At 31.3% G+C, this 42,075-nt stretch carries 34 protein-coding genes; 16 read left to right on the top strand and 18 right to left on the bottom strand.

Translation table 11 applies throughout. The features are described 5' to 3' along the window. From J8L88_RS23025 to J8L88_RS23015, 3 genes are all read right to left on the bottom strand, one after another. A partial coding sequence (locus J8L88_RS23025; RefSeq protein ID WP_211062002.1) for an alginate export family protein occupies positions 1-729 on the bottom strand: 729 nt, incomplete at its 3' end. Between the two features lie 98 nt (positions 730-827). Continuing rightward, positions 828-1,697 carry a type IV pili methyl-accepting chemotaxis transducer N-terminal domain-containing protein gene (locus tag J8L88_RS23020; protein ID WP_211062000.1) on the bottom strand — a complete coding sequence of 290 codons (870 nt, stop codon included), beginning with the start codon at positions 1,695-1,697 and terminating at the stop codon, positions 828-830. A 28-nt stretch (positions 1,698-1,725) separates the two neighbouring features. Next, a complete protein-coding gene (locus J8L88_RS23015) occupies positions 1,726-2,079 on the bottom strand; it encodes a hypothetical protein (protein ID WP_027391753.1) in 354 nt (117 codons plus the stop codon). A gap of 610 nt (positions 2,080-2,689) precedes the next feature. On the opposite strand from J8L88_RS23015, the gene J8L88_RS23010 reads away from it, so the two are divergent. From J8L88_RS23010 to J8L88_RS23000, 3 genes are all read left to right on the top strand, one after another. After that, positions 2,690-3,496 (top strand): hypothetical protein, encoded by an 807-nt coding sequence (locus J8L88_RS23010; RefSeq protein WP_211061998.1) that lies wholly within the window; start codon positions 2,690-2,692, stop codon positions 3,494-3,496. 32 nt (positions 3,497-3,528) lie between these two features. After that, complete coding sequence (locus J8L88_RS23005; protein ID WP_211061996.1) at positions 3,529-4,188, top strand: alpha/beta hydrolase; 660 nt, start codon at positions 3,529-3,531, stop codon at positions 4,186-4,188. Positions 4,189-4,260: 72 nt separating this feature from the next. Then, complete coding sequence (locus J8L88_RS23000) at positions 4,261-6,795, top strand: PQQ-dependent sugar dehydrogenase (RefSeq protein ID WP_211061994.1); 2,535 nt, start codon at positions 4,261-4,263, stop codon at positions 6,793-6,795. Positions 6,796-6,805: 10 nt separating this feature from the next. Here J8L88_RS23000 and J8L88_RS22995 read toward each other — a convergent pair whose 3' ends face one another. Then, on the bottom strand, positions 6,806-7,399 hold the full coding sequence (locus J8L88_RS22995) for a YdeI family protein (RefSeq protein WP_211061991.1): 594 nt from the start codon (positions 7,397-7,399) through the stop codon (positions 6,806-6,808). 42 nt (positions 7,400-7,441) lie between these two features. Next, positions 7,442-7,876 carry an SRPBCC domain-containing protein gene (locus tag J8L88_RS22990; protein ID WP_211061989.1) on the bottom strand — a complete coding sequence of 145 codons (435 nt, stop codon included), beginning with the start codon at positions 7,874-7,876 and terminating at the stop codon, positions 7,442-7,444. A gap of 120 nt (positions 7,877-7,996) precedes the next feature. On the opposite strand from J8L88_RS22990, the gene J8L88_RS22985 reads away from it, so the two are divergent. Then, positions 7,997-8,539 (top strand): hypothetical protein, encoded by a 543-nt coding sequence (locus J8L88_RS22985; RefSeq protein ID WP_211061988.1) that lies wholly within the window; start codon positions 7,997-7,999, stop codon positions 8,537-8,539. A gap of 50 nt (positions 8,540-8,589) precedes the next feature. Here the strand turns inward: J8L88_RS22985 and J8L88_RS22980 are convergent, their stop codons facing one another. The 4 genes from J8L88_RS22980 to J8L88_RS22965 all read right to left on the bottom strand — a co-directional run bounded on the left by J8L88_RS22980 (position 8,590) and on the right by J8L88_RS22965 (position 14,280). Further along, positions 8,590-9,510, bottom strand: coding sequence for a GyrI-like domain-containing protein (locus tag J8L88_RS22980; RefSeq protein ID WP_211061987.1), 921 nt, complete (start codon positions 9,508-9,510; stop codon positions 8,590-8,592). A gap of 107 nt (positions 9,511-9,617) precedes the next feature. After that, the gene (locus J8L88_RS22975) at positions 9,618-11,210 is read right to left on the bottom strand and encodes a T9SS type A sorting domain-containing protein (protein ID WP_211061986.1); all 1,593 of its coding nucleotides are present in this window, start codon (positions 11,208-11,210) and stop codon (positions 9,618-9,620) included. A 77-nt stretch (positions 11,211-11,287) separates the two neighbouring features. Next, a complete protein-coding gene (locus tag J8L88_RS22970; protein ID WP_211061985.1) occupies positions 11,288-11,824 on the bottom strand; it encodes a GNAT family N-acetyltransferase in 537 nt (178 codons plus the stop codon). Between the two features lie 50 nt (positions 11,825-11,874). Beyond that, positions 11,875-14,280: a TIM-barrel domain-containing protein gene (locus J8L88_RS22965; RefSeq protein WP_211061984.1), complete on the bottom strand. Its 2,406-nt coding sequence runs from the start codon at positions 14,278-14,280 to the stop codon at positions 11,875-11,877. Positions 14,281-14,611: 331 nt separating this feature from the next. On the opposite strand from J8L88_RS22965, the gene J8L88_RS22960 reads away from it, so the two are divergent. Further along, positions 14,612-17,476: an esterase-like activity of phytase family protein gene (locus tag J8L88_RS22960; RefSeq protein WP_211061983.1), complete on the top strand. Its 2,865-nt coding sequence runs from the start codon at positions 14,612-14,614 to the stop codon at positions 17,474-17,476. A gap of 92 nt (positions 17,477-17,568) precedes the next feature. Here the strand turns inward: J8L88_RS22960 and J8L88_RS22955 are convergent, their stop codons facing one another. After that, a complete protein-coding gene (locus J8L88_RS22955; protein ID WP_233557670.1) occupies positions 17,569-18,024 on the bottom strand; it encodes a hypothetical protein in 456 nt (151 codons plus the stop codon). Positions 18,025-18,088: 64 nt separating this feature from the next. Then, entirely contained in the window at positions 18,089-18,850 is a 762-nt protein-coding gene (locus tag J8L88_RS22950) for an MBL fold metallo-hydrolase (RefSeq protein ID WP_118385960.1), read from the bottom strand. Positions 18,851-19,023: 173 nt separating this feature from the next. Here J8L88_RS22950 and J8L88_RS22945 point away from each other — a divergent pair, with 173 nt between their 5' ends. Continuing rightward, positions 19,024-20,472 (top strand): TonB-dependent receptor, encoded by a 1,449-nt coding sequence (locus J8L88_RS22945; RefSeq protein WP_027391764.1) that lies wholly within the window; start codon positions 19,024-19,026, stop codon positions 20,470-20,472. Positions 20,473-20,793: 321 nt separating this feature from the next. Continuing rightward, a complete protein-coding gene (locus tag J8L88_RS22940) occupies positions 20,794-21,222 on the top strand; it encodes a DUF1801 domain-containing protein (protein ID WP_027391765.1) in 429 nt (142 codons plus the stop codon). A gap of 110 nt (positions 21,223-21,332) precedes the next feature. Here J8L88_RS22940 and J8L88_RS23815 read toward each other — a convergent pair whose 3' ends face one another. Together J8L88_RS23815 and bcp are read right to left on the bottom strand one after the other, a co-directional pair. Next, the gene (locus tag J8L88_RS23815) at positions 21,333-23,450 is read right to left on the bottom strand and encodes a T9SS type A sorting domain-containing protein (protein WP_211061981.1); all 2,118 of its coding nucleotides are present in this window, start codon (positions 23,448-23,450) and stop codon (positions 21,333-21,335) included. A 376-nt stretch (positions 23,451-23,826) separates the two neighbouring features. Further along, positions 23,827-24,276: a thioredoxin-dependent thiol peroxidase gene (gene bcp, locus J8L88_RS22930; protein ID WP_118385957.1), complete on the bottom strand. Its 450-nt coding sequence runs from the start codon at positions 24,274-24,276 to the stop codon at positions 23,827-23,829. Positions 24,277-24,446: 170 nt separating this feature from the next. Between bcp and nth the strand changes: the two genes are divergently transcribed. Then, on the top strand, positions 24,447-25,097 hold the full coding sequence (nth, locus tag J8L88_RS22925; RefSeq protein ID WP_027391768.1) for an endonuclease III: 651 nt from the start codon (positions 24,447-24,449) through the stop codon (positions 25,095-25,097). A gap of 267 nt (positions 25,098-25,364) precedes the next feature. Here the strand turns inward: nth and J8L88_RS22920 are convergent, their stop codons facing one another. Then, positions 25,365-25,949 (bottom strand): RNA polymerase sigma factor, encoded by a 585-nt coding sequence (locus J8L88_RS22920; protein ID WP_027391769.1) that lies wholly within the window; start codon positions 25,947-25,949, stop codon positions 25,365-25,367. A gap of 239 nt (positions 25,950-26,188) precedes the next feature. Here J8L88_RS22920 and uvrA point away from each other — a divergent pair, with 239 nt between their 5' ends. The 5 genes from uvrA to J8L88_RS22895 all read left to right on the top strand — a co-directional run bounded on the left by uvrA (position 26,189) and on the right by J8L88_RS22895 (position 33,160). After that, positions 26,189-28,969, top strand: coding sequence for an excinuclease ABC subunit UvrA (gene uvrA / locus J8L88_RS22915; protein ID WP_211061980.1), 2,781 nt, complete (start codon positions 26,189-26,191; stop codon positions 28,967-28,969). Between the two features lie 87 nt (positions 28,970-29,056). Beyond that, positions 29,057-29,701 (top strand): peroxiredoxin-like family protein, encoded by a 645-nt coding sequence (locus J8L88_RS22910; protein WP_211061979.1) that lies wholly within the window; start codon positions 29,057-29,059, stop codon positions 29,699-29,701. Positions 29,702-29,828: 127 nt separating this feature from the next. Continuing rightward, a complete protein-coding gene (locus J8L88_RS22905) occupies positions 29,829-30,479 on the top strand; it encodes a hypothetical protein (protein ID WP_118385954.1) in 651 nt (216 codons plus the stop codon). A 144-nt stretch (positions 30,480-30,623) separates the two neighbouring features. Then, positions 30,624-31,721, top strand: coding sequence for an amidohydrolase family protein (locus J8L88_RS22900; protein ID WP_118385953.1), 1,098 nt, complete (start codon positions 30,624-30,626; stop codon positions 31,719-31,721). Positions 31,722-31,894: 173 nt separating this feature from the next. Further along, positions 31,895-33,160: a hypothetical protein gene (locus J8L88_RS22895; protein WP_211061978.1), complete on the top strand. Its 1,266-nt coding sequence runs from the start codon at positions 31,895-31,897 to the stop codon at positions 33,158-33,160. 60 nt (positions 33,161-33,220) lie between these two features. Here the strand turns inward: J8L88_RS22895 and J8L88_RS22890 are convergent, their stop codons facing one another. Genes J8L88_RS22890 through J8L88_RS22875 form a run of 4 tightly spaced genes read right to left on the bottom strand, consistent with a single transcriptional unit; the run spans position 33,221 to position 38,728 of the window. After that, entirely contained in the window at positions 33,221-34,678 is a 1,458-nt protein-coding gene (locus J8L88_RS22890) for a polysaccharide biosynthesis C-terminal domain-containing protein (protein ID WP_211061977.1), read from the bottom strand. 17 nt (positions 34,679-34,695) lie between these two features. Then, the gene (locus J8L88_RS22885) at positions 34,696-35,982 is read right to left on the bottom strand and encodes a glycosyltransferase family 4 protein (RefSeq protein WP_247666538.1); all 1,287 of its coding nucleotides are present in this window, start codon (positions 35,980-35,982) and stop codon (positions 34,696-34,698) included. A 6-nt stretch (positions 35,983-35,988) separates the two neighbouring features. After that, positions 35,989-38,427, bottom strand: coding sequence for a YfhO family protein (locus tag J8L88_RS22880; protein WP_118385949.1), 2,439 nt, complete (start codon positions 38,425-38,427; stop codon positions 35,989-35,991). A gap of 31 nt (positions 38,428-38,458) precedes the next feature. Further along, positions 38,459-38,728 (bottom strand): DUF4834 family protein, encoded by a 270-nt coding sequence (locus J8L88_RS22875; RefSeq protein WP_027394216.1) that lies wholly within the window; start codon positions 38,726-38,728, stop codon positions 38,459-38,461. Between the two features lie 100 nt (positions 38,729-38,828). Between J8L88_RS22875 and J8L88_RS22870 the strand changes: the two genes are divergently transcribed. The 3 genes from J8L88_RS22870 to J8L88_RS22860 all read left to right on the top strand — a co-directional run. Then, positions 38,829-40,478, top strand: coding sequence for a transporter (locus J8L88_RS22870; protein ID WP_211061976.1), 1,650 nt, complete (start codon positions 38,829-38,831; stop codon positions 40,476-40,478). A gap of 238 nt (positions 40,479-40,716) precedes the next feature. Continuing rightward, complete coding sequence (locus tag J8L88_RS22865) at positions 40,717-41,421, top strand: FadR/GntR family transcriptional regulator (protein ID WP_027394217.1); 705 nt, start codon at positions 40,717-40,719, stop codon at positions 41,419-41,421. A 294-nt stretch (positions 41,422-41,715) separates the two neighbouring features. Continuing rightward, the coding region (locus J8L88_RS22860; RefSeq protein WP_211061975.1) for a carboxypeptidase-like regulatory domain-containing protein at positions 41,716-42,075 on the top strand (360 nt) is incomplete at its 3' end.

Below are 42,075 nucleotides of genomic sequence, written 5' to 3'. Positions count from 1 at the left end.
CCCTTTAGCAGGTTTAGCGACTAAATGCGTCCCAAAGGTTTGTCTATTTACAGTTCCATCAATTGGAGTTTGACCATCGGCATCCAAATTCTGATAAGAATTATTTACAAAAAGAAAACTCCCAGAAAATTTAGCCCAGTCTTTATGTAACCAAGCATAAGCCATTCCTTTGTAATCAAATACAGCTCTTACATTACCATCATTATTAGGATCAAATAAGGTGTTTATTCTACTTACTCCATTTTGATTAAAAGAAAAACCAAAATCTAGTTTTAGGCCACTTTCATTTTTATATTTAATCAAAGCTGCATCATGAAACCTTCCTTGCATTGCCCAATCCAATCCACCAAGTATTCTCTGATCATCATAAGACAGTGCTTGTCGACCTATTTTTGTCGACCATCCACTACCAAACTTAAAATTAATCCAAGCTTGAGCTAAGGAAAAACTATTGTTATTATCAGCAGCAGCTATCTGAGGAGTATCACCCCAAACACTAACATCCTGTACACTAAGATATGTAGAAAACTTGTCTGCAGTATAGCCAAATTTTAATCGAGAACGTTGTTGTACAAATATAGCAGCATCTACTCCTGATGGAACAAGATTCCCGAAACCACGTAAATATTCTGCTCTGGGTCTTATGTCTGCATCAATACTAAGTTCTTGGGCCTTTATACTACCTATTAGCAATAAAACACACATTAATAATTGTAGTCTTTTTTTCATATGAATTGGTTTTAAAAAATTAAATAAAAAAAAACGTATTAAAAACTTGTTTAAAATACGCTTTTTTCCCCATTTAAATAACAGGTGTTAGTTATAATTTATATTTTCACTTTTTCATATAAACCTGTAACTGTGTTAAAAGCTTTTGTTAAGTCATTACTGATTTTATACATTTCAGAAGGCTTAAACCCTTGATTCATTAGCTTCTTTTTATTGTTTTTAACACTCTCCCACTTGGTCATTGCAAGCCCTAACTTTTCATCAATTTTCTCATTATTAAAATTAGAAATCAATAACATAGTTATAGCACCATCAATTTCATTAAATACATTATTCAACATCTGTTCAGAATTCTTTGTCTTCAATGTGGTTTGATTTGCAAAATAATACAATGCTAATCTTTGAGAAAGCATACGTTGTCTTCCTGCCATATTAATAATTTGCTTAAGCTCTAAATCGGATTCACCAGAACCGTCATCCTCTAAAAGATCTTGATCGTTTTTATTAGCTCCTTTTGATTCCACAATAACAGCAGATACCACATCATTGGTTGCTTTTAGTAAATCTGTATTTAAATCAATAATCTTTTTTGCATTATCATAATTTGGAGTACTCTCTATAAGTTTTTTAAACTCTACCCAAATACCATTTACCTTTGTAATTCTATCTTTAGTTACCTTGTAACTAGAATTCTGATTGATAATACCATTCTGTTTCTCGAAGATAATTTTACTAGTCAAAAGGTCCCTCTTAGCTTTTGCATCACTAGGGTTTTCTACTAAATACAGGTAGGACTTAGCCATTTTTTGACTTAGCATTCTTTGCTTTCCAGAAATATTAACCGCTTTATTAAAGGTTAACATTCCGTATTTTATGTTTTGTTGTGCACTTATTGTATTTGTGCTCGACGCCACTATTCCAAATAAGAATAGTAACATTATAGACTTAAATGTAAAATTTTTTTTCATTGTTTAATTTTTATAATTGAGATTAATTTTAATATTCCTCTAAGGATAAATGGGTGATTTTATTATCGGATGATAGTCCTAAAACTAGAATTGTAGAAGAATTTTCGAATTCCATTAAATAACGTTTGTTACCATCGTCATCCATTAAAAAAGAAGATTCTCCCATCGTTCCTTTTTTAGCCTGATTATCAGTAATAAAACTCGTTACTTTGTCCAATGTAAAAGAAGACTGTAAATCTGAAGAAAACAGTCCAAAAAGGGAATTAGCATCTTTTGCATTATATGCATCAGAAATTTTTGTGATAGTCATTTGATAACTATCCTCGGTTTGTGTAAAACTAAAACATATAGATAGTAATAGTAAGTAGGTAATTTTTTTCATAAAGTTTGGGATTTGGTATTAAAGATTAATATTTTACTTAATATTCCATTATTGGAAATTTACGGTTTAACCGTAAATTATTTTGAATGACTGAAACAAAACTATTTCAAAATCCGATTAAATACATACATCTTCGATATAATGCACTTTTAATAAGTTTAGTAGCGCTTATTTTAAGTTTATTGGAAAATTTATATAACAACCTGTAATATTCATTAGATAATATAAAATTGGTTTTTGCCAAAAAACACTGTTTATTTAAAATTATTATGGCAGTCATAACTTTAAATATTTGATTTACTAAATAGTTACTAAGAGCATTCATAAAGTTTATTTTACATACAAATCATTTTTAATATTATCTAAAACTAGATCAAGCTTACGGGTAAACCGTAATTTTGATACGTTTTTAACACAGTTTTAACTTATGTTTAACACGATCTGGTTAAAAAACTGATTTAAACGCTTAAAATGAATCTAATTAATCCAAGAAAAATATCTTGTTGTAAAATAAGAAACACAAAAATCTCGTTATCAATTATTTAGAAAAAAAAGTATTTGTAAGCTTAATCCTACCAAAACTAACTAACAAAATTACCTTATAGTGTTTATGAAGAGACTATCTAAAACAATTTCAAAAATTTTAATAATCTGTGCTTTAACTATATTCACACAAATTGGTGGACTGATTTTCTTTATTTCAGAATTTATGATCTCGAAAAACATCAAAAGTTATCGATTAAAAAAAATTAGCTGGTTTATTGGTTTATATATATTTAGTACTTTTTTAATTGTACCATATCTCGCTCCTTTATTTGGGAGAGAAAAAATTAGAGATAATGATCTTATAGCGTCGTGTACTTTTTTTACCAAATTATGCAATAGAAATTATGTAACTCCAGAATTAAATATCGCCTTACAAAACATAGCTAAAACTGTAAGTGAAAATAATAATAAAATTAAGCTCATATATCTAGATGCTAATTTCCCTTTTATTAACGGATTTCCATTACCTCCTCACCTTAGTCATAATGATGGTAAAAAAATTGATCTCTCTTTTATTTATACTAACAGTAGCGATCAGATCACTAATAAAAAACCTGCGCTTTTTGGGTATGGTATCTATGAAGGCCCAAATTCTAAAGAATATGATCAAATTAAAGTATGCAAGAAAAAAGGATACTGGCAATATGATTTTGCTAAATACTTGACTTTTGGAATTTCAAATAATCAACTTAAGTTTTCAAAAAAAGCAACAAAAGATTTACTTTTGACAATTGTAAATCAGAAAGAAGTAGGGAAAGTTTTTATAGAACCTCATCTAAAAAATAGATTAGGGGTGCAACATCCTAAAATTCGATTTCATGGTTGTCAAGCAGTAAGGCACGATGATCATATACATTTACAACTAAAATAACTTCAATAAAATTGAACCTTAGCTAAAAGAAAATGGAAGTCAAAACTTTATCATTACATCATATCATTAAAGAACCAACTATTAAAAAAGATAAAGCACCTGTTTTATTTATGTTTCACGGATATGGAAGTGACGAAAATGATTTGTTTTCTTTTGCTTCAGAATTACAAGAAGAAGTATTTATAATTTCTGTTAGAGCTCCCTATCCAATGCAACCCTATGGTAATGCTTGGTATGCCATCTATTTTGATGCCGCGCAAGGAAAGTTTAGTGATGACGCACAAGCTATTGAGTCACGAGATAAAATAGCAACATTTATAGATGAAGCTGTCGTAAGCTATAATTTAGATCCTACCAATGTAACTCTACTTGGTTTTAGTCAAGGTACAATTCTTAGCTATTCTGTAGCACTATCATACCCTGAGAAAATAAAAAATGTGATAGCATTAAGTGGCTATTTAAATGAAGATATCCTTAAAGAAGGTTATGAAAACAATGATTTTTCAAAACTTAACATATACTGTTCTCATGGCAGTGTAGATCAAGTTATTCCTATAGATTGGGCGAGAAAAGCTCCTGTAAAATTAAAAGAGTTAGGAATACATACTTCACTAAACGAATTTCCAGTTGGTCACGGAGTCGATCCTCGCAATTTTTATCAATTTAAAGAATGGTTGACTAAGCATATTTAGAAAAGTAATATAAACCATAATAAGCGATAGTTTTTTTCGTTGGAATAAAGACACTTATCTCAAACTCCAAACATGAAAACACTATCCTCACTACTTGTTTTCGTATTCTTAACTATTACCTTTTTAGGTAATGCGCAGATTACGTATGAAACTGCTTTTCCAAATATAGATTTTGAATTTCCTGTTGAAATACAATCCCCCAATGATGGTACAGATCGAATGTTTATTGTTGAACAAAGAGGAAGAATTAAAGTTTTTCCGCGGGTTAATAATGTAGCAGCTAATAGTGTAGATACCTTTTTAGACATATCAGATCGTGTACGTTTTAGAGACGGTCAAGAAGTTGGGTTATTAGGATTGGCTTTTCATCCTGATTATGAGACTAATGGATATTTTTACACCTACTACACCACGGATAGCCCAGTGTCAGGCATATCGGTAAGAATGGTACTTTCTAGGTTTACGGTAAGTACTTCTAATTCTAACTTTGTCGATCCAGATAGTGAATTGGTGATTTTTCAATTCGATAAAAATCAGAATAATAGCAATCACAATGGAGGTAAAATTGCTTTTGGCCTAGATGAATATCTTTATATATCTATTGGTGATGGTGGAGGTGGAAATGATCCTGAAGGGAATGGACAAAATAAAAATACTGTTTTTGGTAGTATTCTTCGTATCGATGTAGACTTAGACGGAAATAATCCAGTAGAAACAAATCCAGATTTACCAAATGGTAATTATGAAATCCCAAGTGATAATCCATTTGTTGGCACTAATGGATTAGATGAAATATATGCCTATGGAATTAGAAACACTTGGAAATTTTCATTTGATAATGAAACTGGAAGATTATGGGGTGCTGATGTAGGTCAGGGTGCTTTTGAAGAGGTAAATATAATTGAAAATGGAAAAAACTATGGTTGGAGTCGATTTGAAGCCAATTCTGTAGCTAACAGTAATGTAACTATTACTGAACCCACTGTTTTTCCAGTACATTTTTATAACCGTAACCAAGGAGATCGCTCTATAACTGGTGGTTATGTGTATCGAGGTTCAGAAATCACTAGCTTAACTCCTGATATTAATTCTAAATATATTTTTGGAGATTATGTAAGCGGAAGAGTTTGGGTATTGGATTACAACCCTTCTTCTGGAACCGGTAATAGTACGTTATTATTTAATACTTCTGGTGAGTTTGTTTCTTCTTTTGGAGTAGATAAAAATGGTGAATTATATTTTAGTGATTATGGAAGTAATGCACAAATCTATAAACTAGTGGATGGAACGACCACAACACCAGGAACTGCTATAAGTGGTATTGGACAATGGCAATCATTAAATCAAGGAGTTCCCAATGGAGTCATTCAAGCTATCGTAACAGATACTAATGGCGATGTATATCACTCTGGAACTTTTAGTGAAGTAGGAAATATAAGCGCTAATAATATCGCCGTTTGGAATGAATCATCTGGATGGAGATCGCTAGGTATTGGATCTAATGGAACTATTAATACACTTAAAATTTCTTCTAATGGAAATTTATATGCTGGAGGAGCTTTTACTGAAATAGGAGGTGTTTCTGCACAAAATATAGCCGTCTGGAATGGGAACAACTGGTCTGCATTAGGATCAGGAATAGATGGAACAATAGCGTCTATTGAAATTGATGATAATAACAACATATATGCTGGAGGTGTTTTTGAAACAATAAATGGGAACACTGTAAGAAATATTGCATTATGGAATGGCACAACTTGGTCTGCATTAACTGATGTAGCTAGTGGAATAGCAGGAACAAATAATGAAGTAAGATCATTGGCATTAGACACAGACGGAATACTATATGTAGGTGGAAATTTTGACGAAGCCGGAAACGTTACTGCGAATAGAATTGCTACTTGGAATGGAACTAACTGGGGAGCATTAGGTACAGGAACTAGTGGTTTTGTAGAGGCAATCGCAATAACTCCGACAGAAGTGTTTATTGGAGGTAATTTTTCTATAGCAGGTGGTCAAACTGTTAATAGAATAGCAAGATGGAATAAAAGCAATACTACTTGGTCATCTGTTAATAATGGAGTGAATAATATAGTAAACACATTAATTCATGATGGAAATAATTTATACGTCGCTGGTGCTTTTGACACTGCCAATATTGATACTAATAATAGTGTTATTGTTAATAATATCGCAAGATGGAATGAAACAAATGGTTGGGAAGCATTAGGTACTGATATTAATGTTGGAGTAGATATTAAAATAAACACCATGAGTTTTGCATCCGATAATGAAGGTATTAATACTGTTTTTGCTGGCGGTAATTTCTCTACTGCAGGAGTTATCAATGCTAGCAATACTGCGCAATGGATATCCGAAAATATCTTAAGTACTCCCGAAACTAATGACCCAACTGTCTATTTGTACCCCAATCCAACTACTGACATAGTGCAATTACCTAAGGAAAACGAGTGGATACTTACTAATAATACCGGCAAAATAATTAATAAAGGAAAAAGTACTACTATCGATATTTCTGGGTATGCTACCGGTATGTACTTTTTGAAATTAAAAGACAAAAAGACTTTAAAGATCATTAAAAAATAGAAAGTAAGTTTTAACGATATTTATCTCCAAGACCAACTCCTCTTAAGATCATAGGTATTATTTTTTCTAACCTAGAAGCTTTAGTAGTATCTCGCTTTGCACTGGTTATATATTCTGTATATTCTTTCTGTTTAAATAGAGGCAACTTCTCAAAACTATTTTTTAGATCCTTATTAGCTTCTAAAATTACTTTTAACTCTTCTGGTACATTAATATTGGTTGAAGGTTTTTTAATTATTATTTCTTTACCATCTTTTTGATTTTGTATCGCTTCAAGAACGTATTGTAACACTAAATCTTTTTCTATTTCTTCATAAGAAGAAAATCTCCATTGTCGCAAACCTTTTGTCTTTCCTTCTTGTGCATTAATCAATTTACCTTGATCATCTTTTAGAAATACTCCTTGATGAAACCATATCCCTACATAGGATTTAAATGCTGTCAAACCTATTACATTCTTACCATCTATCGTATATGTTGGTGTACCCCACTTTATTGTTTCCTTCATTTCTGTAGAAATCATAATCGATCTTAATAATTCCAGGCTTTTTTTCCAGTGTAACTTACTCTTAATAAAAACATCCACTGTTTTACTATTTTCCATAATACAAAAAAATATAGTTCTATTTTCTCCTTAAAATAAATTTTACTCTGCTAAGTATTCTTTTAATCTTTGCCCTAAAAAATAATTCCAACCTGCGATACAACTATCTCTAGTAAATTCAGGAACATTAGACGGAAAATCTTCTGTTACTACCAGGGATAACTTAAGTCTAGTTCGATTATCTTCCTTATACAACTCAAAAGTCACAAATGCATCACCCAGATACTCTACATAGCTCCAAGTGTATGTGATTTTTTTATTGAGTATTACTTCGGTTATTTCCCAGCAATGTGTATAATTTCTATCTTCAACCTGTACTAAGAATTGAGTTTTAAAACCAACTTCTGGTTTAAATGATCTAATAGCATCAAAAAACCAGGATCTCATTTCCTTTACATCAGTTATTGCTCTCCAGACTTTATTTTCAGGAACATTGTAATATTCTTCAATAATTATGTGTTCATCAGTAACTTTCATTATCTTAAATAATTAAATTTCAATTATTTATTAGCTTTACTAAATTAAACAAGTTATATGTATTAACAAAAAAATACTATGGCATTGAATTTGATCAATTATCAAAAAAACAATCAACTCATGAGAACGTTACTTTATTTTGTCTTTATCCTATTCTTATTCTCAGCTTGTTTTCCCACTAAAATAGCACCTACTATTAAAGATGATAAAGTAATGGTTGCCAAAAAGTTTAAAAAAGGGCTCCCAAAAAGAAATTCCTTTATTTTCGAAGATCCCAAAAATGAAAATGAATTTTACGACTATATTAATTACAAATTTAAATTAGATAATAAAGACGTTCAATGGAATGTTCCTTTCATAGTAAATAACATAACATATTACCTCTCTTTTAACGAAGTAGAGAGAACCACAAAAACAATCAACCTAGCACCCTTGGTAATCGATGCAGCATTAGAAAACAATAATTTAGAACCAGTTTTAGAGAATTCTTACACAAGTCGTAGTGGAAAATGGTATCTAGTACTTACCGTTAATGATGAAGAGTTTATGGATTGTCTTAAAGAAAATTATGTGAAAAGAGATGAGATTGTTGTATTTCTCAGACAACTTAGAAAAGAATATCTCGCAACCAGCGATTACAGATCTCTATTATTTAAAAAATAAAACCAAATCATTTACCATAAACTCGTCATTCATAGAAATTTTAAAAGAATTTAATGAATCGGTATATAAAAATCAACTAAGCATTTGTTCTCTGGATGATTTCTGAAATCACTATGATATATTTCAAATGGAGTCACCTCTGATTTCTTATACCCTTGCTCGTTCATCCAAACAAAAAGACTACTCCAGGCTTTTTCAAAATCTTCGGGAGTGATTTCAAAATGACCAATAATATTTCTCCCCTTTTTGATCATAACTGGGCTGATTTCACCTTCAGAAACAAAAGGTTCGTTCATCAATATACAAACACTCATTCTAACTTTATCTGGTGATGTTACCTTGAAACTATCATGAAATATTCTTGCCATTTTAGTATCAGGGGTTTCCATAATTCCTTTAGATCTCCCCCATTTTATTAACTTTTCAAAAACATTTCCTATCCCTTCTATCCCAATATGAGTAATACTTGCAAAATGTAATTCTGGTACTTCTTTTACTTCGATTTTTGCATTCATTTTAATCCAATTTAAATGATTATTAATGTTACAAATGTATTTTTCAAAAATCGATTCCTCTTGTCCAATCTTGCTTTCTACTTTACTAATCTTGCTAAACTTACTAGGAAGTTGTTTTCTAAAATCGGTCGGACTTACTCCATAAAAACTTTTAAAAGCTCTAGTGAATGAAGAATTACTACTAAAACCATATTGAAGCGATAGCTCAGCAATACTAACTTCATTTTTATGCATAAGCTCTAAAGCGATTTTTTCAATACGTCTTCTATTTACATAGGAATTCAGTGTCTCACCTATTACGGCCTTAAAAATTCTATGAAAATGAAATGGAGAATACAGTGCAACCTTCGCAACTGATTCTAAGGATAAATCCTCGTCTAAATGCTCATCAATATAAATAAGAACAAGATTAATTCTATTTATATATTCTTTATTTGATTTTTTATTCAATGTCATCTATAAATAGAGGTCAAAACAGTAAACAAACTGTATAAAAAAGTCATCTATCGACTAAACACTAAATGACTAAGAATTATGATACTTTAATCTACTTAATCTAGAACTTAATTCTTAACAATTTTTATAGTTTTAAAAATCTCTAAATCAGCTTCAAGATTAACAAAATATATACCGTTTGGTTGGTTTATTTCGATAATAAAAGTATTCTCATCATAAAAATTAACTTTTTTTACTATTTGTCCTAATATATTAGTAATATTTACTCGAATTGAATTATAGGTCTTATCTAAATTTATTTCAAAACTGTCATTAGTCGGATTTGGATAAATCTTACTAACTTTTTGAAGGTTATTCTCAGTAACACTTAACGTATTTTCATTTTGTAAAATTATAAAAGAGCCACTATTACTTATGAAATTTTGTTCTAAACTGTCTTCATCATCACTTGATAATCCTATAAATAAATAATCATCTTCAACTAAAACTGCCGATCCAAATGAATCACCTGACGCTCTATTTTCGTCAACAACTTTTTGAGTCTGGCTCCATAATCCATTGATATCCTTTTCAAAAACATAAACAGAACCTGAATCATTTAGTACATTAGTCCCATCTATATCATGATCTTCCCTAATTGCCCCTACAACGAAATACTCGTCGGAAATTGATAAATTTAACCCAAACCAATCTCCACTTTCTCTATCTGAAGCTACTACTTTTTGAGTCTCGTTCCATAACCCATCAATATCTTTTTCAAAAACATAAACAGAACCTGAATCATTCAAGAAATTGTTTCCATCTATACTATGATCTTCTTGATGCGATCCAACTACTAAAATATTCTCATTAATTCCTATGGATAATCCAAAAGTATCCCCTTGGTCTCTATCATTTGGAACTATTTTTTGTAAAAAAGTCCAATTTTCAGGCCCATCTTTTTTATAAACAAAAGCAGCTCCTGCATCAACTTTCACGTTTCCTCCATTTGAATCTTCATCCTCTACCGGGGCTCCTACAACCATATAATCATCCGAAACCACTATTGAAGCACCAAAATCGTCATTATTACCAGGTTCAGAAGAAACTATTTTTTGAACTTGATTCCAAACACCATTATTTTCTCTCTTAAAAACATAAACTCCTTCATTATTACCACTCGCACCTACGAAAATAAAATCATCTTCAATAGCTACTGAAGCCCCAAAAACATGACTAAAAACTCGATCATCAGGAATAATTTTTTGTACTTCCATCCACACATCATTGTCACTTCTTTCATATAAATAGACCGCTCCTGCAAAATCCAAAGTATTTTGACCTGAAACATCATCATCTTCAAATGGTGCACTAATTACCAAATAATTATCATTCATTGCTACGGCACCTCCAAAAGAATCTCCTGACTCTCTATCAGAGGCAGCTAATTTTATTAATTCAACCCATTCTCCATTAGAATCTTTATTATAAACATAAGCAGAACCAGCATCATTCAATAAATTTGTCCCATTAGAATCAGTATCTGAAGATGGTACACCTACCAACATATAATTTTGACTTATAGCAATTCTTCCTCCATAAAAATCATCTGCTGATCGGTCTGATGCAACTATCTTATTATTCTTAACCCAATTCTGAGCAAATAATGAACTGTAATTCAACAATAAAGAGAATATTATCCAAAACTTAATTTTTATCATACTATTAGTTATACTATTTAAAACTCTGACAATTAATATTATATTCATTAAAAAAATAAAATATTGCCACAATAATTTTAGCGCAATTTATTCTTTGTTATAAGTTCTTTATTACACCAATACCAGATTGCGTCTTCACTATTAGGTTCATAAGGAGCAAATTTATCGAACTCCATTCCAACTTTTTCCATCACTCTGATCGATGCTTTATTATCTTTAAATGCAATTGCAATTATCTTTTTTAGTTTAAGGGAATCAAAGCCATACTCTAAAATTGCACGAGATGCCTCTGTTGCTATACCCAATCCCCAATATTCAGGTAAGAACCTATATCCTAAATCAATTTCATCAAATTCTGGCAAGTATGCCAATCCTGACCATCCTACAAATTTATTTCCTTTTTTTAAAATAGTAGCCCATCTACCATATCCATATTTTTTATAATCAATAATTCTTGTTTCTATGGCTTTTTTTATTTCTTCCCTAGATTTTACTACAGGTTCTCCTGTATACTTTTGTACGGCAGGATTAGAATGCAGATTGTATAGTACTTCTATGTCATCAAGAGTAATTTCTCTTAATAATAATCTTTCTGTTTCTATTAAAACCTTCATTTTATTGATTATAATATTTTAAGCATACCCTATTGAGAATATAAATATACCTAAAATGTTATACTCAATTGTTCTATCACACTAGAGTTCCATTCAAGCGTAACTGTTAATAGGTTTTCTTTCTCGTTCCAATCAGTTTCAACTATCTTATCTCCTACCTTAACAGATGCTGGAGCAGTTTTTATATTATGAATAATTAATGATAGTTTACGACTGATTTTAGCATAATCATTGCCTGTTTCAGACTTTAAATTTATAGAAAGTGTATCATCTACATTCTTACTATTGAAACTTAAAATCTCATACTTACCTTTTTCATAGGCATTTGGCGTATTTCCATCATCATCATATAATTTCCCAAAACTAGAACTCGTTTGAGCATCGTGATAATAATGTAACGTAAGCTCCTTAGTATTATATAATTCTGTATTCTGGATAGTCTCTACCATAGGAATAAATGCACCTGCTTTTACAAATACAGGAATATGATCCTCTTCGGTTTCTATAGTAATATATCTACCTCCTTCATATTTTTCACCTGTATAAAAATCATACCAATTAGATCCCTTAGGAAAATAAACATCCTTAGATGCTACCCCAGATTTTACTATTGGAGAAACTAAGAAACTGTCTCCCCACAAGTAAGTATTAGAAACCGTTTGTAATTCTTTAGCCTCAGAATCTTCAAAAAACAAAGGTCGCATTAACGGAACTCCTGTTTGATTATTTTCAAAAGCTAACGTATAATTATATGGAAGCATTTGATATCTCATTTCTATACTCTTTTTCGCTAATTCTTTTGTTTTTTTATCATGAAAAACTGGTTCTGGTGCAATATGTTCTTGAGCATGTGGTCTATAAATAGGCTGAAAAACTCCATACTGTAACCACCGAGTATATAGTTCTGCGTCAAATTTTTCTCCTCCAGCAAAACCACCTAGATCCGAATGCATATATCCCAATCCTTGAATCCCCATTGATAAGGCTATTTCGGTTTGAGGTTGTAAACCACCCCAACTTCTATTAACATCTCCCGACCAAGGAATCATCCCAAATCGTTGTGATCCAGAATATCCAGCACGCATCAAAATAAAAGGTCGTTGATTAGGGAAATCTTTTTGGTATCCTTCTTGAACTAATCTCGCCCAATCGTGTCCGTAAATATTATGAACTTCGTCAGCAGATCCTGTGGCATGTAACAATGATGATGGATGAACTTCAGGTTCACCAAGATCTCCCCACCATCCTGAGACTCCATATTCTTTAGTATATGTTTTATAAATATTCCAAAACCAATCTTTACCTTTTTGATCATAAATATCAATAATTCCAGTGTTTCCAAAATAGAAATCATATCTAAAAGGATTTCCTAATGAATCTTTACCAAGAACTTTTTCAGCTACAGCTTCTTCCCATTTTTTGGATGTTGATAAAACAAAAGGTTCTGTTATTAAAATGGTTTTTACACCTTGGTTTTTGAAATCATTGATCATTTGTTTAGGGTTAGGAAATGAATTTTTCAAAAACTCTAGATTTCCCATATGCCCTTTGATGTCTTTTCCAAACCAATAAATATCTAGAATTACTGCATCTAATGGAATGGAATCACTTTTAAATTTCGCTATAGTTTCCTTAGTTTCCTTTTCTGAATGATATCCAAAACGACTTGCAAAATTACCAAAAGCCCATCGTGGAGGTAATGGTTGTTTTCCTGTTAGATCAGTATACTGGTTCATTAAATCTTTCCAATCATCACCAGCTACAACCTGATATGTCTTTCTTCCATTGATTGTTTCGTAACTCAATGTATTATCTTTTTTACTATCAATATCAAGAAAACCGATCGGAGCATTATCAAAATGAACTGCATATTTTTTAGATGATAGTACTAAAGGCATGGTATAATTCATTAGCTCAGCACGAGTTTCATAACCATAATGCGCTCTGTTATATAATTGTAAACGATTACCTCTTCTATTCATTCCTACTACTCTTGCTCCTGCACCATAAATAACTTCATCTTTATCTAAATTAAAATTCAATATTTCCGTAGAATCTGTTTTAAGATATCCCTTGTTCTCTGAGATTAATTCTTTTCCTTTATATATATAAGAAATATAAAATGGTTCTTTTGTTATATGAACACTGATCCCATCAGAATCGCCGTATACAATACTTTTTTCAGTTTCCTCTACGTTAGCAACAATTCCATTTTCCAAAACAACAGCGTGTGATTTGGGATCAAAAACTTCTCCATTTGGAATAAATGAAGTTTCTATAATTTTATTAGAATATAGTTTTATGAGGTATTTCCCTTTCTCTCTAGAAACCTCAATAAAACCATCTTTTTTATAGCTATCGATATTGGTTATAAAATCACTCGCATTAGGTTTACAAGAAAACGCTAAAAATGTTACTACTCCGGAAAGGAAAAAGAAAAATAATCTTGACTTCATTATGTAATGGGTATTTTCTAATGTTGATAAGATTCAAATATACTAGAATACCTTTAAAATAAGGATACAACAACTGATGGCAATACCGAATTATTGAATTTTCAGTCAAAACAAAAAAACACAATAAAAATCACAACACTTCACTATAACGTTTTCGTAACTAAATAGAATTAATTTAATCATATCGTAATCGATTTCATACAGTAAAAGCATTAACATAAAATACCTAACCTTAACCTAAACATTTGTTGAGATAGACTAAACATTTTGGTAATACCGAAAGATTACTTTTAGGGTATTAATAACCAATTTAATCTTAATCGTATCACACATGAAAAATTATCTTTACTCTATGTCTAATCGACATAGAAAATCAATATGCATTTCTGCATGCTTAGGTTTTCTAATTTCTTTTTCTGCTTTTGCCCAAACAGAAAAAGATAAATCAACACCACAATTTGATCTACCAAATGACAATTATTATGGTCAAGAAATTTATGCAAAAGGAAAAGGAAAATCTTTTAGAAACTTCGGGGATTTGCTGTTCTCTAGAGCTGTTTTAGATGCCGCTAGTTTTTCCGAAGGTCCTACTTCTGGTCTTTTTATAGGCAGTATCCCTATTAATGAACAAGAACTCCCTTTCTATAACAAACAACCTATTCAAGGATTCTCTTCGGTATTAAATAATATGGACGGAACTTTTACTGCAATGTCAGATAATGGTTTCGGAAGTATTGAGAATTCTGCGGATTATAATTTACGTTTATACAAAATCAAACCTAGATTTGAAACATTTTTTAGAAGAGGCGAAGGAGATATTCAGGTACTGGAATATATCGAACTAAAAGATCCTAATGGGTTAATACCATTTGCAATTACTAATCACTTTAGTCAAGATAGAATTTTAACCGGTGCAGACTTTGATATTGAATCTATCCAAAGAACTACTAATGGAGATTATTGGATCGGAGATGAATTTGGACCTTTCTTATTACATTTTGATCAAAATGGGGTATTAATAGACGCTCCTTATCCTCTACCTGATCTAGATAATGCCGGTAAAGAATTACGTTCTCCACAAAATCCATTTAGTGAAGAAGCGAGTGCTATTAGAATTATGAATGCTATGAGGGCGCATGCACAAGCTAATGGTAGTAAAGCCCCAGTAATGTCACCTTGGTTTGTTATGTTAGATGATAATGATGAAACTACGGTAGTAGGAAGTAGAATGACAACTGCCAATGGATTGGTAGAAGCATCAAGTGAATTATTTAATGTTTCTTCTTTAAATCGTGCTGGTCATCCAGTAGTTGTATACACCGTTAACGATACAGAAAACATGAATCGTTTGTTGGACCTAGACTTACAAGGAATTATTTCAGATCGCCCCGACCTTTTATTAGAAGCTGTACAAAATTTTGATAAGAACCAAGACGGTCGCGCTGATTATATGGATGATAATGGACTTATTGATGTTACTCTTTTTGATGCACAAGGACATCGTGGAGCTAGAAATTTACGTCCAGAAAACACCATACCATCTATGGAAGCAGCATTAGATTATTTGATGCCTACATTAGAAACAGACTGTGGAATCACTTTAGACGGAATCCCTGTACTAGATCACGACCCACATATAGAAGCGGCAAAAACAAGAAAAGTAGATGGCACTCCATATGAATATGAAGATGAAGTATTGGTAAAGAATCTTACATTAGACAGTATCCAAAAAACATTTATTGCAGACAAAATCTTAGCCGGTAGACCTGCACAAACCAATGATCTTTCACTCTCTCCTGTTGCTGTAGCTTTTGCAAATGAAAAAGGATTTATTGATCCTTACGTAATGCCATCATTACAACAATTATTTGATTTTGTAGAGTTTTATGTTAACTATTATAAAAATGGAGAAGGATCTTCTCACCCTGAAGCTACGAAACGTTGGATGAACGCATCTAAAGTTCGTTTTAATATAGAAACCAAAATTAATCCAAGAACAGATTTAGATGATCGAGGTGATATTTTTGCTGAGAGAACTTTTGGTCCGGAAATATTTACCAAAGCAATTGCTGATATTATTGTTGCGAATGAATTAACGGATCGTGCAGATATACAAAGTTTTGATTTTAGAACACTATTACTTTCACAAGCTCAGTATCCAGAAATTAGAACGGTTTGCTTATTTGGTGATTTCCCTAAAGTTGGAGATGCTGGCGATGGTACCAACTTACAAGATCAAAATGGAGAAAACACTCCTTGGTTAGCGGGAATGTATTGGCCATATCGAGTGACAAAATTAGACACTCCATTTAATGTAAAACAAAGTGGTGGTTTCGAAGGAATGGCTTTAACTACAGATAATACCACATTATTACCATTGCTAGAAAAACCGCTAGAAGGTAGCGAAAATAACAATCTATTAATCCACGAATTTAATCTTGCTAGTAAATCTTATACCAATAAAAAACATGAATATCCACTTAACGAAAGAGCTTCTGCAATTGGTGATTTTGTAATGTTTAGTAGACAAAGAGGATTAATAATCGAGAGAGATGGATCTCAAGGAGATCTTGAAGGGTTCAAAGCTATTTATGAAATAGAACTAGACGAAGATTCTACGATGGTTCAAAAAAGACTTAATGTAGACTTATTGAACATTAGAGATCCTAGGAGAATTTCAGAACCTGGATTACCTGGAGATATAGGAATTGGTAGAGAATTTGCTTTTCCTTTTGTTACTATAGAAAGTGTTGTAGTTCTTAATCCGTTTTTGATTGGTGTTCTAAATGATAATAACTATCCATTTAGTGTTGGTCGACATGTTGGTGAAGGGTTACCTGATGACAATGAGTTTATTTTACTGTGGTTAGACCAACGATTAGGATTGCCTTGGTACAACAGGAAAGATACTGTATTAAGATTTAAAGAAGACGATTTTAAAACATATCCTAACACTTTTACCAACAAGGTGACTTTCTCTTCTGTAAATGAAAAGATAAGCGCTGTAAGTATTGATATATTTGATTTGGCAGGAAACTTAGTTAAACAAATAAATTCTACTAAAACAAATGAAAATGGTTTTGAATATATATGGGATGGTAAAGCCGATAGTGGTGCTGATGTATCTACAGGAATATATATTGCAATTATCCAAGCTGATGGAGAATTTATAAAGAAAAAGTTAGTAAAAAAATAAAAACTTAAAATTAACCAACTTACTAGCATTAATAACCAAAAAAAAGACCTGCCATATTAAGCAGGTCTTTTTATTTATACTCTTAATATCTCTTAATTTTTAGGGTATAAGAATGATTGTTCAACTTCGAAATCCACTACTCCATCTTTTCTAACATCATAAATAATAAATAATTGCCCCCAATAAACTCCATCTGTAAAATCTGCTATGATCCATTTATGATTTAATAATCTTACTTTATTGATTGCCATATTACCCTCCATTCCCTCAAAAGGAACAATTGGATTATCAGCTCCTGCTTTATTTTGACTTATGATTTGGTCACTAATAGTTAACTCTAACTTTTTTGCATCATATCCTTGCTCTTCAAAATAATTAATAGCTTCTTCATCACTATCTAATGAAAAATAAGTTAGCTCAAGGATTTTATCTATTAATGAATCTTTTTCTATATCTCTAGATTTTAACTCATCTTCTTTCTCTTCTATTTTTGCCATCAGGTTATCTATCTTACCATCATAAGATTCCTTGGCTTTTTTAGCATTCATAAATTGAAACAATATGAATAAAACTGAAAAAATAAATAGGTAAAGAAATATTCTACTTCGCATATTAGATTGTAATTTTTAAATTATCGTAGGCTAAAAAAACGTTTTCTGGTAATTGTTGTTGTACTTCTTCATGAAACCCAAGCATATGGCTTATATGCGTAAGATATGCCTTTTCAGGCTTCACTTCATCAATAAACTCTAGTGCTTCTTCTAAATTAAAATGAGAGTGATGCGGTTCAATTCTGAGAGCATTTACCACCAATACTTTCACCCCTTTTAATTTTTCGGTTTCCTTCTTCTCAATGGTTTTTACATCAGTTAGATAAGCAAAATCTTTAAATCTAAAGCCAAAAACTTGTAATCGATTGTGCATTAAATCTATCGGGATCACATCCAGGTTGCCCAGTGAAAATGGTTGGTTAGTTAGTTCATTTTCTATAACACTGGGTGCTCCTGGATATTTATTTTCTGATGAAAATATATAACTAAATCTTGTTCTTAAAGCATTTAATACTCTTTTATGCGCATATACAGGAATATCTCCTTGTCTAAAAAAAAATGGCCGTATATCATCCATTCCCATCGTATGATCGGCATGTTCATGAGTAAAAATTATCCCATCAATCCTATCTACTTCATTTGTCAGCATTTGTTGTCTAAAATCAGGACCGCAATCTATTACATACTGATACTCGTCCCATGAGACTAAGACCGACACACGTAATCTCTTATCTTTTTGATCCTTACTAAGGCATACAGGATGTGTACTTCCTATTATCGGAATTCCTTGTGATGTTCCTGTACCAAGAAATGTAACTTCCATATCGCATATTGACTAAAGGCAAATGTAATTATAATTTTTTTGCTCAAAAAGTAATTCATTTCGACACTTTATTATTTATATCTATTATAAAATGCGAAAAATTGCTTTCAGTTTTTTTTAATAATACTTAATCTATTAGTAACTTTACATAAACAAAAAAAGCCCATTTCGCTATGCCTATTACTATCATGGGAGATAAGGAATTCGAGTCCGTCCCTTCGCTTAAGAGTAAAGCCTTACGAATCAATCTAAATGCTAACATCTATGGAACCTTCGCGGAGATAGGTGCCGGTCAGGAAACAGCACGTAATTTTTTTAGAGCCGGAGGTGCATCTGGTACTATTGCAAAAGCTATGAGTGCTTATGATAAAGATTTTAGTGATGCCATCTACGGAATAGAAGATGATAAACGCTATGTAACCGAGGCCCGATTAAAAAAGATGTTGAAGCACGAGGTACGTCTTATAGAAGAGCGAATAAAGAGAGAAAAACATCCAAATAAATTATTTTTCAGTTATGCTAATACAGTAGCTACAATTGATTTTGCTAAGAAATATAAAGGACACGGTTGGGTTGGTATTCGATACCAAACTAAACCAGATGAAGACTATAATGAAATAATACTTCATATCCGTTTTCATGAAAATGATGCTAAACTACAGCAAATGACCTTGGGAGTTTTAGGAGTTAATCTTATTTATGGAGCTTATTATAAATATGATAATCCAAAAAAATTGCTTCGTTATCTATATGATCACTTAGATAAAGACCAAATTGAAATTGACACTATTAATTTTTCCGGTCCAAGATTTAAAAAAGTGGATAACCGATTAATGAGTTTGCAATTGGTTAAAAATGGAATGACCGAAGCGGTAATGTTTGGACCTGATGGTAATAATGTTCTACCCGCTGCTGTATTATATAAAAAGAATATCCTAGCTCTAAGAGGAAGTTTTAGACCAGTGACCAAAGTAAATATGGATATTTATAAAAAGTCACTTAATATGTTCCTTAATGAGAATAAGGTACGTAAAGAGAAAACAATTGAGATTTTTGAAATCACCTTATCTAACCTTAGAGCAGAAGGGGAAATCGATGAAGAAGATTTTATGTCTAGAGCAAGATTATTATGCTCCTTAGGGCAGACTGTAATGATTTCTAATTTCCAGGAATATTATAAAGTTGTAGAGTACTTCTCTAATTACACTAAAGAGCGTATGGCGCTTTCTATGGGTGTAAATAATCTAGTAGATATATTTGACGAAAAATACTATCGACATTTAAGTGGAGGTATTCTAGAAGCTTTCGGAAAACTCTTCTTTAAAGATCTTAAAGTATATTTATATCCTTTAAAAGACCCTAAAACTGGAGACTTAACTACAAGTGAAAACCTTAAGGTACATCCTAGAATGAAAGAATTATATAAATTCTTTAAATACAATGGAAAACTTCAAGATATTGTAGATTTTGATCCTTCTATAATGGATATATATTCTAGAGAAGTACTTCGAAAAATTCAGGAAGGTGAATCTGGATGGGAAGAACAATTACCTGAACTTATTCCAGAAATGATTAAAGAAAATAATTTCTTCGGTTATAAAGAAACCGAAAAAGTACAATAAACGAGTACTTAAATTTTTACATCTTAATAACCACTTAGGGACTAGCAGTAAATACTAATATATTAGTATATATTTCGGTTATATTTAATTCCGAAAACTTAAATATTCTAAGCTATAATTTCTATTGTTACATAATATGTGTGATAATAGAAATTATAGTATTTGATTGTTAAGAATTACTTACAGAACTTTATTTTGACAATTAAAGCATATCCCTAATTCTAATTGCAGAGTAAAGTAAGTAATACTCTTTATTCTATAATTAGTAAGGAAATAGAAAAAACAAATCTTTAGAGAATTTAAAACTTTTTTTACTGACCTATGCAACAAGTATCAATCAAAACCAATCCTGAAATTGCATTGGTTTATAAAAAATACCCTGCCCTAGTTATGGGTAAAATAATGAATCTTCGGAATTTAATTATTGAAACAGCTAAAGAAATAGAAGACATAAAGAGTATTGAAGAAACATTAAAATGGGGAGAACCTAGTTTCTTAGTTAAAAAAGGTAGCACAATAAGAATCGACTGGAAAAAGAGTAAACCCAATCAATACGGCATGTATTTTCAATGCACTAGTAAATTAATTACCACATTTAGAGTTTTATACAAAGATACTTTTCAGTTTGAAGGAAACCGTGCTATTATATTTCCAATAGAATTTGATATTCCAGAAAAAGAACTAAAAAATTGTATTACTGTTGCTTTGACCTATCATAAAGTAAAACATCTACCGATGTTAGGAATGTAAAGAAAACAAAAAGCATATGAATTATAAGTACATATGCTTTTCTGTTTTAATATAAAACACACTCTCAAACAATTTGAGCAGCGTTATCTCTAGTTTTTATTTTGAAGTAATTAATTTTTAATCAATTTCTTAACTACACTATCACCTGAATCGTTATTAATTTCAACTAAGTAAAAACCACTAGCTAAAGCTGATATATCTATTGGGGCAGATTGAAATACATTATTCATAATTAGCTCACCTTGAACATTATAAATTTTAATAGATGAAACACCTAGCATACTCGCATTAGTAATATCAACATATCTATTTGCTGGATTAGGGTACAATGAAACTGTTTCAGAATTAAAAACTATATCATCAGTGGATAAAATATTAGCCTGAGTAAGTTCTATAATACCCCAACAAGAATCAAAAGTCCCGATATCTAATATCATAGCACCGGTATTATCGGTTTCAAACAATAAATCAACTGAAGCTTTACCAGGCATATGAAGAGTAGCCCCTGTAATAGCTTTAGGAAAAACAGTTGCTGGAATTTTTATCGAAATATTTTCATGAGCTTGAGATGTATCTTCTGCAGCATTGTATTTTCTATTAATTAGGTGAAGTACATATGGTGCCGATGGATCTTCAGAAGACATTCGAGGAAATGTAGAAACCAGGTAATTTACCCACTCACCATTACGTAAAACATTAATTTTCCATGAAAGATTACCATTTATATTACCAGCATTATCCATACTGATAACATTAGAAGAACTTTGATTGAGTATCTGATTCTGTGCATTAGTTAAGTACTGAACATCACTATCATGAACAACTACATCATATTGCCCTAATTCTGAAACAGTAGGAACTACAGGTTGATCAGGATCACCAAATATTTTTATATCAAACGAAATATTCCTCTCCACTAAATATTCTAAAGTCTGACGAGCTTTCAAACTACCTGCCATTCCACCTTCCAATAATGAAGCATATACTGAATAAGCAAGTGCTACATTCGAAACTGCTTCATAATCATCAAACAATTCATTGTGATCATGAATGAATTCATAAATATCAGCAAAATTCTCCCATCCGGTATCCCAAGTATTGCTTCCACCTATCCATACTTTTCCAGGAATTGTAAAAATGGAACCTGTGGCATATGCTTGGGCTATCCAAGCACGAGCCTGTCTAGGAGAACTTCTATCATACAATGCTTTAAATGCATCAGGATATGGAAAATAAATTAAAGTTTTATCTAGAGCCTCAGCAGCTTTATAATGTAATAATGGCTCAATTGGTGGACTTGTTGCTATATCACTTGGATGACCATACTCTCCAGCAAGATAAGTTAACCTATCGGAATAAATGTATCCTCTAGGTTCCACAACATTTGTTGTGGCTCCAATCTCAATTCCTGGTCTAATAGTATCAATATATTCGAATAATTTTTCCATCATATCATTAAGTGATTGACGCTGGAAGTAAACAAAATCTTTATAAAGTGGAATATTTCCATTAATACTATTTGCTCGGTTTCTATACGTTTGTAACGTCATTCCAGTATTTAACAGAAATTGACGATAATTGAAATTATTAATATTATTAATTCCCAAATTCGTTAGCTCTTGAGCTGTATACTTACCTCTCATATACTCTCTAAAGCCATTCATAGAATGAACAGAGAAATCGCCTCCAAGCCAATGTAAAGTTCGAGTTGCAGATGTTTGTGAATCAAACATCATATGTGTTACAGGTGCTAAGGTCATTCGATCCACCTGATACTTCAACCATTCTAAGAAATCAGGACCTTGATGACTCATCCAACTATGAACTTGACCATTATATGTACCACCATTATCAGCAGCATTCCCCCAGTTAATATCATCACCATCAAGATTCTTAGCCCAGTATGATCCCGGATCATCCATAAAATCGATCATCCACTTCCATCCCCAATCAAACTCTCCCCGACCAAAATAATACTTACTATCAGCTGTATGATTCTCTACTTTTGTGACCCATTGATTAATAGCCACATCAGATTCAATACTAGCATTGGGCATAAAACCCCAAAAAATACCATCGGCTTTATATTTATCATAATTAAATGGAGTTGCAACTGATTCTTGGGTAAATAATACTGTTGATTTTTCTATAGAACCATTTGTTTGTCCTAAGAGATTATATGACATATAGTAAAAAGCCATAGCGAGTAATAATAATTTTCTATTCACCTGATTTCTTTAAAAGATTAAGTAACAATTAGATTAAGGGAGTTTTTTAAATTTTTAGTACTTAACGAACACAAATGGCATAGGAACTGTACCTAGAACCATTTTACTATATTTAAAAAACTAAACACAGCAAAAATAATTCGACAAAGTTAACTGCAAGAAATGAAATAGAATTCGTAGTCATTTAATTAGTATTTGTTATGGATCACAAATACCACTTTTTCCCTAATTAATTTTAGTTTATTAATTTCAACTATTTTTTATAAAAAATTAAACTAATCTTTAGGCAAAACATTTATCTACTTCAGGTATTTTAAAAAAGAAAGGCATAGTACTTTTCAGTAGATATGCCTTTAAAATCTTATGTGGTAAGCTATTAAAGTATTTGAGCAGCGTGATCTTTGGTCTTTACTTTAGTAATAACCTCTGTAAGAACCGAATTTTCATCTATTACAAAAGTCGTTCTATGAATTCCATCATATTCTTTACCCATAAACTTCTTAGGTCCCCAAACATTAAAAGCCTCTATCACCTTCTTATTTTCATCTGCCAATAATGGATAAGGTAACTCATATTTGTTTTTAAAATTTTGTTGACGTTTTGCACTATCCGCGCTTACACCAAGGATTTCATATCCTTGAGATTGAAACGTCTGATAATTATCCTTAAGATTACAAGCCTCTGCCGTGCATCCTGGTGTGCTAGCTTTCGGGTAGAAAAAAACAACTAATTTTTTTCCTTTATAATCTTCTAAACTAATAGTATTTCCATCTTGATCTAATGCCGAGAAATTAGGAGCTTTATCTCCTACTTTTAATGATGTCATTTTATTACAATTAAATTGAAAACTTAAAAATTTAAGTTTGTTTAAAGTTTTTTGATAAAATTAAAACAAAAAAGACAATTCAACGATAATTTTATTAAAAATTTAAGCTTTAATAAGTAAGATATAAGCTCATAAATATTCATATTTTAGCATAAAATAATTCTATTTATATGACTAAAAAGGAAAAGGTAGATTTTACCATCAAAACACTTAAGGAATTATATCCCAGAATACCAATTCCATTAGATCATAAAGATCCTTATACATTATTAATCGCTGTATTGATGAGTGCTCAAAGCACAGATATTAGAGTTAATAAAATCACTCCTCTCCTATTTGAACGTGCGGATAATCCATACAGAATGGTAAAATTATCTGTAGAAGAAATAAGAGAAATTATAAAACCTGTAGGATTAAGTCCTATGAAATCCAAAGGAATTCATGGTCTATCTAAAATATTAATAGAAAAACATAACGGAGAAGTACCTCAAAGTTTTGAGGATTTAGAAGAGTTACCAGCTGTTGGGCATAAAACCGCGAGCGTAGTAATGTCTCAAGCTTTTGGAGTACCTGCATTTCCTGTCGATACACATATACATAGATTAATGTATCGTTGGGGATTTAGCAACGGTAAAAATGTAACTCAAACTGAAAAGGATGCAAAACGTTTATTCCCAAGAGAATTATGGAACGATCTACATTTACAAATTATTTGGTACGGACGAGAATACTCTCCTGCTAGAGGTTGGGATCTAGATAAAGATATAATAACGAAAACTATAGGAAGAAAAACAGTAATCAACGAATATCTAAAAAAATAAAAGACCCGTTATTATCATAACAGGTCTTTTACAAAGTTTAGTTTTAATTTAGAAGCGCTTCAAACTTCATTTTATTGTAATCTATAACACTTAAAGCCTTTGAATAATTTAAAAGAAAATCTACTGTAATTTTCTTTGGTACTAATTGTTGTTGCTCCTCTTTGCGAGAAGACTTAAAGTAAAATTTTGCCATATTAACTTATCTTAAATTAAGGGTTATTTTTTATAAATAACGACGACAAATCTACTTTATTGCATAAAAAAATGTTAATTCGTTAAAACGATATTGTTTTTCTCAATAACCTTTCTCAGATTTATCAAAGCATATCTCATTCTTCCTAGAGCAGTATTGATACTAACACCAGTCTTATCAGAAATTTCTTTGAAACTCATGTCTCTATACATTCTCATAACCAAAACCTCTTTTTGATCCTCTGGTAATTCTTGTATTAAATTACGTAAGTCCTCTTCTACTTGGTCTTTGATTATTCTTTTTTCTGCATTAAGATCACCATCACTAATAATAGAGAATATACTAAACTCTCCATTATCCTCAAATTTAGGCATACGATTACCTTTTCTAAAATGGTCTATTACCAAGTTATGTGCAATTCTCATCACCCAAGGTAAAAACTTTCCTTCTTCGTTATATTTTCCAAGTTTTAATGTACGGATAACCTTAATAAAAGTATCCTGAAAAATATCTTCCGAGACATCTCTATCAAAAACTTTAGAATAAATAAAACTGTAAATACGTTGTTTGTGACGTTCAATTAACGTAGATAATGCACACTCGTCACCTTTGATGTAATTATTTACCAGAACAGCATCTGATATCTTGTAATCTTTCATACCTATCACTTTATTTTAGTACCAACAAGCTTGGGGCTCGGGCTATGTTAAACTTAAAAGTAATGGTATACTATAGGCTGTTCTTTTTAGATTTTGGTTCAATAATTGGGGCTAATATAGTAACAATCATTGAAAATCAAACTATTTTCTGTTAATTTTTTTAACTTAACTTTCAATATCAATACTTTAGAATACTTCTTTAGTAATCATTATATTTGCCGTCACACCGCATAATTGCTATGATTCAAGACATTACTACCTTAGATCCAAAACATAATATATTAATTAAAGGAGCCAAACTGCATAATCTAAAAAATCTAGATGCAGCTATACCTAGAAATAAATTAGTGGTAATCACTGGGTTATCTGGTTCTGGTAAATCTAGTTTAGCGTTTGATACATTATATGCCGAAGGACAACGAAGATATGTAGAAAGTCTTTCTTCTTATGCAAGACAATTCTTAGGACGACTTAACAAACCTAAAGTTGAATATATAAAAGGCATAGCCCCGGCAATTGCTATTGAGCAAAAAGTGAATTCTACCAATCCTAGATCTACAGTAGGTACTACAACAGAGATTTATGATTATCTAAAATTACTTTTTGCAAGAATAGGAAAAACCTACTCTCCTATCTCAGGTAATCAAGTGAAAAAGGATACAGTAACTGATGTAATCGAATATGTAAAAGAATGTAAAGAAGGTGAAAAACTACTTTTACTTGCTCCAATACATGTAGAAAGTGGAAGAACGACAGAAGAAAAACTTAAAGTATTACAACAACAGGGATATGCGCGTGTAAAGATTAATGATACTGTTTGCAGAATTGAAGAAGCTCATATCACAACAAAAGATACAGTTCATCTTGTTATAGATCGAATTATAAAAAGAGATGAAGAGGACTTCTATAATCGTTTAGCAGATGCAATAGCTTCAGCTTTCTTCGAAGGAAAAGGGACTTGTTACATTGAATCTCTAAAAGATAATAATTCTAGACAATTTAGTAATAAGTTTGAGTTGGATGGAATGACTTTTTTAGAGCCTAATGTTCATTTATTTAGTTTCAATAATCCGTATGGAGCATGTCCTGAATGCGAAGGATATGGAGATGTAATTGGTATTGACGAAGACCTTGTGATACCAAACACTTCTCTAAGCATATACGAAGGTGCCGTTTTCCCTTGGAAAGGAGATACAATGAGTTGGTATAAAGATCAGCTTGTAAATAGTGCATATAAGTTTGATTTTCCAATACACAAACCATATTTCGAATTATCTTCAGAACATAAAGAATTACTTTGGAAAGGAAATAAATATTTTGAAGGTATAGATAGCTTTTTTATCGAACTAGAAGCAAAAGCTTACAAAATTCAAAATAGAGTAATGCTATCTCGCTATCGTGGTAAAACCAAATGTGCAACTTGTAAAGGAAAAAGATTACGTGCTGAAACGAACTATGTAAAAATTGGTGATGCTACATTAACAGACCTTGTAGAAAAACCTTTAAATGAACTTTCTGATTTCTTTAAAAATCTAGAACTAAATGAGTATGATTCACAAATTGGCAAAAGATTACTAAAAGAGATAAATAGCAGATTAGAATTTTTAGACAACGTAGGATTACAATATCTAACATTAAATCGTAAATCCAATACATTATCTGGTGGAGAATCCCAAAGAATAAACTTAGCCACTTCTTTAGGAAGTAGTTTAGTAGGATCTATGTATATATTAGATGAACCAAGTATAGGTTTACATCCTAAAGACACCGAAAAACTAATAAACGTGCTTCAGTCTTTGCGTGATTTAGGAAATACAGTTATTGTTGTTGAACATGATGAAGACATTATGAAAGCAGCAGATGTTATCCTAGATATCGGTCCAGAAGCGGGTACTTTTGGAGGTAATTTAGTTGCTAATGGTACTTTTGATCAAATTCTAGCTTCTGACTCTTTAACAGCAAAATATCTTAATGGAGATCTAGAAATAGAAATTCCAAAAGAAAGAAAAACTTCTAAATATTATTTAGAAATTATTGGAGCAAGAGAAAATAATTTAAAAAATATAGATGTAAAAATTCCACTTGGAGTTTTTACTGCAATCACAGGTGTATCTGGAAGTGGTAAAAGTACGTTAGTTAAAAAAATTGTATACCCATCTGTACTAAAACAATTAGGCGGATACGGAGAAAAAGCTGGGCAGTTTACAGAATTAAAAGGAAATTATAGTAACATAAAACATGTAGAATTTGTTGATCAAAACCCAATTGGTCGTTCCTCGAGATCCAATCCAGTGACCTATATTAAGGCATATGATGATATTAGAGCACTTTTTGCTAGTCAAAAACTTTCGAAAATTCGTAATTATCAATCCAAGCACTTTTCTTTTAATGTAGATGGCGGACGTTGCGAAACCTGTAAAGGTGAAGGTGAAGTAACCATCGAAATGCAGTTTATGGCCGATGTACATTTAGAATGTGAAACATGTGGAGGAAAACGATTTAAGAAAGATGTGCTAGAAGTAACTTTTGAGGATAAAAATATTGATGATATCCTTACCATGACTATTGATAGCGCTATTGATTTTTTCTCAAAACACAGTCAGGCAAAAATCATAAGAAAGCTTCAACCTTTACAAGATGTTGGTTTAGGATATGTACAATTAGGCCAAAGCTCTTCTACTCTTTCTGGAGGAGAGGCGCAACGAATAAAGCTTGCGTCATTTCTAGTAAAAGGAAACACAAAAGACAAAGCCTTATTTATTTTTGATGAACCAACAACGGGATTACATTTTCATGATATCAAAAAATTATTAAAATCATTTAATGAGTTAATTGCTAAAGGGCATTCTATTTTAGTTATTGAGCATAACTTGGATTTAGTAAAATGCGCTGATTATGTGATTGATTTAGGACCAGAAGGCGGAAAAAACGGAGGAATTATTATTGCTCAAGGAACTCCGGAAGAAGTTAGTAAAAATAAAAAATCGTATACTGGTCAATATCTAAAAGATAAACTCTAAAAAACATTAACATAATTGTAATAATATATTCTGTAAAGTAATAAGAAGCATTCCGGCTAAGCTATCCAAATAATTAAAATTAAAAGAATGTCACTTACAGAACAATTAAAAGCTCGTGCCGCTCAATCGGCCAATAAATATCCTGAAACTATTCATAAAATAATGAATAATGGTATCTCGGAACTTAGAGATAGTCAACTAGTTAATCGATCTCTAAAAACTGGTGATAAAATACCTGAAATAAAGCTACCAAATGCTGCGGACAAAAATATATCTATTCAAGAATTATTAGTTACTAAAAAAGTAGTATTAACTTTTTACCGAGGCGGTTGGTGTCCCTATTGTAATCTAGAGTTACAAGCTTTACAGGCGCATCAAGATCAATTTGAAGAACTAGGAGCTACTTTGGTAGCAATTAGCCCAGAAACGCCGGATAATTCTCTTAATACCTCTGAAAAAAATAATTTAAGTTTTGAAGTTCTATCTGATATTGATAACAAAATAGCAAATGAATTCAATTTAACATTTACACTGCCTAAAGATTTAATAGAAGTTTATAAAGGATTTGGAATAGATTTAATTAAAAGCAATGGTAACGAAGATCATCAATTACCTATAGCTGCAACGTATGTAATTGATCAAGATGGAACTATTACTTATGATTTTATCAAAGAAGATTATAAAGAAAGAGCAGATCCTGAGGAAATAATTAAACATCTTAAAAACAAATAGTTAACAACTTTTTGAAAGGTATTTTATTGTAACAAGAAAAAATTTGGCACGCGGTTTGGTTACTTAATAATCAAATAGCGGAAACCGAAAAGCTAATGAGTAGGTAAAAACCCAAAACATTTTAGTTATGAAAAAAATGATACTTTTTATCGCAGCAATGTTACTAATTGGAACAACTGCACAAGCGACCGATCAGAAAAATTCGGATCAAGTTGATAGGGTTACAAAACGTTATCGTGGTTCTCAACCAATTGTATTTGTCGAAGGTGGTATAAAATTCTTTGTATATCCAAATGGAGAAATTGATTTTAAAACTCCTAGAAGACGAAACTATAATAATTCGGATTGGAATACCAGAAATTATAACGCCCCAGGACGTACTAGAGCTTATAGGTCTAACAATCGTTTTACTGTAAGGTACGATTACTACGGAAGATTAAAACGAGTTGGTATTACTACTATAGGATATAATCAATTCGATCAAGTTAGAAGAATTGGATCAGTTTTAATTAGATATAACAGAAGAGGAAAATTAGCTAAGATTGGTGGACTGCGTGTATACTACGGAAAAAGAGGAAGAATACGACATATAGAAGGAAGCATACATCATACAGGATGTGGTTTCTGCGGTGTAGATGGATGTAGTATGACTCATGATCCTTATTATAATTTTAATGGAAGATCAAATCATAGAGATTGGAAAAATCATAATGATGATGATCATAACTATAAGAATAGGAAAAGAAAAAAGAAATATAGTGATCACGATGATGATTGATATAAATTAGTTAGTTGGTTAGTTGTTAGAAAGCCTGTTGTCATTTTTGATAGCGGGCTTTCTCTTTTAACTAAAAATGTTAAGCTTTCTTCTAGGCAATACGATTATTTTATATTTAAGGGAGTAAAAAAATAAAATATTTATATGAAATTCTACAAAATCTCACTCTTAACGATTTCAATAGTTTGTATTCAAATGTCAGTTGCTCAAAAAATGCAATTTGAAGATTATGACCCTCCTTCTACTCTTGTAGTTCCAGAAACTATAATAAAAAAAGCGAAATTTCCTTTTATCGATGTGCATAATCATCAATTTAGAATGCCTACACAAGATTTAAGTGAATTAGTAAGCGAAATGGACAAATTAAACATGGCAGTGATGGTTAATTTATCTGGTCGAGGAAGAGGATCTGATGAACATCTAAAAGGAGCGTTAGAAAATGTAAAAACTAATGCAGATAAACGTTTTATAGTATTTACCAATATTAACTTACAAGGTATTGATGAACCCGATTGGACAAAAAGAACTGTTGCACAACTAGAAAATGATATTGCCATGGGTGCCAATGGTTTAAAAATTTATAAAAGCCAAGGAATGGACAATACAGATAGTAACGGCGATAGAATCAAAATAGATGATCCTAGAATTGGACCGGTATGGGAAAAATGTGGTGAATTAGGAATTCCTGTTCTAATACACGCTGCAGATCCAAAATCATTCTGGGATCCACACGACAATCAAAATGAAAGATGGCTGGAGTTAAAATTACGATCTAGAAGAAAAAGAGATGCTAAGGTTACGGGGGCTTGGCAAACCATTATACAAGAACAACACAATATTTTTAAAAAACATAAAAATACCAAATTTATCAATGCACATTTGGGATGGTATGGAAACAACTTAGCCAAACTTGCTGAGTTAATGGATGAAATTCCTAATATGTATTCCGAAATTGGAGCAGTAATTGCCGAACTTGGGAGACAACCTCGTAATGCAAAAGCATTTTTAACTAAATACCAGGATAGAATCATGTTTGGTAAAGATTCTTGGAATCCAGAGGAATACTACACTTATTTTAGGGTTCTCGAATCTAACGATGAGTATTTTCCTTATTACAAAAGATATCATGCTTTCTGGAAAATGTATGGATTAGAACTTGAAGATGAGGTTCTGAAAAAACTATATTATAAAAATGCACTAAAAGTAATTCCTAATATTGATAAAAGTTTATTTCCAAAATAATACAACTTAGTTAAAACACAAAAAACAAAAACCTAACAATCAGCATTTTAACACCAAAAAACCTTTAACAATGAAGAACACTATAAAATAATCTATTTTTTTGGCACGCTGCTTGATACTATATAAACGAGTGATAAAAACTAATTTTTACACTTCTTTTAAAATCACAGATTATGAAAAATATTGTTTTACTATTTACAGGTTTATTATTAGCTTCTTTTACTGCTAATGCTTTTGAAACAAATACAGAAACCGTTTCTAGATATTATAATTATGGAAAATCATTCATTTTTAATGAAAGTGGAGTTGAATTCTCTGTGTATGCAGATGGTCAGTTTGATTTTTATGTAAACAGACCAAGAAGTGGTGTTAGTGTTAATATCAATCGTCCAGGTGTAAATATTAGTTTTAACTCTGGTTATGATTATGATGCATATGTACAGTATGATGATTATGGTGCTGTAGTGCAAATAGAAAATGTACCTATATTCTATGATTACTATGGTAGGATTAGTCAAGCAGGTGATATATTTATCAACTACAACCGTTTTGGCAGAATATCTAGAGTTGGTGGATTATATGTGAATTATAATAACTACGGTAATTTTGTTAACTGTACTGGATTTATTAACAGCTTTAATAGACATTATACATACAGACCTTTTCACGCTTTCTTTACTGTACCAGTGGTAAGTAGATGTATCGTATTCAACAGACCTTATAGAAGGTTTTACAACCCATATAGATTTTCATATAATGTTTACAGAACAAACTATTATAATGGATACTATGCAAAACCTTATAGAAGTCGTAACTATTACAGACCTAATCAGAGAGTAGCAAGCTATAACAGAGGAAATAGAGTTAGCAGAGCTAGAAGTCTTGATTATAGATCTCGTGACAGAAGAACAGCTATGTACAAGAGAAATGATCGTAACTACAGAACTGTAAATCGTAGTAGATCTACCTCAGTAAATAGAACTAGAGCTAGAGTAAATGACAATGCATCTAGAGGTAGAAGTACACAATCTAGAAATAGAACAAAAGCTACTTCGAGAAGTGTACAGAATAAAAATAGAGCACAAAATACGCAAAGAACCAGAAACGCTGTTACAAGTCGTTCTACTAGAAATACAGAAACAAGAAATCAGGCACGAAGAGCTGATCAAAATAGAATTCAGACAAACCAAAGATCACAAAGAAGTAGAAATACCGTTGCTAATGGATCTAGTAGAAATAATAACAAAATAAGAACTACGACTAGGAGCAATAGAAATAATAGCTCAAGAAATGTAACAAAACGTTCTAATAACAGTCGATATACTAGTAAAGGAACTAATAGTTCTAGAGCTAAAACACAAAAACAAAGAAGTAATACTTCTAACAGAAAAGCAAGGTCGAGTAATTCAAGATCACGTTCTGCAAGAAGTAGAAGTTAAAAAATATAAAGAATTTATTTTTTTGGTTGGTTAGTTGGAAAATCCCCCAGAGTAGTATGCTTAGGCACCTCGGGGGATTTTCTTTATTACGGTATTAATATCTTCAGATATTTTAAAAAAATACAATAAAGCAATATAACAAACTCCGATAACTATACTCTTTATACTAATATTTACTATTGGATGAAATTTAAAATCCCAAAAATAAAACCCTATTACAAATCCTGAAATAAACAGTATCGTCAATAACATTTTTGAGGAAAATGGATTCATTTTAAATTTTACCTGAACAATCAATAATTTTGCCAAATTGTAACAAAATACAGCGCTAAAAGTAGCAATAGCCGCTCCTGTTACTCCAAAAACTGGAATACAAACCCAATTAAGAATAAATGCCAGAATAGCCATCCCAATTCCTATATATAATATTAATCGATAATAATCTGAATTAAATAATATGGAATTATTATTACCTAATAAATTATCAAACAATTTAGCTCCTCCATTTAAAGCTACTACCCAGATAAACAGTTCATATTCTTCAGGAATCAGTTTAAAAAGTTCATTAACATTACAAAGTATTAACACAAACAATAAACCACTAATAGCAAATAGATTTAAAGAACTTTTTTTATACAAGGTTCGTAACTGATCAAAATTCTTTTCATTAATCAACTTCGCAGTCAACGGGTACGTAATTTGATGCATTGCACGAGAAGGAATTATTATAACACTAGCGATATAAGCACAGATACCATATTTTGCTACATACTCAATGGGAAGATAACGTTCTATCATCGTTTTATCTAAATCTATTAATAAGGTAGCAACGGAACCAGCCAGTAGAATTAAAAGAGAATACTTTAAAACAGAAATATAGTTTCTAGGGAATGAGAAACTAAACTTAAATTCATACAAGCTTAATGCGTATATAATCATAATCCCTAATCGAAGTATATACACCATCACAATTGCATACACAAATTGATGTACCGTAATTACTTTGAAATATACCAGAAATAAAAGAATCATTAGACAAATCCTAACAAACAATTCTTTCATAATATTCCCAAAAACGCTTTTCAATTTCACTTTGGTCCAAGCAAAAAAGATTTCAAAATAAGACAAAGCGATTGCCAAAACATATATTGTCCATACATAGGATTGGACAACAGTATTATCTTCACTAAAATAATTAAGTATATAAGTATATAGAACTAAACCAATAGTTCCTATTAAAATAGCTATACACAATGGTAGAATAAGCATCATACTCATAAACCTATTCCGCTGTTCCTTTTTTAAATAAGAAGAATAAAATTTAACCAAGGTATTATGAGCACCAAAAGCCATTAAAGGCCATATTAAATTAGAAGCTGAAAGTAAATATGAAACAAGCCCATAATATTCTTCTTCTAGAAATTTCGTAAACAAAAAGAGGGTGTTGATAGCACCAATCCCAAAACCAAAGCAGGTAATGATTACATTTTTTATAGATTGATTTACTACTATTCCCACAATATTAAAGAATGATATTAGCTATTCAAATTTTGAAGCAATAAAGACATTTCTTTAGTAAGTTCTCTCCTACTATATTTTTCAATACCTTTAGTTTCTGCCTCCAGTTTTCCGTCCTTAAATTTAACAAAATAGTCAAGTATAATCTTTTTCATCTCGTTATACTCTTTATAATCAAAAAAATGACCAGAGTTCGTTTCTTTTATCAACTTTGATATATCTGCATCGTTTGGCCCCACTGCAAGAATAGGTCTTCTAGAAACCATATATTCAAATAACTTTCCTGGTATAATACACTTTGTTTCTTCACTATCTATTTCTACTAATAGTAGAACTTGAGACCTCCTTTGTATTTCTATTGCTTCTTTATGTGAAACATATCCTTTATTTTCTATAAAAGGAGACAAACCAGCTTGTTTGATAGATGATAACACATCTTCGCTTACCGCTCCTACCAATCGCAATCTAAATTTTTTTGCAAACTCAAAATTTTCTTGAGTAAGATCATATAGTACATTCCACAGTTTTTCTGGATTTCTTCCGGATAATAAAGAACCAATATGAGAAACTGTAAACTCCTCATCTAATTTTACCACGGAAACTTCTTCAGTGTCATATCCATTAGTAATAACAGAAATTGGTTTATTCGTAATTTCCGTAAATTCTTCTCTGGTTGTATAACTTGTTACGGTTATATGATCCACAGCACTTAGTACTCCCTTTTCTAATTTTTTGTGCTTCTTTATAGATCGCTTAGTCAATTTTAATTTATTATGATATCCAATCGTTGTCCAAGGATCTCTAAAATCTGCTACCCAAATAAGATTTAACTCAGATTTAAGCTTCTTTCCTATCAAATGAACACTATGAGGAGGACCAGTAGTAATAATTGTATTAATATTATTCTCTTCAATAAACTTAGAAAGAAATTTAACTGATGGTTTGATCCAAAATTTACGGGCATCTGGTATAAAAAAGTTTCCTCTTATATACAGTAAAAGTCTTTGAACAAAAGATTGCTTATTATCATTTGCTATAATTCCTTTACTAATGGTTTTGGTTTCATTTTTAGAAAAAATTTCTGCAAAACGATAAGGTTCAAAAATTGGATATTCTATAACCTGTATTCCTTCTGGAATATCATGGGCCAGAGATTTATCAATTAAAGGATACATAGGATTTTTTGGAACATAAACAATAGGCTCAATTCCAAAATCCCTAAAATACTTCACAAATTTAAGCCAACGTTGTACTCCAGGACCTCCTGCAGGTGGCCAATAATATGTTATAAGTAATACCTTCAAAATAATCTACGAGTTGTCTTCAGAAACTATTTCTTTTCTTTTTCTGTATTCAAAAAATAACGCTCCTAAAAATAATAACCCAAAGATAATAGAACTTGCCAAAGTAATAGTACTTCCTGTTTTTACAACCTGAGGTTCGAACTTAAACTCTATAGTATGTTTTCCTGCTGGAACTTTTAAACCTCTAAGCATATAGTTTACAGGATAAATAGTTTCTGATTTTCCATCTATATAAGCATTCCATCCATCTTTATAATATGTTTCTGAAAAAACAAGAAATCCCGGTGTTTCAGTATATGAATTATATGCTAAATGATCTGGATCTGTTTTGGATATAGAAATACTAGAAATACTATCTTTTGCGGGTTTATATCCTGCTAATTCTTCTTTGAAATCATTTCTTATAACCGCAGTATTCTTAGTATTTATAGTATTTAACGCTTCAAATTCTGTTTTATAATCATCTACAAATTTTAATTCTTCTATAAACCAGGCCGGTCCATTTACCGAAGGATTTTCTTGTACATCTAATTGTCTTTTTTCATTCTGTTGAATCACATATTTTATATTCAACATATTAATAACCTGGAGATTCCCCTTTGCTATATGTCCAAAATAAACATCCTCCATTTTTCTTGGTCGAACTGCAGAATATCCATTTACCGTATTAAAGAAATAATTAGTATGAGAATTATTAAAACCTCTGGCTTGATCTAATACCCTATAATAAGATTTATCTTTTTGAATCTCTTTATCTACTGTGGTTGGTTGAAAATATGATTTATACTCTCTCTTAGAAATAAAAGAATCACTATCAACACTACGGCGATCTACTCCAACCAAATCTACAAGAATAAGAATCCCTACGCCTACTAACATTAGATTTTCTGATAGTTTTTTCTTCAATGTAAACCACAACAAACCACCGATTAACAAAATAAAAATTAAAGAACGTAAGCTATCACTTTTCATAATAGTAATACGATCTTCTTTGATAGCATCAAAAATAGCAGGTTGTTCTATTGCTAATTGTACATCTCCAGGAGATTTAAAACTAAATAAGCTTCCTCCAAACAACCAGAATATTAAACATAAACCACCAAAAACACCAAGAGAGATTAAAAACTTCTTTTGTCTTTCTTGAAATGCCGTTTTCTGGTTAAACAATTGATACAAACCAAATACTGCTGCAATTGGCACAACCAACTCTAGGATCACTTGAATACTAGAGACAGCCCTAAACTTATTATATAATGGGACATAATCTACAAAGAATCGAGTTAAGAAATCTAAGTTTTTACCCCAACTTAACACTAAAGATAGAATGATTCCACCTAGTAACCACCATCTTAGTCTACCTTTTACTAATAACAGTCCTAATAATGCTAAAAACACTACCGTTATCCCAAGATATGGAGGTGCTTCAACAAAAGGTTGTGCTCCCCAATACAATCCCGTAACATTAGCATAATAATCCGCTTGTTCTGGTGGTTGACCTAACTCAATCAATTTTTGATAAAAAGCAGAATCTTTACCCAAATCTGAAGCTCTACCTAATCCCATTAATTTAGGAACAAAAAGATTTAAAGACTCTAATTTACCATAACTATATTCAGTAATATACTCATAGTCCAAACCATTTTTTTCTGAAGAAGTAGTCGTCGCATCCGCTAATAAGTTTTTACCACGGATACTAGTTTCTGCATATTCTGATGTTGATAACAAGGTTGTCGCATTTGTCGCTAAACCTAAAATAGCCGCAACAATTAATATCGCCGATGACTTTAAAAAATGTGGTATTTCTTTTCTTTTAAAAGCATCAATGAAATATGTAACTCCAATTACAAATACGAGTAGCCCCAAATAATAGGTCATTTGGTAATGATTTGCTTGGATTTCTAACCCCATTGCCAAAGCTGTTAATATAAAGCCCCAGACATATCGCTTTTGAAAAACTAACAGAATACCAGCAATTACCAACGGAAAATAAGCTATTGCATGGGCTTTAGAATTATGTCCTACTCCAATTATTATAATGAGATATGCCGAAAAACCAAAGGCCAGAGCTCCAAGAATTGCCATTTTCCATGGAATTCGCATTACCAATAATAAAATATAAAAACTTGTAAGATATAGAAATAAATAATCCGCAGGTCTTGGTAAAAATCGAATTAAACGATCTAACTTATCCATATAATCATGGGGAAACTTAGCTCCTAACTGATAGGTAGGCATACCACCATATGCAGAATTATTCCAAAAAGTTTCTTTGCCCGTCTTTTTCCGATGGTCTTTCTGCTGTTTTGCCATCCCTTCATAGAGTTTAATATCATTCTGAAATATCATTTTTCCACTAAGGACAGGATTAAAAAATGCAAGTGAAGCAATTATAAAACCTATAATAACAAGTAAATGAGGTATGAATCTTTTTAGATAAGCCATCATGTGCGAAACAATTTACGATTGAAGCGCCAAATTAATCAATTTCCTCAAAATCGATGTACTCACCTACATCTTTATTACCAGATTTTTGTTTAGGCTTTTTATCTATAGTAGTATCATTATTCGGGGAAGATTGGGGTTGTTGATATTGCTGAAATTGCTGTTGAAACTTTTCTCCAGCTTTCTTTGTTACATATCTAAGCAATAGAGGACCAAATAAACGCGTTAGTATCTTTAATCCATAATATATTAATAATAGAATGAGAATTACCTTTAACACCCCTGATAAAGAAGCAACTTGCATATTATTTTTTTTCAAAAATAGGGAACTCTCTATACAATTACATGATGTCAGTCCTAAAAAAATGATAAAATCTGCTATATTTGAACCAAATCTATTGAATATGAGCCCTAAATCTATGCTGCTGTTGATTAGCCTATTCCTGCTAGGCTTAACTGCATCTGCACAATACACTGAGAAAATTAATACTAATAGACCTGGAACTTCACAAGGAGCTTTCTCGGTTGGTAATAATGTATTACAATTCGAAGGTGGATTAGGTTTTGGAAAAGAAAAACATAAACTATTTGACACCAAAACGAATACATTTAATTTTGATTATGCAATAAGATATGGATTATTAATCGAACAACTAGAGATTAATATAAATGGTAGCTTTAGAAGTGAAGGAATTAGACAAACGATTGGAGCAAATGAAGAAAAAATAAGAAGAACAGATTTTGAATTTAATACTATTGGTGTTAAGTATCTAGTTTATGATCCCTATAAAAAACCTAAAGAAAATGATTCTATTAACTACGATGAATTAAAAAGTTGGAAAGAACGTTATAGATTTAAATGGAAAACTCTAATTCCGGCTGTTTCTGCGTATGTAGGTATGAACTATGTAAATACGGACAATCCTTTTACATTTGCCAATGATCAAACAATTAGTCCAAAAATTGTTGTTATGACTCAGAACAACTGGTGGACCAGTAATGCTGGAAGCTGGGTATTAGTTACCAACTTAATAGTAGATAAAATAACCACCGATAATCCTGCATATGGTTGGATAATTACCAGTACTCATACTCTGAATGATAAATGGGCTGTCTTTGGTGAATATCAAGGACAAAAAAGTGATTTCTATAGTGATAATATAGTTCGGCTAGGAGGAGCTTATTTATTTAATAATGATTTACAAATCGATGCTAATGTTGCTACAAATTTTAAAGACACTCCTTCTATATTTAGAGTTAGTGTAGGAGCTTCTTATCGATTTGATTGGCATAAGAAGGATGAGATTATAGAAAAACCAGGGTTCGAAAGTGGTATAAAGGAAAAAGAAGGAGAAGAAGAATTAAATAAAAAAGAGAGTGATAGTTTAAATATTGATCAGGAGTTTGAAGAAATAGAAAATGATAGCTTAAAACTAGAAAAAACTCCTTTTATAAATGAGTTTGAAGATGGAAGCCATAGAGATGCTATGGAACAAGACCTTGACGAAAGAAGGACTGAACAACGCCTAGAACGTGAGCGCATAGAAAAAGAAAAACAAGATAAAAAAGATGACAAAAAATTCCAGAAAGAAGAGCGTAGAAGATTAAAAAGAGAAGCAAAAGAAGCTAAGCAAGCAGAGAAAGCTAAAATCAAAGCTGAAAAAGAAAAGCAAAAAATGATTGAGGATATAGATGCTGAATTAGATAAAATGGAACAAGATGAAGGTCTCGATGATGAGTTAAAACAAATTGATGATGAGCTCAAAAAGCTAGAAGAAATGGAAAAAGAGCTCGAACCTGAAAAAGCAAAAGAAGAAACTGAAGAAAAGAAAAAAGCTGGCGAAGAGGAAGAAGATATAGATGCTGCTTATGAAAAGCTTCAGAAAGAACAGGAAAAAGCTAAAAAAGAAGAAGAAAAACGAAGAAAGAAAGAAGAAAAGAAGCGTTTAAAAGAAGAAAAGAAAAGAAAGAAGGAAGAAGAAAAACGCAAGAAAGCGGAAGAGAAAAAGAAAAAGAAGGAAGAAAAAGAAAACGAAGATAATGGTGATGGATAATCCTCTATAGTTTTAAATATCTATTCATATAGAAAGGGCTAAGCAAGTTATGTTTAGTCCTTTTTTAATTTTCACTTTTGTTGTAATAAACAATTAACACTTAGTTCTCAATAATGACGATATCGAATAAAAAACATCTATTTTTTAATATTTCTATCATTTTTTAACATTAAAAATACGTAGGTTAAAATAATTCTCTTATATTTGGTTAACCAATTTGGTTGACCAATTTAAAACTATGAGAATTAACTTAGAAACCGACCCATTATCACCAAAAGATGAAGTAGAAAAGGTGATTTCCAAAATAAGAGATCTAATCATCAATAGACAACTCGAACCAGGAGATAAATTACCTTCAGAAAGAACATTATCGGAAAAATTTGGCGCTAGTAGAAGTCAATTAAGACTAGCCATCCAAAAATTAGAATTTTATGGTTTAGTAAAAAGATATCCTAAGAGTGGAACTTTCGTTTCCAAAATTGGAGTAGGTGCATTAAATTCCATGATGGCCAATATTTTACATCTACAAATACCTGATTTCAAATCATTAGTAGAAACAAGATTAATACTTGAAACGAAGGCTGTAAAACTAGCAGCGATAAGAAGAACTGACAAACAGTTATATCAAATAGAACAAGCGCACGAAGCTTACATAAAAAAATCAATTAATGGAGAAAACGCGGTAGATGAAGATTTGCTATTTCATCTAAAGGTAGCGGAAGCAAGTTGTAATAGTGTTATCAATTCTTTAATGCTGGTGATCACGCCAGAAATAATAACAAATTTTGTAAATAATAAAATTTGTGATGAAACTAATTTCTCTACTTTAATACAGGAACATCAAGATATTGTAAATGCAATAAAAGATAATGATCCAGATCAAGCGATTAAAAGCTTAAAAATTCATTTTAACGATTTATATAATTACTGCAATACTAATTAAAACCACCTAGCCTATGTAGAGTAAATCCAATATTAAATTAATAAAAAAAGGACAGGCAATAACCTATCCTCTTCAATTATTCTGTAATCACTTCAAGTTAGAGGGAGAAGTTAATTAACAAGAATAATAGCACACAATTACCTAAGTAAACATGCAGGTGCAAATATAGCAAATCATAATATGGTTGAAATTTTGCCTTTGTTAATGTTTAGTTAAGTAAAACACAAGTCCAAACAGCTTAAAAAGCAGATAGGCTTATATCTGAAATTAAACTAATCATTGAAACAATTACACATGAATCATAAAATAACTATAGCTTTACTACTATCGTTATTGTATCATTTCACCTCATATTCCCAAGAGAATTATGAGTTAACCGGTACGGTAACATCAATAGAAACAAATACACCTATTCCTGGTGTAAGCGTTCTTGTTATTGGAACATCAACAGGATCAGTAACAGATTTTGACGGAAAATATAGCATAAATGTAAAATCAGGAGATGTAGTACAATTCTCTTACATAGGACTTACCACAAAAAATGTCACGATATCTGGACAGACTACGCTAAACGTATCTATGGAAGAAGATTCCGAAGCACTAGAAGAAATCGTTGTTGTCGGTTATGGGTCACAACGTAAGAGTGACGTAACA

Origin of the sequence: Aquimarina sp. MMG015, from assembly GCF_018100855.1 — a bacterium.
Classification (GTDB): Bacteria; Bacteroidota; Bacteroidia; order Flavobacteriales; family Flavobacteriaceae; genus Aquimarina; species Aquimarina latercula.
Note: the sequence above shows the minus strand (reverse complement) of the source record. Positions and strands in the feature narration are given on the sequence as shown.

Bases quoted from the DNA above. Each gene is read 5' to 3' on its own strand.
- J8L88_RS23020 (WP_211062000.1), bottom strand. From the start codon at position 1,697: ATGAAAAAAAATTTTACATTTAAGTCTATAATGTTACTATTCTTATTT.
- J8L88_RS23015 (WP_027391753.1), bottom strand. From the start codon at position 2,079: ATGAAAAAAATTACCTACTTACTATTACTATCTATATGTTTTAGTTTT.
- J8L88_RS23010 (WP_211061998.1), top strand. From the start codon at position 2,690: ATGAAGAGACTATCTAAAACAATTTCAAAAATTTTAATAATCTGTGCT.
- J8L88_RS23005 (WP_211061996.1), top strand. From the start codon at position 3,529: ATGGAAGTCAAAACTTTATCATTACATCATATCATTAAAGAACCAACT.
- J8L88_RS23000 (WP_211061994.1), top strand. From the start codon at position 4,261: ATGAAAACACTATCCTCACTACTTGTTTTCGTATTCTTAACTATTACC.
- J8L88_RS22995 (WP_211061991.1), bottom strand. From the start codon at position 7,399: ATGGAAAATAGTAAAACAGTGGATGTTTTTATTAAGAGTAAGTTACAC.
- J8L88_RS22990 (WP_211061989.1), bottom strand. From the start codon at position 7,876: ATGAAAGTTACTGATGAACACATAATTATTGAAGAATATTACAATGTT.
- J8L88_RS22985 (WP_211061988.1), top strand. From the start codon at position 7,997: ATGAGAACGTTACTTTATTTTGTCTTTATCCTATTCTTATTCTCAGCT.
- J8L88_RS22980 (WP_211061987.1), bottom strand. From the start codon at position 9,510: ATGACATTGAATAAAAAATCAAATAAAGAATATATAAATAGAATTAAT.
- J8L88_RS22975 (WP_211061986.1), bottom strand. From the start codon at position 11,210: ATGATAAAAATTAAGTTTTGGATAATATTCTCTTTATTGTTGAATTAC.
- J8L88_RS22970 (WP_211061985.1), bottom strand. From the start codon at position 11,824: ATGAAGGTTTTAATAGAAACAGAAAGATTATTATTAAGAGAAATTACT.
- J8L88_RS22965 (WP_211061984.1), bottom strand. From the start codon at position 14,280: ATGAAGTCAAGATTATTTTTCTTTTTCCTTTCCGGAGTAGTAACATTT.
- J8L88_RS22960 (WP_211061983.1), top strand. From the start codon at position 14,612: ATGAAAAATTATCTTTACTCTATGTCTAATCGACATAGAAAATCAATA.
- J8L88_RS22955 (WP_233557670.1), bottom strand. From the start codon at position 18,024: ATGAATGCTAAAAAAGCCAAGGAATCTTATGATGGTAAGATAGATAAC.
- J8L88_RS22950 (WP_118385960.1), bottom strand. From the start codon at position 18,850: ATGGAAGTTACATTTCTTGGTACAGGAACATCACAAGGAATTCCGATA.
- J8L88_RS22945 (WP_027391764.1), top strand. From the start codon at position 19,024: ATGCCTATTACTATCATGGGAGATAAGGAATTCGAGTCCGTCCCTTCG.
- J8L88_RS22940 (WP_027391765.1), top strand. From the start codon at position 20,794: ATGCAACAAGTATCAATCAAAACCAATCCTGAAATTGCATTGGTTTAT.
- bcp (WP_118385957.1), bottom strand. From the start codon at position 24,276: ATGACATCATTAAAAGTAGGAGATAAAGCTCCTAATTTCTCGGCATTA.
- nth (WP_027391768.1), top strand. From the start codon at position 24,447: ATGACTAAAAAGGAAAAGGTAGATTTTACCATCAAAACACTTAAGGAA.
- J8L88_RS22920 (WP_027391769.1), bottom strand. From the start codon at position 25,949: ATGAAAGATTACAAGATATCAGATGCTGTTCTGGTAAATAATTACATC.
- uvrA (WP_211061980.1), top strand. From the start codon at position 26,189: ATGATTCAAGACATTACTACCTTAGATCCAAAACATAATATATTAATT.
- J8L88_RS22910 (WP_211061979.1), top strand. From the start codon at position 29,057: ATGTCACTTACAGAACAATTAAAAGCTCGTGCCGCTCAATCGGCCAAT.
- J8L88_RS22905 (WP_118385954.1), top strand. From the start codon at position 29,829: ATGAAAAAAATGATACTTTTTATCGCAGCAATGTTACTAATTGGAACA.
- J8L88_RS22900 (WP_118385953.1), top strand. From the start codon at position 30,624: ATGAAATTCTACAAAATCTCACTCTTAACGATTTCAATAGTTTGTATT.
- J8L88_RS22895 (WP_211061978.1), top strand. From the start codon at position 31,895: ATGAAAAATATTGTTTTACTATTTACAGGTTTATTATTAGCTTCTTTT.
- J8L88_RS22880 (WP_118385949.1), bottom strand. From the start codon at position 38,427: ATGATGGCTTATCTAAAAAGATTCATACCTCATTTACTTGTTATTATA.
- J8L88_RS22875 (WP_027394216.1), bottom strand. From the start codon at position 38,728: ATGCAAGTTGCTTCTTTATCAGGGGTGTTAAAGGTAATTCTCATTCTA.
- J8L88_RS22870 (WP_211061976.1), top strand. From the start codon at position 38,829: ATGAGCCCTAAATCTATGCTGCTGTTGATTAGCCTATTCCTGCTAGGC.
- J8L88_RS22865 (WP_027394217.1), top strand. From the start codon at position 40,717: ATGAGAATTAACTTAGAAACCGACCCATTATCACCAAAAGATGAAGTA.